The organism is uncultured Campylobacter sp. (genome assembly GCF_938039205.1).
In the GTDB taxonomy this organism is placed as follows: domain Bacteria; phylum Campylobacterota; class Campylobacteria; order Campylobacterales; family Campylobacteraceae; genus Campylobacter_A.
In genome coordinates this window covers 1-51,150 of record NZ_CALHVM010000040.1, presented here as the reverse complement: position 1 = coordinate 51,150, position 51,150 = coordinate 1, and the positions used below count along the sequence as shown (strand labels likewise).

The 51,150-nt window shown below is 44.5% G+C and carries 52 protein-coding genes and 1 other RNA gene; 31 read left to right on the top strand and 22 right to left on the bottom strand.

Annotated elements, in window-relative coordinates; genetic code table 11:
* The 5 genes from Q0394_RS05365 to Q0394_RS05345 all read right to left on the bottom strand — a co-directional run.
* The coding region (locus Q0394_RS05365; RefSeq protein WP_298945928.1) for a phage virion morphogenesis protein at positions 1 to 566 on the bottom strand (566 nt) is incomplete at its 3' end.
* Positions 567 to 668: 102 nt separating this feature from the next.
* Entirely contained in the window at positions 669 to 1,931 is a 1,263-nt protein-coding gene (locus Q0394_RS05360; protein WP_298945926.1) for a phage minor head protein, read from the bottom strand.
* Positions 1,928 to 3,331 carry a DUF935 family protein gene (locus tag Q0394_RS05355; protein ID WP_298945924.1) on the bottom strand — a complete coding sequence of 468 codons (1,404 nt, stop codon included), beginning with the start codon at positions 3,329 to 3,331 and terminating at the stop codon, positions 1,928 to 1,930. The genes Q0394_RS05360 and Q0394_RS05355 overlap by 4 nt, the downstream gene beginning before the upstream one ends.
* 119 nt (positions 3,332 to 3,450) lie before the next feature.
* Complete coding sequence (gene terL / locus Q0394_RS05350) at positions 3,451 to 4,959, bottom strand: phage terminase large subunit (RefSeq protein WP_298945922.1); 1,509 nt, start codon at positions 4,957 to 4,959, stop codon at positions 3,451 to 3,453.
* Positions 4,956 to 5,423, bottom strand: coding sequence for a DUF1804 family protein (locus tag Q0394_RS05345; RefSeq protein ID WP_298945920.1), 468 nt, complete (start codon positions 5,421 to 5,423; stop codon positions 4,956 to 4,958). The genes terL and Q0394_RS05345 overlap by 4 nt, the downstream gene beginning before the upstream one ends.
* A 266-nt stretch (positions 5,424 to 5,689) precedes the next feature.
* Here Q0394_RS05345 and Q0394_RS05340 point away from each other — a divergent pair, with 266 nt between their 5' ends.
* The 23 genes from Q0394_RS05340 (at position 5,690) to Q0394_RS05230 (ending at position 26,664) form a co-directional block, all read left to right on the top strand.
* A complete protein-coding gene (locus Q0394_RS05340) occupies positions 5,690 to 6,457 on the top strand; it encodes a phage protease (protein WP_298945917.1) in 768 nt (255 codons plus the stop codon).
* On the top strand, positions 6,457 to 7,320 hold the full coding sequence (locus Q0394_RS05335; protein WP_298945915.1) for a Mu-like prophage major head subunit gpT family protein: 864 nt from the start codon (positions 6,457 to 6,459) through the stop codon (positions 7,318 to 7,320). The genes Q0394_RS05340 and Q0394_RS05335 overlap by 1 nt, the downstream gene beginning before the upstream one ends.
* A 99-nt stretch (positions 7,321 to 7,419) precedes the next feature.
* The gene (locus Q0394_RS05330; protein WP_298945913.1) at positions 7,420 to 7,758 is read left to right on the top strand and encodes a hypothetical protein; all 339 of its coding nucleotides are present in this window, start codon (positions 7,420 to 7,422) and stop codon (positions 7,756 to 7,758) included.
* 1 nt (position 7,759) lies between these two features.
* The gene (locus Q0394_RS05325) at positions 7,760 to 8,119 is read left to right on the top strand and encodes a hypothetical protein (RefSeq protein ID WP_298945911.1); all 360 of its coding nucleotides are present in this window, start codon (positions 7,760 to 7,762) and stop codon (positions 8,117 to 8,119) included.
* 18 nt (positions 8,120 to 8,137) lie between these two features.
* Positions 8,138 to 8,806 carry a hypothetical protein gene (locus Q0394_RS05320; RefSeq protein ID WP_298945909.1) on the top strand — a complete coding sequence of 223 codons (669 nt, stop codon included), beginning with the start codon at positions 8,138 to 8,140 and terminating at the stop codon, positions 8,804 to 8,806.
* Between the two features lie 54 nt (positions 8,807 to 8,860).
* Positions 8,861 to 9,325 carry a hypothetical protein gene (locus Q0394_RS05315; protein WP_298945906.1) on the top strand — a complete coding sequence of 155 codons (465 nt, stop codon included), beginning with the start codon at positions 8,861 to 8,863 and terminating at the stop codon, positions 9,323 to 9,325.
* 29 nt (positions 9,326 to 9,354) lie between these two features.
* On the top strand, positions 9,355 to 9,567 hold the full coding sequence (locus tag Q0394_RS05310) for a hypothetical protein (RefSeq protein ID WP_298945904.1): 213 nt from the start codon (positions 9,355 to 9,357) through the stop codon (positions 9,565 to 9,567).
* A gap of 10 nt (positions 9,568 to 9,577) precedes the next feature.
* Positions 9,578 to 15,028, top strand: a complete 5,451-nt coding sequence (locus tag Q0394_RS05305) for a hypothetical protein (RefSeq protein WP_298945903.1) — start codon at positions 9,578 to 9,580, stop codon at positions 15,026 to 15,028.
* Positions 15,025 to 15,903: a hypothetical protein gene (locus Q0394_RS05300; protein ID WP_298945901.1), complete on the top strand. Its 879-nt coding sequence runs from the start codon at positions 15,025 to 15,027 to the stop codon at positions 15,901 to 15,903. Before Q0394_RS05305 ends, Q0394_RS05300 begins: the two co-directional genes overlap by 4 nt.
* Positions 15,904 to 15,919: 16 nt before the next feature.
* Positions 15,920 to 17,554, top strand: a complete 1,635-nt coding sequence (locus Q0394_RS05295) for a hypothetical protein (protein WP_298945899.1) — start codon at positions 15,920 to 15,922, stop codon at positions 17,552 to 17,554.
* A 3-nt stretch (positions 17,555 to 17,557) separates the two neighbouring features.
* A complete protein-coding gene (locus Q0394_RS05290) occupies positions 17,558 to 18,316 on the top strand; it encodes a hypothetical protein (protein ID WP_298945897.1) in 759 nt (252 codons plus the stop codon).
* A 3-nt stretch (positions 18,317 to 18,319) separates the two neighbouring features.
* A complete protein-coding gene (locus Q0394_RS05285; protein ID WP_298945894.1) occupies positions 18,320 to 18,940 on the top strand; it encodes a hypothetical protein in 621 nt (206 codons plus the stop codon).
* 84 nt (positions 18,941 to 19,024) lie between these two features.
* Positions 19,025 to 19,435, top strand: coding sequence for a hypothetical protein (locus Q0394_RS05280; protein WP_298945893.1), 411 nt, complete (start codon positions 19,025 to 19,027; stop codon positions 19,433 to 19,435).
* Complete coding sequence (locus tag Q0394_RS05275) at positions 19,432 to 19,689, top strand: hypothetical protein (protein ID WP_298945891.1); 258 nt, start codon at positions 19,432 to 19,434, stop codon at positions 19,687 to 19,689. Before Q0394_RS05280 ends, Q0394_RS05275 begins: the two co-directional genes overlap by 4 nt.
* A gap of 106 nt (positions 19,690 to 19,795) precedes the next feature.
* Positions 19,796 to 20,146, top strand: coding sequence for a hypothetical protein (locus Q0394_RS05270; RefSeq protein ID WP_298945889.1), 351 nt, complete (start codon positions 19,796 to 19,798; stop codon positions 20,144 to 20,146).
* Complete coding sequence (gene nrdD, locus Q0394_RS05265; protein ID WP_298945887.1) at positions 20,143 to 20,319, top strand: anaerobic ribonucleoside-triphosphate reductase; 177 nt, start codon at positions 20,143 to 20,145, stop codon at positions 20,317 to 20,319. Before Q0394_RS05270 ends, nrdD begins: the two co-directional genes overlap by 4 nt.
* A complete protein-coding gene (locus Q0394_RS05260) occupies positions 20,300 to 20,713 on the top strand; it encodes a DUF5675 family protein (protein WP_298945885.1) in 414 nt (137 codons plus the stop codon). The genes nrdD and Q0394_RS05260 overlap by 20 nt, the downstream gene beginning before the upstream one ends.
* Positions 20,714 to 20,760: 47 nt before the next feature.
* A complete protein-coding gene (locus Q0394_RS05255) occupies positions 20,761 to 20,991 on the top strand; it encodes a hypothetical protein (RefSeq protein ID WP_298945882.1) in 231 nt (76 codons plus the stop codon).
* Positions 20,992 to 22,215, top strand: coding sequence for a radical SAM protein (locus Q0394_RS05250; RefSeq protein ID WP_298945880.1), 1,224 nt, complete (start codon positions 20,992 to 20,994; stop codon positions 22,213 to 22,215).
* Complete coding sequence (locus Q0394_RS05245) at positions 22,212 to 22,721, top strand: flavodoxin family protein (protein ID WP_298945878.1); 510 nt, start codon at positions 22,212 to 22,214, stop codon at positions 22,719 to 22,721. Before Q0394_RS05250 ends, Q0394_RS05245 begins: the two co-directional genes overlap by 4 nt.
* 669 nt (positions 22,722 to 23,390) lie before the next feature.
* A complete protein-coding gene (gene galU / locus Q0394_RS05240; RefSeq protein WP_298945876.1) occupies positions 23,391 to 24,224 on the top strand; it encodes a UTP--glucose-1-phosphate uridylyltransferase GalU in 834 nt (277 codons plus the stop codon).
* Complete coding sequence (locus Q0394_RS05235) at positions 24,211 to 25,446, top strand: glucose-6-phosphate isomerase (protein WP_298945874.1); 1,236 nt, start codon at positions 24,211 to 24,213, stop codon at positions 25,444 to 25,446. Before galU ends, Q0394_RS05235 begins: the two co-directional genes overlap by 14 nt.
* Positions 25,447 to 26,226: 780 nt before the next feature.
* The gene (locus Q0394_RS05230; RefSeq protein ID WP_002949626.1) at positions 26,227 to 26,664 is read left to right on the top strand and encodes a DNA starvation/stationary phase protection protein; all 438 of its coding nucleotides are present in this window, start codon (positions 26,227 to 26,229) and stop codon (positions 26,662 to 26,664) included.
* Between the two features lie 884 nt (positions 26,665 to 27,548).
* Here Q0394_RS05230 and Q0394_RS05225 read toward each other — a convergent pair.
* The 12 genes from Q0394_RS05225 to napA all read right to left on the bottom strand — a co-directional run bounded on the left by Q0394_RS05225 (position 27,549) and on the right by napA (position 38,939).
* The gene (locus Q0394_RS05225; protein ID WP_298791670.1) at positions 27,549 to 28,739 is read right to left on the bottom strand and encodes a major outer membrane protein; all 1,191 of its coding nucleotides are present in this window, start codon (positions 28,737 to 28,739) and stop codon (positions 27,549 to 27,551) included.
* A gap of 178 nt (positions 28,740 to 28,917) precedes the next feature.
* Complete coding sequence (locus Q0394_RS05220) at positions 28,918 to 29,481, bottom strand: cytochrome c (RefSeq protein ID WP_298945872.1); 564 nt, start codon at positions 29,479 to 29,481, stop codon at positions 28,918 to 28,920.
* Positions 29,482 to 29,562: 81 nt separating this feature from the next.
* Positions 29,563 to 30,750 (bottom strand): porin, encoded by a 1,188-nt coding sequence (locus Q0394_RS05215; RefSeq protein WP_298791672.1) that lies wholly within the window; start codon positions 30,748 to 30,750, stop codon positions 29,563 to 29,565.
* Between the two features lie 304 nt (positions 30,751 to 31,054).
* Positions 31,055 to 31,522 carry a hypothetical protein gene (locus Q0394_RS05210; protein ID WP_298945870.1) on the bottom strand — a complete coding sequence of 156 codons (468 nt, stop codon included), beginning with the start codon at positions 31,520 to 31,522 and terminating at the stop codon, positions 31,055 to 31,057.
* On the bottom strand, positions 31,509 to 32,144 hold the full coding sequence (locus Q0394_RS05205; protein WP_298791674.1) for a hydrogenase-4 component G: 636 nt from the start codon (positions 32,142 to 32,144) through the stop codon (positions 31,509 to 31,511). Before Q0394_RS05205 ends, Q0394_RS05210 begins: the two co-directional genes overlap by 14 nt.
* Positions 32,145 to 32,213: 69 nt before the next feature.
* Positions 32,214 to 32,561: a chaperone NapD gene (locus Q0394_RS05200; protein WP_298945868.1), complete on the bottom strand. Its 348-nt coding sequence runs from the start codon at positions 32,559 to 32,561 to the stop codon at positions 32,214 to 32,216.
* Positions 32,558 to 33,529, bottom strand: a complete 972-nt coding sequence (locus Q0394_RS05195) for a nitrate reductase (protein ID WP_298945866.1) — start codon at positions 33,527 to 33,529, stop codon at positions 32,558 to 32,560. The genes Q0394_RS05200 and Q0394_RS05195 overlap by 4 nt, the downstream gene beginning before the upstream one ends.
* Positions 33,526 to 33,996: a 4Fe-4S ferredoxin gene (locus Q0394_RS05190; RefSeq protein WP_298945863.1), complete on the bottom strand. Its 471-nt coding sequence runs from the start codon at positions 33,994 to 33,996 to the stop codon at positions 33,526 to 33,528. Before Q0394_RS05190 ends, Q0394_RS05195 begins: the two co-directional genes overlap by 4 nt.
* Entirely contained in the window at positions 33,993 to 34,592 is a 600-nt protein-coding gene (locus Q0394_RS05185; protein WP_298945861.1) for a nitrate reductase cytochrome c-type subunit, read from the bottom strand. The genes Q0394_RS05190 and Q0394_RS05185 overlap by 4 nt, the downstream gene beginning before the upstream one ends.
* Positions 34,589 to 35,389 (bottom strand): quinol dehydrogenase ferredoxin subunit NapH, encoded by an 801-nt coding sequence (gene napH / locus Q0394_RS05180; RefSeq protein WP_298945860.1) that lies wholly within the window; start codon positions 35,387 to 35,389, stop codon positions 34,589 to 34,591. Before napH ends, Q0394_RS05185 begins: the two co-directional genes overlap by 4 nt.
* The gene (gene napG / locus Q0394_RS05175; protein ID WP_002949659.1) at positions 35,386 to 36,150 is read right to left on the bottom strand and encodes a ferredoxin-type protein NapG; all 765 of its coding nucleotides are present in this window, start codon (positions 36,148 to 36,150) and stop codon (positions 35,386 to 35,388) included. Before napG ends, napH begins: the two co-directional genes overlap by 4 nt.
* Before the next feature lie 2 nt (positions 36,151 to 36,152).
* Positions 36,153 to 38,939: a nitrate reductase catalytic subunit NapA gene (gene napA / locus Q0394_RS05170; RefSeq protein WP_298945858.1), complete on the bottom strand. Its 2,787-nt coding sequence runs from the start codon at positions 38,937 to 38,939 to the stop codon at positions 36,153 to 36,155.
* A 608-nt stretch (positions 38,940 to 39,547) separates the two neighbouring features.
* Here napA and Q0394_RS05165 point away from each other — a divergent pair.
* Positions 39,548 to 40,057, top strand: a complete 510-nt coding sequence (locus Q0394_RS05165) for a ClbS/DfsB family four-helix bundle protein (protein ID WP_298945856.1) — start codon at positions 39,548 to 39,550, stop codon at positions 40,055 to 40,057.
* A 125-nt stretch (positions 40,058 to 40,182) separates the two neighbouring features.
* Positions 40,183 to 40,938, top strand: a complete 756-nt coding sequence (locus tag Q0394_RS05160) for a hypothetical protein (RefSeq protein ID WP_298945854.1) — start codon at positions 40,183 to 40,185, stop codon at positions 40,936 to 40,938.
* A 322-nt stretch (positions 40,939 to 41,260) separates the two neighbouring features.
* Here the strand turns inward: Q0394_RS05160 and Q0394_RS05155 are convergent, their stop codons facing one another.
* The 5 genes from Q0394_RS05155 to panB all read right to left on the bottom strand — a co-directional run bounded on the left by Q0394_RS05155 (position 41,261) and on the right by panB (position 47,392).
* Positions 41,261 to 42,595 carry an OprD family outer membrane porin gene (locus Q0394_RS05155; RefSeq protein WP_298945852.1) on the bottom strand — a complete coding sequence of 445 codons (1,335 nt, stop codon included), beginning with the start codon at positions 42,593 to 42,595 and terminating at the stop codon, positions 41,261 to 41,263.
* A 151-nt stretch (positions 42,596 to 42,746) separates the two neighbouring features.
* Positions 42,747 to 43,790: an AI-2E family transporter gene (locus Q0394_RS05150; RefSeq protein WP_298945850.1), complete on the bottom strand. Its 1,044-nt coding sequence runs from the start codon at positions 43,788 to 43,790 to the stop codon at positions 42,747 to 42,749.
* Positions 43,791 to 44,053: 263 nt separating this feature from the next.
* Positions 44,054 to 45,073, bottom strand: a complete 1,020-nt coding sequence (gene ruvB, locus Q0394_RS05145; RefSeq protein ID WP_298945847.1) for a Holliday junction branch migration DNA helicase RuvB — start codon at positions 45,071 to 45,073, stop codon at positions 44,054 to 44,056.
* 310 nt (positions 45,074 to 45,383) lie between these two features.
* Positions 45,384 to 46,271 carry a tetratricopeptide repeat protein gene (locus Q0394_RS05140; RefSeq protein ID WP_298945844.1) on the bottom strand — a complete coding sequence of 296 codons (888 nt, stop codon included), beginning with the start codon at positions 46,269 to 46,271 and terminating at the stop codon, positions 45,384 to 45,386.
* Positions 46,272 to 46,588: 317 nt separating this feature from the next.
* On the bottom strand, positions 46,589 to 47,392 hold the full coding sequence (panB, locus tag Q0394_RS05135; RefSeq protein ID WP_298945842.1) for a 3-methyl-2-oxobutanoate hydroxymethyltransferase: 804 nt from the start codon (positions 47,390 to 47,392) through the stop codon (positions 46,589 to 46,591).
* 84 nt (positions 47,393 to 47,476) lie between these two features.
* On the opposite strand from panB, the gene Q0394_RS05130 reads away from it, so the two are divergent.
* The 6 genes from Q0394_RS05130 to Q0394_RS05105 all read left to right on the top strand — a co-directional run bounded on the left by Q0394_RS05130 (position 47,477) and on the right by Q0394_RS05105 (position 51,098).
* The gene (locus tag Q0394_RS05130; RefSeq protein ID WP_298945840.1) at positions 47,477 to 47,884 is read left to right on the top strand and encodes an Hpt domain-containing protein; all 408 of its coding nucleotides are present in this window, start codon (positions 47,477 to 47,479) and stop codon (positions 47,882 to 47,884) included.
* Between the two features lie 66 nt (positions 47,885 to 47,950).
* Positions 47,951 to 48,308, top strand: a transfer-messenger RNA (tmRNA) gene (gene ssrA / locus Q0394_RS05125).
* 301 nt (positions 48,309 to 48,609) lie between these two features.
* A complete protein-coding gene (locus Q0394_RS05120; RefSeq protein ID WP_298945838.1) occupies positions 48,610 to 49,824 on the top strand; it encodes a site-specific integrase in 1,215 nt (404 codons plus the stop codon).
* Positions 49,825 to 49,826: 2 nt separating this feature from the next.
* Positions 49,827 to 50,513: a hypothetical protein gene (locus Q0394_RS05115; RefSeq protein ID WP_298945836.1), complete on the top strand. Its 687-nt coding sequence runs from the start codon at positions 49,827 to 49,829 to the stop codon at positions 50,511 to 50,513.
* A gap of 131 nt (positions 50,514 to 50,644) precedes the next feature.
* The gene (locus tag Q0394_RS05110; protein ID WP_298945834.1) at positions 50,645 to 50,836 is read left to right on the top strand and encodes a helix-turn-helix domain-containing protein; all 192 of its coding nucleotides are present in this window, start codon (positions 50,645 to 50,647) and stop codon (positions 50,834 to 50,836) included.
* A 1-nt stretch (position 50,837) separates the two neighbouring features.
* A complete protein-coding gene (locus Q0394_RS05105) occupies positions 50,838 to 51,098 on the top strand; it encodes a hypothetical protein (protein ID WP_298945832.1) in 261 nt (86 codons plus the stop codon).
* Positions 51,099 to 51,150 lie beyond the last annotated feature (52 nt).

Below are 51,150 nucleotides of genomic sequence, written 5' to 3'. Positions count from 1 at the left end.
TCCTCTTTTAGATAATCATTGATGTCTTTTGCGAGCCTAGGCTCTAAATTTCCGCCGCCGTCCACGGGTAAAAAAGGACGAGCCGGGATATGGACGTTTCTATGTCTGCCGGCTCTGGAGGTGCCGAACTGGTGCGTAAGCCCGTAAGCAAATCCGCCGCTTGAGCTATTGTTTGAGACCGTAACGCTCTTTGCGCTAGCTCTTACGACCCAACGCCCGGCAAGCGCCCCCGAAAGCACTAAAATTTTCCTGCTGCCGCCCGCGCCGAATACGCTTAAAAAAGATTTCTTTTGCTTTTTTCCGTTTTTATAGTAGGCGTTTTGCCTGCCTCGTTTGACGTTTTTCACCCCGCCGCCGCCGAAATTTGCAAAGGCCGTAACCGACGATAACGGCTTCCATCTTTGCCCGAACGGGCTCGTTTCGTTTTCAAAGCTCTCCATTATCGAGTTTTTTACCATGCCGCCTATCGTGTTTAGCTTGCGCCGCATTCCCGCTTCATCCAGACTGGATTCTAGTGCTTGCAGCTTTCTTTGGATCTCTTCAAGGCCTTGTAAGTCTATGGGCATTTTTGTCCTTTTTTGTGGTATAATTACATTAATCGGGGCGCAGATTGCTAAGCCTTTGTGCAGGTAACGGCGTGGGGCAAATATGCCGCTTATGTTGCGGGTTCAAATCCCGCCCGCCCCGAACACCTTTTTGATCGATCCGTTTCTAATAAGCCCTACAATATCTCCTTTATTTGCCTTATCTAGCGTCAAAAGGTAGTTCTTTATCTTAAATTTTTTATGAGTCTTAGATATTTCTATGGGTATTAAATTTAACTTCGTATCGTCTTTTTCGTCTTTAAAAATGAACACTATATTGTTTTTGTCGTCTCTCGTATCGACGTAAGCATTGTTTTGATCATCTAAAATTTTAACTATTTGCCCTATTTCCTCAACTCTAAATGCATGCTCATAAGCGCTTTTTCTCTTTGGCGAGGCATGTATAAGGCGATCTTTTGTTAGGATTATCCCGCCGCTATTTACGTCTAGCCCTAAAATTTTACTCGCGGCATTTGCGATAGCTTCGCCTAAAAGCCCGACTTGCACCATATTTATGGGCGTTTTAGGGTCGTCTTTTACGATGATTTGTTCTACGGCTTCATCAAGCCCGCTTTGCCAGACGTATAGATTTCTTTTGCGCTCGAGCTTGCCCAAAAAGGCTTTGGCATTTTCGTAGAAGTCTTTTGAAACGGCTCTATCTTTTAGCTTTTCTACTTTATCGGCAAATACCGCATCAAGATTATCCGTTTTGCCTACGTTATACGCCCAGTCCGGATGCGGCTCTACGCTCGGGATATTTTCGGTAATGCTCCAGCCTCTGCTTTTTAGCTCTTGTTTGGTGTATGCTCTTGCTTTGCAGCGGCAATTCCAGGCGTTTGGCGGATAGTGCGTATCCCAAAACGGATGGTCTTTAGGCAAGATAACGCCGTGCAAGGCTCTATGCGAGGCTCTGGTTTTGCTATCGAGTACGGCAGTGTAGCGTAGGAACTGCGCGTCCGAGCTCATCGCCTCTTCGTATGCGCCCACGGCGTAAGCTACTCGCATATTGGTGTTATAGATATTTTTCAGCCTGCGGGATCCAACGTAAATTTGTTTGATTTCTCCGGTTTTAGGATCCTTGGCGTCTACGTTTCCGATCCAACCTTTTTTAGCGAGAGTAGGCAATAAGCTTTTCTTCCACTCCTCAAACCCCAGTCCGTTTTCGGCAGCATACGCTAGGCTTTCTTGAACGTCTGAAAGCAAATCAAGCTTCGTGATCTTGGCTACCGTAAACGCCCTATGATGAGCGCCGTGCATGATCTCGTCATAATCAAAATGCACCTCGGGGCGCTTTTGTCTGAGATATTCGACTACCTTTGCAGGCTCGGCATAAAAGTCAAATTTCACAAAACACCTTTTATATGTGCGTTTGCGATGATCTTCTCGAGCGTATCCTCGATAGCGTCAATATCCGCGCCCGGAAAGGCTTGCAGCATATTTTCATAAACTTCCTCGAAACTATCCGCGTTTTTAACGATATCCAAGATAGCTTTTTCTATCTGAGCCTCTTCGTCTTTGGTGTTTGCGCCGAAAGCCGCCTTATCTATTTCGTCTAAAAATTTTAACTTCTCAGGCGAGCCAAGCCCGCCTTGCGAGCGGGAGTTACACTCCCTGCACCCACCTAAAGGACTAAGATTGCTAGCGCAATCTAAATTATTGTTTCTCTCTAAATTAGAATTTGGGCTATTTCTAAAATTTGAATTCTTTACAGGCTCCGGCAGATCGAATTCTTTAGCCATATCTTTTGGGCTCATCTGATAACCCATAGGATGCAGGATGGATAGCACCTGCGCGCGCTGGAGTAGATCGCTATCCTTTTCTATCTGGATATTTAAATCGGCTTTTTTGCCAAACGTCTTATAAAAATTTTGTACTTCTCTGGCGGCAAATTTAACGTCGCCGGCGAGTATCTCTTTGCGGTTATAGTCGTGTACCTTGCTCATCGCAAAGCTGCCGGTGGAGCTAACGTTGGAACTTAGCACGGAGCCGTTTATGACTTTCGCTATCTCGCCGTCGCAGTAGCGAACGAACTCCATAAAATCGGCCTGAGATCCGCGCCCCTCTAAAACCTTGACCGTATCGTTTGGTCCAAATACTCCGTATGAGCCGCTACGCAAGTTTTTAAATGCTTCGGCCATAAGCGAGATAACCTTTTCGTCTCCGCTGGCGCTATTGCCGATAAGAGGCGGCACGCCTAAAAACTCGGTAAATTTAAGATACTGGCTTAGCACGTAGTGTTTTGCGTAGACTATCCATAAAACCTTTAGCAGCACGGGCTTTGCCGTGATAGATAGATAAAAAGGGGGCTTAGCTACGACGTCCTTGCCTTTGATATTTAGATGAGGCTTGTTTTCCTCAAATCGTATAAACTCCCGGTCCACTTTAGACACGCCAAGCGACGCGTCGTCTTTTAAATATAACTCAATCAAGCTAAAACCGAAAACTCTAGCCTCGACGCTCGCTTTTATGAGCTCTTCTATGTTTTCGTTCTCGTCTTCTCCCAGCGAGTGGGTAAAGAATTTGTTCGTGATAGACGATATTCTTTTTTCGCACTCGGCGCCCACGGAGCTATCTTTATCCTCGATCAGACTAAATACGGAAAACATCTCTTGCTGGTTTTTGGTTAGCAGTGCGGCTCTAATTTTGCCGCTTGAAAGTTCGCTATAGTTTTGAATATCGGTTTTTGAATAATCGCCTCTAGGTCGTAGCGACTCGAGCGCATATTTTATCGCGTCCGTTTTTTTCACTTTATATCCTTTTCGTAAATTTGCGTTTTAAGGCATTTTTATGCCTTTTTGGTAGTCTTGCTCTACCTTAAACGGCTTTTGGCATTCTAAACGCTCTCTAACCGCTTTAAAATTGATTTTTATTTATCTAACAAATCCCGCAAGAACTTCTCCTTGTCTTTTTGTTTTTGAAGTATCGCATTAACCTTTTCGTAATCGAAATTCGGAACCTTTGCTATACGCCACGCCATCTCTAAGCTATCAAGTCCGTCGTCGTGAGCGGACTTTGGGTATGTATCAAGCTCGTCTATAAAGATAAGCGAGTTTTTATCTACCAAAATTTGAGCGTTGTTTATCGGCGGAGTAAGGCTATCTATGCGAAGCTCTTTGGCTACCGAGTTTTTAAGCTCTACGATAGGCAGATAAATCCCTAGCTCGCGAGCTTTTTTATCGAGCATATCTTTGAAAAACTCTTGAAACTGGATCGTTTCTATGGCTATTTTTAGCGGACGATTGAGTCTTAATATATCAAGCGCCGCTTGAATTATTTTATCTATCATAAGCTCTGGTTTTAGTTTAAGCATTTTTACGCTTGCGTAAAATTTACCCGCCAAATACCCAAGCGTAGCAACCGAGAAATAATCCCCTTTCGTTTTGCCAAGTGCCGGGTCTATGCCCATATAATACGCGTCGCAAACGGGCATAATATCAAAGGTTTCATAACCGCTAAAGCTCGTTTCTTCGCGGCTTAAGGGAGTGTTTTGGTATTCGGACATAAAAGCGGCTTTGGAGCTTATAAATTCGTTCCAATATTTGGTTTTATTGAGCGAGCTGTCGTCAAGGATAAATTCATTAAGGTTCGGGGCGTCGGCGTCGATATTTGACGGAAACTCTCTAACCAAAGGATAGCTAAGCGTCTTAAAATCGCGCCTGGCTTCGATACGAAAAAGCAAGCTGTCGTAGTGTAAGGTGGTGCCTACTATGATGATATTATGGGTTTCGTCTCCCCTGGCGGGCAGTTTCATTATGGCCTTTTCAAACCAATTATAAAGCTTGTCGCGCTGCGCTTTGGTCTCTACGTTTTCGTCGTTCTCAAGGTCGTCGCCTATGATGAGATCGGGGCGAAATCCTCGCCAGTTTTCGCCTCTAATTTTCTTGCCCGATCCAAATACGCTAATCTTAAAAGGAGTATTTCCGCTATAAAATACAATCTCTTCTTCCGTCCATTTATCGCCCTTTGCGATGCCGAAGTCTTTTATAAAAAGCTCGTTTTCCTCAAATTCGTTTCTGATAAATTCAAGCGTCTTTTTGCTGAGCGTAATTGTGGCCGAGATGATGATGGCATTGCGTTTTTCTTGTTTAACCGCCGTTTTATAGATGGTATAAAGGCGCGATATTAAAGTAGTTTTTGCCGCGCCGCGGTAGGCCTTAAAGAGCAAATTTCTATTTTTGCGCGTGAGCTTGTCGGCGTTTTTATAGAACTCTTTTCTAAAAAAGCTGGTTTCTGGAAAGCGCACGTGATGGCTAAAATAAATTTCTACCATCTGCAAAAAGCCGCTTTTGGCTCTACGTACGCGTTCTTCTTGCAAGGGGTCGCTTATACGTTTAAGCCCCTTCAGCTTTGCTCTTAAAGTTTCAACGTCGTTCATACTTTAAGCGCCCTTTGGAGTATAGTATCGGCATTTGTGGCCAAAAAGTCCGTCACATGATCGTTTTTGCTTTTTTCGGCAAGGTCGGCTATTTCGCCGATCGCGTTTTGCACCGCCGATAAAACTTGAGCTTTTACGTCTGTTTTTAGGGGAGCTTTTAGGCGGTAGTACGCGCCGCTATACTCTTTGAGAATTTTTAGTCGTTTTTCGGGCTCCAACTCTTTGACCTCTTCAAAAGCGCGATCGAAGCTGTCTATAAGAGTGAGTATAAACTCTTCTTCGCTTTTTCTTATGGTCGCGACGTCTCTGTTTTTTGCTAGCGCTAAAGCGTCCCAGTCTACGCCCGCAGCCTTATCTTTGGCTTTTTTCTTATATATAGTTTGACGGGTCACGCCGTGGGTTTTAGCGATATCGGAAATCGAATAGCCCTTGATATACATATCTTTCATCTCAATATTTTTCATATATTTTTACTCCGCAGCGGAGCACAGCCCCGCTTTACGGGCGGAAGCGCAAGCGCTCCCTGCACCCACCTAAAGTTATATGTTTCGCTACTCGCGAAACGACAAGTAATGTTTTTCATATAAACCGGCTCGTCTTTCGATCTAAATTTCTGCCCCCAATTTTATTTCGTAAAAAAATAAATTTCACTCTATATACCGCATATATAGAGTGAAATTATTTTTAAAAACCCATAAAATTAGCGCAGATTTTTTAAAGGAGTATGCCCGTGGACGGCGTAAGAAGCAAAAACCTACTATCGCTAAATTATAAAGAAAACGAGCCCGTAAAGGTCTCGCCCGTCGGAGAGATAATGGGTCTTGACGGACGCGTATTTATGATCGACGGCGCCGCGCTACTAAAACGAATATCGTCAAACGGACTTCATATACCACTTGACGAAAACCACAGCTTCGGCGGCGCGCTTGGATGGTTTGATAAAGATAGTTTCGAGCTAAGAAACGACGGGATTTACGCAAAGCTAGAACTAAATAAAAACGGAGCGGCCCTGGTAAACGATAAAGTTTATAGATACCTAAGCCCGGTCTACGATACCGACGGCAGATACGTAACGGGCCTTGATAGCGTCGGTCTCGTTAATCGCCCAAACCTACTAAACAATACAATCAACTCAAAAGGAGAGAACATGAACGAACTTGAGGAGCTAAAAGCGAAATTTGAGGCTTTGCAAAAAGAGCTTGAAACAAGCAAAGCCGCAAACGAAACGCTAAAAGCGGAGCTTGCGGAAGCTAAAAAGCCCGCCGAGCAACCAAAACAAGAAGAAAGTAAAACAGGAAGCGAGGAAGCAAATAACGTCTCAAAGCAAATCGCCGAACTAGGCGCGAAAATAGCCAAGATGGAAGAAAATTTTAAAGGAATTTTTGGAAAATCCGAGCTGGAGAAAAACGCAAAAGCGAACGCTTTGACGGATGAGCAAAGCAAGATAGCGCGAATGCTTGGACTTAGCGACGAAGAATATAAAGGAGGAATGAACTAATGGCGCACTTTGAAGAAACGGCGATCGGCTTTAAAGCGACTTTTCAAAAAACGTTTAACAATACCAAAAGCGATGCGGACGTACTATCTATGCGTATAGAGAGCACTGATTTAAGCGAGAAATACGTATGGCTGGGTAACTTCCCTATGATGAAAGAGTGGATCGGAGATAGGGACGTTAAGAAATTTAAGGACTACGGATACGCCCTAGAAAACGTGCCTTACGAGGCTACAGTAGAAGTGCCGGTTAACCACCTCGAATACGATAAGGTGGGAGTATACAAGCCTGCGATCGAGCAAATGGCGTTTAACGCCAAAAAATTCGGCGCCGCTTTGACCGCAAAAATTTTGCTTGACGGTGAGGATACGACTAAGGGCAAATGCTACGACGGTAAGCCGTTTTTTAGTAACGCTCACGCCATGGGAACAAACACATATGCAAACGTAGGCACCGGCAAGCTAACTCCGGATAATCTGCTAGCGGCAGACGCACTGATGATGAGCATAAAAGGCGATAACGATCAAGCGCTGGGGGTAACTCCTACCCATCTAATCTGCGGCCCCAAAAATAAAAAACAAGCTATACAGGCAGTTAAAAAAGAGTATCTAACCGGAGGGGAGAGTAATCCGACGTACCAAAGCTATGAGCTTTTGGTGTTGCCTGAAATAACAGATACCAGCTGGTATCTGATGGATCTTGGAAAACCTGTCAAACCTTTCGTGTTACAAGTAGCTAAAGACGGAGTATTTGAGTCGAGCAACGACTATAAATTTATGAAAGATAAGGCGCTGTTTGGCTGCAAAAGCTTTATGAACGCCGGATATGCGTTGTGGCAGCTTGCATACAAGAGCAGCGGCGTTTGATAGATGCCGCTCTCAAGTCGAACAACGACTAAAAATAAGGAGGACTCATATTCATGGCGCACTATTGCATAGACGATTTTAGAGAGGTTAGCGATGGAGATGATAGAGAAGTTGCTACAAAGAGCGAGGCAGAGCCTATACAACCAGGAGGAGATAGACCGACAGCTTTGCCAAACGGCGATGAACGAAGCCAGACAGATAACAAGCAACAAGGAGATACCGGAGGCGATGCTGCTGGATCTAGCGATGTTTCGCCTGAAGCTACACCTGAAGACGGCGGAGATAGCGGATTGGGAGGTAGCTCTGGCGAAGGAGGCGATAAGGCTGGCGCAAAGTCTAAAAAGTGAGGACGGTAAGCTAGGCGTTTGTGCGCACGGGCAAAGAACGTCCGAGTTTGACGACCCGGGCGCTAAGATATGGCTTAAATTTGGAGACTAAGATGAGGCTAAGAGAAGCGATAGAAAAAATCAAAGAGATATTTCCTAAAGCTATTTGCATAAACGGCGTAGAAACCATTAAGCAAAACGGTCTTTACCTAGTATTTGACGGGTGCGATGCCGCCTCGTCCGCGATAGACTTAGCCAAATTTGCTCTCGTGCTAGCGGCAAATTCGCTTGATAGCGATAATTTTGCGGCGTTAAGAGAGCTTGAGCAAATCAGAGCCGAGCTTTTTCGCTTCGGCGCTAAATACGGCAAAAACTACTATAAACAAACAAAAGCCGCAAAATTTGAAGGTAGCACCTTGTATCTATATGCGGTAATTTTTGAGATAGAGATCGACGCCGTAGAAATAGATTAAATTAAAAAAGGAGAAAAAATGGCACAAGAAAAAGTAGCAAGACTGGCCGTAGCTACGGTGAGCTTCACGCCACAAGGCGCAAGCGAGAGTATCACACTAGGCTACCAGCAGAGCGTATCGCTCAATAGGACTATCGAGAAAAAAGAGCTACTCTCAAATGACGAGAGTCTGGGAGAGACGGTGATGGAACTTGAAACGAAAGCGGAGTATAACTTCAACACCGAAATCGGCGATATAAATATCGCAAATTTGGCGCTTTGCTTCAAAGGCGTAGTAGAGGACGTGACATACGCCGCAGCCGGCAAATTTTTCAACGAAAAAACCATCAAAGCCGACACCGAACAAATACGAATCGGCGATCCGGTGCTAAAAGATGGCAAGATCTACACCGCTACGGAAAACATGGCGGCGGGCAGCTTCACGATAGATAAGTGTGCGCCAAAGGTTTACCCGGCAAAGTTCAAAAGAATCGCGCCGCAAAAACTCGCAAATTCGCTCGGCAAAATCATAGTCGAGGGTAAAAACCTAGCTACAAACAAGGCTCAAATCCTCGTCATTCCGCTGGCAAACCTAAGTTTTGAGGGCGACGTGAGCGTAAGCGGGACCGATTTTGCCAAGCTAAGCCTAAAAGGTAAAGTGCTAAAGGCTCCGGGCGAAAATCTATTTAGCTTTATGGACGGCGAGTAGTCGCAAAGGCAGGCTTAGCTCGCCTGCAAAGTAAAAATAAAAAAAGGAAAAAAAATGAAAACACGCTTTCCGTTTGAAATAAACATCGACGAAAACAAATTCAAACTCGAGTACAGAGAGCTCAAAAAGAGCGAAGCAAGAGATCTGGTAGGAGAATTTGCAGAACTAAAAAAGCAAATAGACGCTAGCGACGCACTCAAAAGCGAGATAGCTTCGCTTGAAGAGAAAAAGGAGATCAAAAACGGCATAGCCTCTACCCAAAGCGGCGACAAAAAAGCCAAAACACTGCAAGAAGTGCTTGCACTGATTGAGCAGATAGACGCAAAGAGAGCGGAGCAAAAAGAGCTAGCTAGCGCTTCTATCGATCTTGACGTAGCGGCAAAGAAGAGGTTTGATCTTACTCTTGGCGGAGAGGACTTGGAGAAATTTAAGGCCGAGATCGAGGATAAAGGCCTAAGCTATCTATCGGTTATGGGCGCAATCGACTCGGCTATAGAAGCCGAACGCGTAAAAAAGTAGAGAGGCTGCTTGCCTGCGTTGAAGCAAAAATGAGCCCGGATGATTTCGGGCTTGATTATTACGAGGCTCTTATGCTTCGGGGGCTTCATACGGCAAGCGTGGTAAAGCGAGACTTTAACGGCGGATATTTTGAATGCGAAACTATCGTTTTAAAGGCTTTTTGTAAGCGTTTTAAAATCGATTTTTTATGGATGTTTGACATTTCAAAACGCTATCTTGCCGCAATGAATAAAAGAGAGTAGAGCAAAAAATATGGCTAATAGCGACGTAAGCATAACCATCACCATAGACGGGCAAACTCATAGCTTGCGTACCGCAAGAAGCGACGTAAACGAGCTGGGGCGCAGCATAACCGGAGCTAATAGCGCCGCAAATACTCTTTGCGACTCTCTTGGAAAAATGGTGCTTGCCGTAGGCGGCGTAGCTGCGCTTACGGCTGCTTTTAAAACCTTTGCAGCCTCGGGTATCGAAGCAAACCGCAGCTTTGAAAACCTTAAAATCCAGCTCACGGGCCTAATCGCGGCCAATTCTTCAAACGTAAGTATGATGGGCAAAACCCTCGACGCTCATACCAAATGGAATATGAGCATGAAAGAGAGCGAGGGAATACTAAAAAAGCTCAACGAAACCAACGCCAAGACCAAATTTACGCTTGAAGAGATCACCGGCGCCTTTAATATGTTTTATGCTACCTCTGCGGGCCAAGGCAGCAGAAACAAAGCCGTGCAGGCTATGGATAGCATAGCTCTAGCAGCCCAGGCTGTCGGCAAAAACCTAAGCGATCTAACTCCTATGATGGATAGCCTAGCTACGGGCACGGTGGTAGCAGCTTCCGAGATGGGCAGCTTTATGAAGATAGTGGGCCTCACAAATGAAGAGTTAAAAAAGGCGAGCTCTGAGGGCAAAGTCTACGACGTAATCATAGAAAAGCTAGCCAAATATAAAGAGCTTAGCGCCGAGGCGGCTAAGGGCTACGAAGTGGCTTTGGGGTCGCTAAAAAACGAGCTAACCGAGCTCACTAGAGAGCTAACTAAGCCGATGTTTGACGTACTTACTTCTGGCATCGCCTCTTTTTCAAATTTCGTAAAAGAGAACAAAGCTACGATCATAGAGTGGGCGGGGCATATCGTGACCGCCGGAAAACACCTAGGGCTGCTTGCCGGAGCATTCGTAGCGGCCAAGATAGGTACGGCGGCTTTTAACGCCGTGCTTGGTATATCAAGAGCTGCTATGGCGATCTTTTCGTCGTCCCTAACCGCTACTATTACGCTTACGTCCGCGCTTGGGACCGGTATTACGGCACTCAAAGCGGCATTTAAAGGCTTTTTGCCAACCGCGGTAATATTCGGCGCGGTTGAAGCGTTTATGGCGCTCAAGGACGGCATGGACGGAGCAAGGGCTAGCGGCGAAAAGCTAAATCAGATCCTAAATACTACAAGCGAAGAGCTCAGTAAGTTAACCAAAAATCAGCTTGAATTTCGTCTAGTCGAGATCCGCAGAGAGCTAGACGCCACCAAAAAAGAGGCCGGCAAGCTACAAGACAAGATCGCAAACGGCTTTATTTTTATGACCAAAGATAACCTTATAGAAAACAGAGCCAAACTAGACGAACTTCAAAACAACATCCTTGATCTAGGCGCGGCCTACGGCGAGGTCGAGGACGTGCTAAACGGCAGAGGCAAAGGCGGCGCGAGCTCGGGCGAATCAAAAACCGACTCCTTGCTGCAAAACAAAATCGACGCCGTAAGCGCTGCTTTGGATAAAGCCGGCGAAAAAGCCAAAAACGTGACTACGATAGGACGCCTAAAAACGGAGCTGGCCGAGATCGACGGCCTCATAAAAAATTTACAAAACCCTATAGCCGATCCCGAGAAAGAAAAGCAGAGGCTCGATACGCTCGAGGCCTTGCAAGTTATGCGCGAAAAAACGGCCAAACAAATAGCCGAATTTAACAAACAAGACGTAAAAAGTCTAGGCGACGTAAACTCCGCATATCGCGAGATAGCGCGCATAGGCATGAGCGAATACGAGAAAAAACTCGACGACATCAATCAAAAAGAAAGAGATTGGATCAAAAACGGCGTAAGCAGACAAGATGCGGCCGCGGCAAAGAAAAAGCTATTTGATATATTGCAAACGGAAGAAGCAAACAAGGCTATCAAGGAGTACAAAGATTTTCTAAACGAAAAAGAGGCTGCGCAAAAAGAGTACTATGAGGCTATCGGCGAATACGAAAAAGCGTGGAGCATAGAAAGCGCTAAAACCAAAGAAAAAATCAAAAAGCTTGAGCTAAGCGAAGAGGACGCCAAAAAATACCTCGAAATCCAAAAGAAAAAATACCTCGAGCCGTATGTCAAAAACTCAAAAGCCGCCTTTAAGGACATAAAAAATAGCTGGGCGGACACCGTCTCGTCCATGTCAAAGACCGTCGATGACGGTTTTTTTAACTTCTTCATCGGAAAAACAAAGAGCCTAAAAACAGCCCTCAAAGACATCGGCACGAATTTAATGCGCGATATGATTTCTCCATACGCGCGCGTCTTGTCGCAAGGCATTTCGGGCGGCTTTGGGGCATTGCTTGGCGGCGGGTCAAATTTGGCCTCTATCGCCTCAAATCTCGGCCTTGCCAAAAACGATAGCGGTGGCTGGATAGGGTCAGTCGGCGGTACTACGGTAGAGCTATCAAGCACGGGGCAAATTTTGCGCGGGGCTAGCGCGCTAGACAAAAGCACGACTAGCTTGCTTAGCTCGGTTTCAAATTTGCAAAGCGCATACTCTTTGCTTACTAGCGGATATACGGGCTTTATATCTAGCTTTACGAGTACGCCTGCGCTAAATGCTGCTAGCTGGCTATCTATGCACGGATACGCGGGGCTTGGTCAAGGCGTATACGGCTTTGGCACCGGCGTAAAAGGCGCTCTAACGGCTACGCAGTTTAGTAGTGCCGGCACGGCTCCGTATATGGCGGGCTCTGCGTTTGGCGGAGCGGCTCTTGGATACGGTATCGGCTATCTCGGGGACAAGCTTTTTAAGGCAAATACATACGCTAGCACGGGCGGAGCGCTCGGAGGAGCTGCGGGTGGTCTGATAGCGGGTATGAAAGCGGGATCGTCTGTGGGTCCTTGGGGCGCAGTCATAGGCGCGGTAGCGGGCGCGCTAATAGGCGGGGCTTTTGGAAAGAAAAAGGCGACCGGCAGCGGTATTTCGCTGTTGCAAGACATCACGGCGGGCGACGCGCTAAGCAACCAAAACATCCGTTCCTACGTCGATATGCAAAAGAAAGGCTGGTTCTCAAAGAAAAGCTGGACTGAAATGAGCGACCTAGACGACGCCTCTATGGGAGAGATCGGCGCACAGCTTCGCTCTATGGATAGGATGGCTAGCCGCGCCGGAGCTTTGGCGAGCCTAACCCTAAAATCAGGCAAGTATAGCGGCGAAAGCCTAGCCAATGAGGGCTTTGCAAAGGCAATACTCCGCTCAATGACCGGGCAAGCAGAGCAAATGTGGGCGGAGGTCGCCGAAAGCGGCGGCAAGAAGCGAAAAGGCTTGCTCGGCAAGATAGGTGGGGTATTTGAAAAGGCTATGAAATTTAGCCCGTCCTCGATCGTCAACCGCATCACGAAGCCTCTCGACGATGCCGTAAGCAAGGCAATGAACAAAGCAGGCCTGGGCATGATCGACAATATGGCGCGCGGTATGAGAGACGAGTTTGGCAGGGCTAGCGACGGAAACATATTCGGACTCAAAAGCTCCCGCAAGATAGACGACCTGCTAAATTTGAGCAAAGACGAGACAAATAAAAATCAAAGACTCGTCGATAACCCCGAGTTTTCCAGAATGTGGAAAGACTGGGAGGAGCAAGCCAAAAAGGCCAACAAAAAAGTAATCGAGCTTATGAGCGAGAGCCTAGGAGCGATCGCGGATAGCTACAAGAGCCTTGAGCTTTTGACCGTGAGAAACCCTATCAAGCAGGTAGAAATCTCTATGCGTCAAGCCTTTGAGAGCTTCACGGACGCGGCCGAAGCTTTGAAGCTTGACATCCCAAAAGAGATGGGCAGTATCGCCGATCTTTCAGTGGGGCAAATGGCGCAGGCATACCGCAAAGCTATCGCAAGCGACTTCACAAAAAGCAACGTAGACAGCCTAAACGGGCTAGTCAAGGCTTACGAAGCGGCGAAAAAGGCGCAAGACGAGTACACCAAAGCTCTAATCAGCTTCACGCAAAGTATAGCTCAGACTCAAGCCGGCTTTTTTGCGGCAGTCGGCAGAGACACAAACGTACTAACTTTGCAAAACATTTATACCAAATTTCGCGCTCTAGCAGGAAGCATAGAGGGCGATCTGGGCGCGGACGAAATGAGCCGCGTCTCAAAGCTGGGAAACACGAACGATCCTAGGGTTTGGGCGGAGTATTTCTACCGTATGAGCGCGGCGCAGATGCAAGAGTTTCTCTCTACCGGCAACGTCGAAATGAGAAAGCAACTGCTTGAGGCCGTAACCGAGTACAACAACCACAGAAACCAAAACGGCGGCCGCGACGTCTGGCTCAAATCCCTCACTGGGCTTGAAGAAATCGTCAAACAAATCAAAGCCCTGGATCTAGCAGAGCAAGCAAGAAAGACGCTCGAAGCGCAAAAGCAGCAACTTTCTATCCTAAATTTGCAGCGCGCGGCGGTAGAAAAGCTAGCCTCTATGGCGAGCAAAATCCGCGAAAACGTCATCGACAATCAAACCGCGGGTATAAACTACGCCCTAGCGCTACAAAAAGCAAAAGCGGCGTTTAGTGCGGGCAACTACGACGCCAAGGCCTACGACGAGCTAAATAGCGCCGTAGCCAAGCAGGAACAAAACCTGCGAGATAACGCGGCCACCTATCAAGACTACCGCTACGAAATGCTCAAACTAGCAAATGAGGTAGAAGGCATAGCCGGCGACGTAAATTTGGGAGATTTGCTCGAGCAAATCAAAAAGCTAGACAAGCTGCTAAACAGCGCAAACGACACATATTCGCAGCAACTTGACGCGCTAAAAAAACAAAAAGAGGCGCTAGAGCTTGATAGCCAAAACCAAATCCACGCCCTGCACGATCTGCTTGGCAAGGATAGCCCCGTAGTGGCACATCTGCAATCGGTTAGAGATGCGATTATAGCGGGCAAGGCTGCACCCGAATACAAAGGCGCGCCGCCCGCAAACATATCAAACGGAGCTACCACCGCAAACGGCGCGGTGCTAAGCTCGCAGCTAGATCGCGATATAAACTCTATCTACAAAGACGTACTAGGCCGCAGTGTAGAACAAGGCGGGCTGGATGCTTGGAAACGCAAAGCCCAGCTAGAAGGCCTTTCAAAACAGCAACTACGAGCGCAGATAGAAGCTACGGCAAGAGCCGTCACGGGCGGCAATTCAAAACAAGACTTCATCGAGTGGAGTAAGAAACGAGGCTACAAGCCCTTTGCCGACGGCGGTATAGTCACTCGTCCTACGCGCGCGCTCATAGGCGAAGCAGGCTACGACGAGGCGGTCATTCCGCTTGACGGCCGCGGTATCAAGGTGGACATGGGCGGAGCCTTTGAGGCGCTAGCAAAGAGGCTAGAAAGGGTGGAGCAAATAGCCGCAAACATAGGAAGGGACGTGAGAGAAATGACGATGAACGCAAGGCAAACTATAGACAATGGAGCCGTAAACGTAAGGAGCATAGCATGACGGTAGTAGAAAAAGTGGATCTAACCCTCAAAGAGACCAACGCGCCCGCAGATACGATAAGAGCCTTCTCAAAGGGTATGAACGTAGAGCTTGGCGAGGAGATCATATACGAGGGCGAAAAATACAAGGCCGCAAAGGCGATGACGAATATCCAGACCGAACCGGATAAGGATATAGCAAATTTCGCCCACATGGGAGCCATCAACGAAAAAGCGATGTTTGATAGGTACATCGGAACGCAAACGAAAAAGAAAGACGGGCAGCCGCTGAAATTTAAGGTCGACACTGGCAAAAAGCGCGTGAACTGCTTTTCTTTTTTTAACATCGACGGCAGCGAGATATTTATACGCAAGGACGGCAACACGATAGCCCATAAACGCCTGCTCAACGCCGGCAGCCGTAGCTGGTGGGAGTATTTTTTCGAGTTTGGGCAAGACTACAAAAAAGACGTGGTGCTATATACAGAAAAATACTTCGGGGAGTTTGAGATAGAGATCACGCCAAACCGTTTAGGGGCAAATTTAGGCCATTTTTCTGCCGGGCAACGGGTGTTTCTTGGCTTTACCGAACTAGAAGCCGAGTTTGGCGTCAACGACTATAGCAGAAAACAAAAGACTGCCTACGGAGACGTCTTCATAGCAAAAGGTCGCACAGCAAACTATATGAGCCTTGCGGTTGTGCTGCCTACCCCGCAGATAGACCGCACGAGAGATACGCTCAAAAACCTATGCGGAGAGCTTACGACTTTTATCGGAGACGAGAAAGACAAGGGCTTCAAGAGCCTGTTAGTCTTTGGGTTTCTCAATGATTTTAGGATCAAGATCACGGGCGAGCAGTATAGCTCGCTAAGTATAAACGTAGAGGGAATAATCTAAATTTAAAGGAGAGAAAATGAAACAAATAACTAAGTTGCCCCAGCCGCCTACCACGGCCGAGCCTCAAAATTTCGACGACCGAGCCGACGTGTTCGTAGCGGCTCTTAACCCATTTAGAGACGAAGCAAACGCTTTAGCTGAGGAAGCGGAAGCAAATGCTCAAAGAAGCGAGGACGCAAGCGCTACCGCCCAAAGCGCAAAAGATGCCGCACAAGCATCCGCGCAAACGGCAAGCGAAGCAAAAGAAGCGGCAGCAATAAGCGCTAGCGAAGCCGAGAGTAGCGCGCAAGCGGCAGCCCAAATCAAGACGCAAACGCAAGAAATCAAGCAAAGCGCGCAAGAAGCGCTCACGGCTATCGCGGACGCAGCCCAGAGCAGCGCACAGGCCGCAAAACAAAGCGAGCAAGCCGCCGAGCAAACAAAAACAGAGCTACAAACGGCAACAAATACGCTAGAGCAAATGAAAAACATCGTAAAAGACGGCTTCATCGACGACACCGGCCAAAGCGAGACGAAAACCTACTCGAGCAAGAAAATAGCAGAACTAAACGAAACATTGAGCGCGGACGTAACTCAAAAACTAGACCAAACCGGCAAAGAAATAAGAACTGCGGCTATGAGCGGAGCTATGCCGTCTGCTTACGAGAGCGACCTTGCGATGTGGGATTATATGGAGGCTTCCCCGGTCGTGGCAAACGAGCAGCAGGTTCCTACTGGCCAAAACAATTATGCCCTTTTGAGTACTCTTTTGTTTGAAGGCGACATTAATCTCTGGACGTATAACCATAGCGTAATACCGATCGCGTTTGAGGGATCGGACGAAATTTTGCCGTTTAGGAAAGGTGATGCTGTGGCTATATATAACATAGAAAAAACCATAACGCTAATAGACGGCGGCAAGGCATACGTATATTGTCAAAAAGACAGTAGCGTCTATATTTTTAGCGCAGCAAAAGGGATGAAAGGCTTTAACAAAAATAGTCAAACCCCAGACAGAGATCCGCTACAAAGCTTTGAAAGCAAATATCTGATTTATCTAGATACGTCAAAAAAAGAGGCCTACGTTTATACAGTGGACGCGGCGGCTGGGACCTTAAAATTCGCGTTTAAGAAAAAGATAGATGACGATAAATTTAGCGCTTACGGGAGCGCTTACGTGGCGTTTAACTACCTAAAAATAGGCGATTTTACGTTTAAAATCACAGATACCGACCTAACTCTTGCAAGCGAGGGCGAGATTTATCTGCCTAAGCGGCTAGACGGCGATATTAGGACGCCATTTCATCGTAGTTCGCCTAGCGGCTTTATTATCTCGGGTGAGTACGTTTACGACGTTAAAAGCGGTAAGGCTTTAAAACCCATCATAAATCTTAAATTTTCCGGTTTTTTAGGAAGAACCGACTATTTGGTAATAAAAAACTTTAGCGACGAATATTATTCCCCTAGCTATATCTACGACGTTAAATACGGAGTTAGATGCGTTCGTATGCCTGAGGAATACTACCCCGTAAACGTCTCTCTTAAAGACGGATACGCTTATGTCTTATTTGTACGTGCAGCTTCGAGAAACCCTAGATTTTATATCCCAGACATAATAATGGGCATAAAAATACCGATGAAATTTTTAACGGGCAAAAACTACAAAGGATAAACAATGAAAGAGTATTTTAAAAACGACGACAAACAGTTTGCGTTTAGACCAAAAAAGGCTTTGCCTTTGTCTTTAATGCAGCCTATAAAATTAAATTTAATCGGCGAGTTTGATTTTTTAGACGAGTATCAACGGCTTATCAGGATAAACGAGGATAATTTTTTATGCACAAGCGTCGACGGGCTTTTTCGTGGGACTGCCGGGGCGCAAAAATATGCGCTTGCGATTTTAAATATAAAAGACAACACCCTTAAGGGAATAGACCTAAAAAGAAGTACGCCGACCAATTTTAGACTAAGTTTTTGCTTATTTAAAGGCAAGCTAGAGATTTTTGTAAGTTTTATGGGCGAAAATAGAATATTCTTAGTAAAGGATTTAACCATAGTAAAAGTACTAGACGGCTATACGGTATATTCGGACAGCAATAGCTACTATGGGTATTGCGGATTTAATGGAGTGCTTAAAGGTACTTTTAGCGAGGGAGTATGCTATATTTTTGATGGAGAAAAACTATCCTATTCGCCAAACGCTCGCTATGGCGAGGGGCGCCCCATTGTCAGCCCCGGCAGTACTTTTGAAGGGGCTACAGTCCCGTATATTCTAGGCGACAGCGACTTTTCTAGGAAAAGAAGGGAAAATTTGTTAGCAAATCTTATTGGAGCCTCAACGCCGATATTTAGCGGCAAGGCGATATTTCTAAAAAAAGATGAGCTATATATAACGCCGATTTTTCAAGACAACGTTATTGAGATCAAGGAGTAGCCGATGAAACCCACCCTAAAACAATGGCTACAAGTAGCCAAAAATTTCATCATCGAGCTTCCGCTTGAGATACTTGCCTTTTTCATTGTGCCGATCGCTTTGCTTTTCGCAAAAAAGAGCGACGATCATCTGCCGCGATGTTTTCGCTGGTTTGAGGATGCGGGCGACTACTACGATGGGCAAAGCGCGGCCATAAACGGCGACGGCGGATGGAGACGGGATCACTTCCCGCCCCCTAAAAACCGAACTTATTTCGCTCGTCTTTGCTGGCTACTGCGAAACCGCATCGGGTATTTTTGCGTGAAATACCTCGGCGTAAAAACAAGCGAGATAGACCCCGCCTCTATCAAAACGTTCGGAGACCCGTCCGTCACGTCAAACGGCGGCAAAGCAAGCTCGTGGTGCAAGGTAGAGTGTAGGCTCAAAGACGGACGTGAGCGTTTCGGCTACTACCGCACGATTAGGTGGTGCAAAGGCTTTTATGTCCGCATTTACGTGGGCTGGAAGCTCATGGACATAGCCGGCGCAAATCCCGAAAATTGGCACGAATACACTGAGGGCGAGGACAAAAAGGTGCTAAAGACTGTGTGGGCATTTCACCCCATGAGAAAGGTCAAAGAATGAACGCATCAACAAAGAAATTCGTACTGATCGCGGCAGCCGTCCTCATCATAACCGCCGCGGTAAAACTACTGAAAGGAGCGTGAAATGGGCTTTTTGAATATCAAATTTATAATATCCGCGGGCGTCGCTTTGCTGATAGCCCTCGGCGGCGCAGGGATTGAGATATGGCGGCTAAACGGCGCGCTAAATAGCGCAAAAGCCGAAACGCAAGACGTCAAGGACAAGCTGGAAAAAGAGCAAACGAAGCTAGCGCTCAAAGAGGCGGAAAGCCAAATTTATGCGGCAAATCTCTCCGAGTGCAACTCCAAGATCTCCGCTCAAAATCAGGCCATCGAGAGTATAGCGCTGGATATGAAACAGATTCGACAAAGCCAAGCGGGCCTTAAAAAGGAGATACGAGCCAAATACGAGAGCATGGAGCCTCCGCCAAAAGACAGCGGATGCGAAAAGAAGCTGGGATACTATGAAAGGCTATTTAGGGGGCTAGGAAAATGAAGATAGAAAAAGCGATCGAATTTGTCCTTATTTGCGGCTTGATCATTATACTTTGCGGTTGCGCGGGCACGGAGCCCCAAATCATAGCCCGCACCCAGTACCAAGACGTGGACAAACCCGTGCGCTGCGACGTGGAGCTGCCGCCAAAGCCAAGCTTTGACAAAACAAACCCGTCGACTGCCGGAAAGGTAGCGGCATATCACGAAGAGGTCGAAAGGCTGCTTTTGCTGTGCGCGGGCAAGGAGCCGCAATGAGCGAGCTAGTGATTAGAAAGATTATGGGTTTTAGGCTTAGCAAAAAAAGGATACTCGAGATAGTTCTATCGGTCCTGCTCGCCTTGATTTTCGGGGCGGTGATGGGATGAGCTGGATCGACAAAGAGTACTGGTATCTACTTTGGGTATTGCTGGTAGGGCTCATCGGCGGGGCATTGGGACTGCTCGACGACGACGGAAAACCAAGAAAACATCGCACGAGATGGGCGTTTCTCGCTGCCACTCTTACGGCAGCGTTTCTTTGCGGTGCAACATTTTCAATCGTGAAATTTTTTATACACGATATTGAATTTTCGCTAGGCGTCGGGGGCATTGTAGCATTTATGGGCGGAGGTTGGGTACGTAGAAAGATCGACAAAGCCGCAAACAAGAAGATAGAGAGTCTAGGCACGGACGGCGGCTGCGCAAAGAGCGAATACGAAGAGGAGCTAAAATGAGGGACGACGAGATACTGGAGAGCATGCAAGCAAGGCGCACGCGCTGCATCGTTTATACGAGAGTGATGGGCTATCACCGCCCGGTAGAGAGCTTTAACGTCGGCAAAAAAGGCGAGCATAAAGAAAGAGTGAAATTTAAAGAAAGGACGAAAAATGAAACTGATCATACGTAGATACAAGAACATCGATGACGGCACTATCGGCAAATTTGAGCTAGTAGGCGTAAATACCGTGCTGATGACGGGCTATACGCTAGAGTCCGCAGGACCAGATACGACCGCAAGGGGCAAAGATAGGCGCATACCGGCAGGACTTTATAGTGTGGTTTGGCACAAGTCGCCAAGATTTAACCGCGTGCTACCGGTGCTGCATAATGAGCGAGTAGCGAAAGATCGCTATATCGAGATACATGCGGGCAACTATCCAAAGCATACCGAGGGCTGCATACTGGTAGGGAAATGGGCGAACGACGAGGGGGTGTTTGAGAGTGTGAAGACGCTAGAAGCTTTGCTTAGTTTTATCCAGGGCAAGGATTTAGAGGTGGAGATTTTAAACGAATTTGGATAGTTCTAAACACCGATTAACCATTAGAGAATAACTTAAGTCTCACTGAAATGAGAATTGGCGATTTTACGGTTTTTCTCATTTCAATGAAATTCTTTTTCTCATTTCAGTTGGCGGTTTATAAATTTGACGGAGAGATAAAGATAATAGCCGTTCGCGGGAAAAATAAAATTTTTAACGACGAAGCGGTGAAAATAACAAAGGAGTTAGAAATTAAAGCGTTAAAAAATATTTCGAATTGTATAATTACCAAACCTTACGAGTTTAAAACGGAGGAATAGATGTTTGAAACCAGGCAAAAAGGGCACGCTGGACCGACGCGTCCTAAAAAGATAAAGATGGTGACTAACGCCGAGGTCGAGAAATTTTTAACCGAGGAGCTACCGACGCAAAAGGACGGCGTGATATACATCCACGTGCCTTTTTGCGATAATATCTGCTCGTTTTGCTCGATGAACCGCACGAAGCTGGAAGACGAGCTAGACAGCTACACGCAGTATCTACTGGGCGAGATCGAAAAATACGGTAAATTCCCGTATCTACAAGCTAAAGATATCCGCAGCGTCTATTTTGGCGGCGGAACTCCGACGATACTAAAAGAAAAGCACCTAGAGCCGGTTATCACGGCTCTGCGATCAAATTTTAATATCTCGGACGACTGCGAGTTTAGTCTAGAAACCACGCTACACAATCTAAATTTAAGCAAAGTGCGCCTACTAGAAAGCCTAGGCGTAAACCGCTTTAGCATCGGCGTGCAGACATTTTCGGACAAAGGTCGCAAACTGCTAAACCGCGTCCACGACAAAAAAGGCGCGATAGAGCATCTAAAAATGATCAGGCAAAATTTTAGCGGCATGGTTTGCACGGATGTTATCTTTAACTACCCTGAGCAAACGATAGACGAAGTGCTAGAAGACGCTCGCCTAGTAGACGAGCTAGAGATCGACAGCACGAGCTTTTATTCGCTTCAGCTTTTTGAAAAATCAGAACTCGCAAAGACCGTATCGCAGGATTATTACGACGTGAACTACGAGCATAAGCTACACAACGCTTTCTTTGAAAAGCTGCTAGGTACTGGCAACTACGAGGTGCTAGAGCATACTAAATTTAACCGTATCGGCCGCGACCGCTATCAGTATATCCGCCTAAGCCACGAGGGCGCCGATATCCTGCCGTTAGGTAGGGGCTCTGGCGGAAAGCTAGGCTACTACGACATCTACAACGCAAAAGAAAAAATGCGCATGATAAACAAAGTGGACGACAAACAGCGTGCCGAAGCACGACTAAAAAACCTCTTTATGTACCCAAAAATCGACCTCGCGCAGGTAAAAAGCCTAGTTAGCGTTGAGACCTTTAGCGCGCTAATGGAATTTTTCAAAAAATGCGAAAGCAAAGGCTATATGCACATAGAAAACGGCTTTTTAAACTACACAACCGACGGCGTATTTTGGGGTATGTCGATCGGCACCGAAGTAGCAAATATCTCACAAAAGGACTTTGAATGAAAAAAATAGTTATCTACACGAGCGCGACCGGAAATACCGAGAAAGTCGGTCTTGCCATCGCAAACGAGCTTGGCTGCAAGGCGGTCAAATTTACCGAGGATCTGCACCTAAATTTGGACGGTTACGACTTTATCGCGCTTGGATTTTACGTCGATAAGGGCGATGCGGAGCCTAAATTTAAACGCTTTTTACGCGAGATAAAGGGCAAAAAAGTCGGCCTGTTTATGACGCTGGGCATGGATCCCGAGCACGAGCACGCGATGAACTGCCTAGAAAAGGCAAAGGTTGTACTACGCGAGGGCGAAAATGAAATTTTACGCGAGTTTTACTGCCAGGGCGCGATCGATCCAAAAGTCATCGAGCAACTACGCAAAATGGGCGAAGCAGCACCCAACGACCCGCGCTACGCCGTAACTCCTGAGCGCGAAGCCAGATGGGCTAGAGCTGCGACCCACCCAGACGCAAACGACCTAGAAAACGCGAAGGTGGCATTTAGAGGGATATAAATTTGCCGCCGATTGGCGGTCAAATTTGCTCTGGCGGCGTGAATTTATGCGTTAAATTTAGAGTGCTTTATCTTTTAAATTCGCAAATTTACGTTTGATTTTTAGTTTTTCTTTAAATCTATCGAGATTAAATTTTTGATAAATTTTACACACCGAAACTCGAGTCTTGAAAATGCAAAATTTAAATTAGTTAAATTTGGTGCTATCGTGCCGCGTATCTTAAAAATTAATTATAAATCTGCGACGCTTTGCGCGAGCAAAGCAGTGTCGCCACCTTAAACGTGCAGTGGGGTTAGAGAGGGCTTGGGAGAGGAAGGGGCGACGCTCTACTTCGCTTTGCTCGTAGCTGCAAGCAGACCGTAAGTAGAATCCCCTTCCTCTACCAATAAAAGAGGAAAGCTTTAATTTTATAGAAGCTACAAATACGTAACGTTAAATTTGGCAAAAATAAATAGCGCCATAAAGATGCAAATCTCGGCAAGTAAAATTTGCAATTTTAACTTCAAATTTGAACATCAAAAATTAAGGCAACGTATCGTGAGGCGACTTTTAGCGATTTCGCTTCGTTGCCCTTGCAAGGCAAACCGTAAATTTATCCGCCAAATCCTCCTTAATACTATAAATAAGCCAAAACTCGCTATAATCTCGTAAAAAATCAAAAGGAAAATTATGATACAGACTTGTTTATTTCCGGCTGCGGGCTACGGCACGAGATTTTTGCCCGCGACTAAATCACTACCAAAAGAGATGCTGCCGATCCTCACAAAACCGCTGATCCACTACGGCGTGGACGAGGCTCTAGAGGCCGACATGAAAAATATGGCCTTCATCACAGGTCGCGGCAAACGCGCGCTGGAGGATTATTTTGACATCAGTTACGAGCTAGAGCATCAAATCTCGGGCACGAACAAAGAGCACCTGCTAACCGAGATCAGAGAGCTGATGGCGCGCTGCACGTTTTCGTTCACGCGTCAAGAGAGCATGAGAGGCCTAGGCAACGCTATCCACACAGGCAAAGTCCTCGTGCGCGACGAGCCCTTTGGCGTGGTGTTAGCTGATGACCTCTGCATCAACGAAGATGGCGAAGGCGTACTATCTCAAATGGTAAAAATCTACGAAAAGTACCGCTGCAGCGTCGTTGCCGTGATGGAAGTACCGATCGAGCAGAGCAAAAACTACGGCATCGTCACGGGTCGCGCGATAGAGGATGATCTGCTGATGGTTAGCGACATGGTCGAAAAACCCGATCCCAAAGAAGCTCCAAGCAACCTAGCCGTCATCGGCCGCTATATCCTGACGCCTGATATTTTCACGATCCTAGAGCGCACCAAGCCCGGCAAAAACGGCGAAGTGCAAATCACCGACGCGCTAAAAGAGCAGGCCAAAGACGGCATGGTGCTAGCGTATAAATTTAAGGGCAAGCGCTTTGACTGCGGTAGCGTCGAGGGCTTCGTGCAAGCGACTAATTTCTTCTACGAGCTAGGCAAAAATGCTAAAAAATGAGCTATTTTTCGAAAAAACGCCGCTAAGTGCGATCGGCTCCTACGCCAAACGCATGAACGACGAACTAAAAGGCGGCGAGATCGGCTACTATCACCTACCGGAAATCGGGGCAAATTTACTAAGTGAAATCGCTGAGTTTGAAACGACTCTAGCGCACGTAAAAAGCGTCGTGCTAGTAGGCATCGGTGGTAGCAGTCTTGGCGTAAAGGCGCTAAAAACGATGCTATCAGGCGCTAAAAGGAGCCGCGAGCGAGAGCTTTATTTTCTCGATAACGTCGACGCCTTTAGCTTTGAGAGCGTTTGCGAGAGCATCAAATTTGACAAGACGCTTTTTATCATCTCGTCAAAATCAGGCACCACGATCGAGACGATCACACTATTTAAGTGTATTTTGGAGCGCTTTAAGCCGTCAAATTTGAGCCAAAATTTCATCGTCATCACCGATCCAGCCTCGCCGCTAGAAGCCTACGCCAAGCAAAACGGCATTAAATTTTTTAATATCCCAAAAAACGTCGGCGGTAGATTTAGCGTACTTAGCGCGATCGGACTCGTGCCGCTGATGCTGTGCGGATACGACGCGGCGGCGCTACTGGAAGGCGCGCGGGCGTGTAAGAGGCGATTTTTAGAAGACGGCGACGATACGCTACTACAAAAAGCCTACCACTACGCGACTCACAAAAACGCTAAAATCAACGTGATATTTAGCTACGGCGATAGGTTTTTGGAGTTTAACGACTGGTACGTGCAGCTGTGGGCGGAAAGTCTAGGCAAGAAAAAAGGCTACAAACGCTACGGACTCACGCCCGTCGGACTCATCGGCTCGCGCGATCAGCACAGCTTTTTGCAGCTCATCATGGATGGGGTAAAGGACAAGACGGTAACATTCATCAAAGTAGCGGACGCTGGTGCGGACGTCGCGGTCCCGAGCATTAGCCTAAACGGCCTTGAGGGCTGCGACTTCGTAAACGGGCTAAATTTGGGCGAGCTAATCAACGCCCAGTGTAGCGCCACGATGCATGCGCTCGTGCAAGAAGGCATCAGCGTGGACGTCATCGAGCTTGAACGGCTAGACGAGTCGAGCGCGGGATTTTTGATTTATTATTTCGAGCTTCTCACGTCGGCTACGGGCATAATGCTAGGCATAAACACCTACGATCAGCCGGGCGTTGAAGTAGGCAAACGCATACTAAAAACGATGCTAACGGCAGGCAAGCAAGACTAAAGTGCGGCTCTATAGAGTGTAAATTTGACGCGAATTTTGCTTTGTGAAGATGTAGAGCGTTAGCTCACGTAAATTTTTAGCCTACAAGCTTGTGTTTGCAGTATCGCTAGCAATTTCGGATTTAAATTTGAGCAGTTTTGTTTTAGTAAATTTGAGGCGGAAATTTAATGCGTATCCGTCACCGTTGGCGAACAAAGTAATGAGCCACCTTGCGATACGACTTTTTTATTTGTGTTGCGACGACTCTAACTATAAATTTGCATAACATTATGCAACTTTATAGCACTTTCTAAGGTTAGCAAACTGGCGTGTTTTGCAATAAATTTTTACCTCGCCTGCCTACCTACGCCAGTAAGCATATCGGAGAGACGGTTTTAACACAAACCCGTAGTTAGTCGAATTTGTCTGTAAAATTCTAAAATTTTACTTATCAAAATGGCTAATCTACAAAATGGCATTCAACAAACGCACTTGTAAGCAAATTTAGGCTTTCGTCATGTATCATCTTATTATTTTTCAAACCCACGCTATCTAGTTACAAAATTTACATTCTTACATACTCTAAATTTAATGTATGAATTCTCAGAAGAATTAATTTTGCCTAATCAAAAGTTAAACTTGTTTTTTATACCGGATAGCAATGCTTGTCTATATCCAGCAAAACAGTATAAGCAAATTCCAAAATTTACTCACAAATAATAATTTTTGTTATTTGCAAATTATTTTTCTTTAAGTTTTATATGCTATAATTTCATCATAAATCAAATCAAAGGAGACAAAATGTCAAAAGTTGTTACTCAATTAAATCAAATTCAGGCCGACGCTCATGCGTTATTCGTTAAATTTCACGACTATCACTGGTATGTAAAAGGCATTCAGTTCTTTAGCGTTCACGAATACACCGAAAAAGCTTATGAAGATATGGCGGAGATATTCGACGACGTCGCTGAGCGTGCTATACAACTAGGCGGTAGAGCTATCACCAAAATAGAAGAGCTAAACAAGCTAGCTCATCCAAAAACAGATAACAAAGATAGCTACACTCCGACCGAGGTTTTAAAAGGCGTTTTGGCTGAGTACGAGCACTTGCTGGGCGAATTTAAAAAGCTAGAAGAAGTCGCTGAAGAAGCAAAAGACAGCACGACCGTAACTATGGCGCAAGATCAAATCGCAAAATATGAAAAAGCTATCTGGATGCTAAAGGCTACTTTGGCTTAATTTTTGGGGCGCAAGCCCCTTTTTCTATTCTTTTTTCTTTCAAATTTTAATTTCTACAAAATATCAACTTAGTTATCTTTAACATTTTCAAAACAAGCAAAAACTTAATATAAACATAAATAGCATTGAGTTGCAATGAGAACTATATTTTTAAAAAGTAACGAGCGTAGCGAAGTTAAAATAAGTAATTTTAGCCACAAGATAGAGATTGACTATAGCTATTTAAAAGCAAGAAAGGTAGGGGTAAATAAAACACATGTATTCGGAAAGCCAAAGCATGACGGCAAGATCTATACCCAAATAATTAAAAACTACTCTACAAATGAACTAATACCAATACTATAATTTATTGAGACCATTGGAAAAGCCTATGATGGTTAGGTTGATTAGCGAGCAAAGACTCGTTGTAGAGTAAAATATTCAAAGAATGAACTAGCCTGCTATTTTGCAAGAAGCCAACAGTAAAACCACATAAAAGGTCGAGAAAATTTTTGGGATTATGTTAGGATTGTCTAAAATTAAAAGAATCTTCTCTAAAGCGTAGCAACACCATAGTGATACAGGAAGGCTAAGAGAAAGAGAGTTGTTGCTTCATTAAAAGAGCGTGAATTTGGGCTCAATAACAGTAAAAATACAAAAACTTTCTATCATATTTTACCAAAGATGACAAGAGAGAATCCTCCTTATCTTGAGCCTAAAATTAGTTTATCATATAATGCAGTGATTTGGATGTTTTATTTGGGTGTTTGGGCTTGCAAATTTTATCAAATACTTTCTAGATAACTTTAAAAGTCAAGTAAGGATTTGTGCCTTATTTTTTGAAAAGTATAACATAAAGACCTATAGAAAGGAGATATCTCGGGATAAACCCGAGATATTTAAAATTAGAATGTGTATTTAGCTTGGAATCTTAGCTGTTTAGTTTTATCTTTTGAGTCATCTTGGTGCTTGTTAATCTCATACGCATAGAAGCTTGAGAACTGAAGTTTAGCACTATAGTCATAAGTTAGTCTTGCTACATACTCTTGATATTTCTCTTTATCGCCTGAAGCAAGTTTAACTTTACCATTAGAATAATCGCCACCGACTCTAAATTTCTCAGCAAAAGTGTATCCTGCTTTCAAGAACCAGAAGTTAGCTTTACCTTCAAGAGCAGTATAATCAAGAGCAGATTTTATCTCACCTACATCTATAAATGAACCTTGATCCTCTAGGCTTACAAAACCTTTTTCTTTGTCATGAACTTTATATCCGATATAACCAGCAGCTACATCAGCGCCAAATACTTTTGTACCAAGTTCACCTGCATAGAAATCCGTATCTTTAAAGTTTACGCCAACATTATTGTCTATATCAGCATGTGCATACTGAACTTGAGCACCGATATTTACATCATCAGTAATATTAAGACTAAAGTTTACGTCACCTATGATGAGGTTAACAGAATCAACCAAAGATGCATACCATAGTTGGAAGCTTACCGGATCATAAGAGCCGATAGCGGCTACCGCATATAGGTTGTTATTAAAGATACCAGGGGCATTAGTGTAAATAGCACCATCGCTCTCGCCGTTATTTTCTAATGCATCAAAAGCAAATGCAGTTAGAGTCAAGCCTGTAATATCTCTATTTTCAACTCTGACGCCAGTGCCTACAGCATCATCAGTAAAGAATGAACCTATGGTTTGCTTACCTGCAGTTATTGTAGTGTTACCTACGTTATATCCAAGGTAAAATTCTTTTACGTTAAATGGACTTGTTGTATCTGTTCTATCGCTGCGTCCATCTGCATTAAAAGCAGAGCTGTCGTTGGAATTATATCTAAGTGTTAAAACACCAAAGAAATTATCATCTAAAGCAGCTTTAAAAGAAAATTCTGATTTAAATTGGTGATGTGCAGTCGTATTATCTTTTACACCGTTAGCTTTCTTAACTGTAACGTTATTATATCTATATCTTGCATATCCAGAAAGATCTACATTTTTGATCGCCTCTTCAAGCGGCGTAGCACTCGCTACAGTTGAAAAAGCACCTAGTGCAACCAAAGCAGCTAATGAAATTTTAGCAATTTTCATTATTTTCTCCTCAAATAAGATTTAATATTGTAGAATCTTAACATAATCTAGCCTTTAATAAGCTTAAAAATTTTATATTTCTTTGGAATATTACCGAGCGTTTACTAAAATATACTATAGGGATTTAAAATTTGAAATATTTTTAACATGCCGAGCCAAATCGACCCGGCAAATTGGATTATTTTAAATAGCTTCCTTGAGTAGGAGTAGTAGAGACATCAGAGTTTTCCTGTTCGCTTCCCTTGTATTGCAAAGCATCTTTGCCCTTTAAAAAAGCAATAATTGCCCCAAGGTCGCTATATTTTGTTTTGGCGGCAACGGTTTTCATTAGATTTCTCATATTTCCGCCATAGTCAGAATCGTTTAGATAACCAGAAAAAGCAGCCTCTATATCCTCTGCACTTACTTTAGTTAACTTTTTGGATGTGCCATAAGCTCTTTTATTCCCATCTTCGCCGTGACAAGAAGCGCAATTTTTAGCATACAGTTCGCGACCTTTTTCCACACTATACCTTCTTTTGGTATCTACGCCGATATTTAAAAACTTGCCGCCACCATCAGTCTCAGGAGCTTTTTCATAAACGTTTATACTTATATTTTCGTCTTTAGAATATTTTTCTACCAAACTTTTTAGCTCTTTTGCAAATTCACCCTTTGCCTCAAATATATAACTCGGCTCGTCTGCAGCATTTAAAGAAAAAGTCAAAAGACATGCTAAAAGCGAATAATGCATAAATTTCATGAAAAACCTTTTTGATAAATTTAAAAATCCCAAGCAAGGGAAATTTTGCTTGGGATTATAGCATAAAACTAGCTTTTTTGATTAGAAGCTATATTTGGCTTCGAATCTTATGCGGTCGTGTTTATTTTTATGATCTCCGTCTTTTTCTTTAGCTGCTGCATAGAATGTAGAGAAATTAAGTTTTTTGCTGTAAGCATAGCTACCGCCGACGTTCCACTCGTCTCTATCAACTCTCTTATTGTATCTATAGCTATAGCCCTTACCGTCTATATAGTTAGCATACAAGCCAAACTCGTTAAATTTATATGACGCTCCGACAAACCAATAGTCGTTTTTGTCTTTGATATTGTTGTAGTATTGAGCGCTACCGTTCATGACCGAGTTAAGTAGTTTGCCTGGGTTGATTAGTTTGCCGTTGTCTTCAACAGTTACAAAAGATTTTTTATCGTCTTTAGCCTTATAGTAGATATAACCTGCATTTAAACCGACTCCGGCAAATCCTACATCACCTTTAGCTGCGAAGAAATTTGCATCACCAAAGTTATTGTCGTCTGACTCATTGTGAACATATTGTGCTTGTAAGCCTAGTTTTACTGCATCTAGATCAAATTTCAAAGCCGCATCAGCTGCAAATAAATTTGCGGTATCCTCAAGATATGCCCACCAAGCTTTAAAGTTTACAGGATCATAGCTTCCCATTGCACCCACGCCATAGTAGTTAAGGCTTTTTGATCCTGCTAGGCCTGATAGTAGTCGACCGTCATAGTCAATGCTATCTGTTTCAAGTGCGTCAAAAGCAACACCAACCAAAGTAAGACCTGATATATCAGTGTTTTGTACTCTTAAACCAGTTCCTACCAAATCATCGTCAAAATATGTTTTAACAAATTGTTTGCCAGCTGTTATTGTAGTATTGTTTATGTTGTAGCCAAGATAAAATTCTCTTACACCAAATGAGCTTGTAGTATTGGTGGTATCGCCATTAAATCCAGAACCGTCATTTGCTGCGTATCTTAGACCCAAAACACCAAAGAAGTTATCGTCAAGAGCAGCCTTAAAAGTACCTACGAATCGGAAGTTATGATTTGCATTATTTTTGTTGAATGCGCCTGGCATACCATTCCAGCGGACTTTATTGTGAGTATATCTATATCTTGCAAATCCAGAAAAATCTACATCTTTAATAGCTTCTTCAAGCGGAGTAGCATTTAAAGTAGAGAAAGCGCCTAGCGCAACCAAAGCAGCTAAAGAAATTTTAGCGAGTTTCATAAGTTCTCCTTTATAAAAGTTTTATAGTCATAATTTTAGCACAAAATCGGTCGTGGTAAGCTTAATGCAAAAATTTAACATAAATAATCATAAAACACTAATATATCAAGCTGTTACAAGGCTATTTTTGATACTTAATATTATTAAAATAAGAATACTAGCAACAAAGCTTAAATATGAAAGCTTAATTTCGAGGATTTTTGCGAAATAAAAAGATAAAAAAGGGGACGCACATCCCCTTCTTAAAAGGAGTTCTAACTTTGATTGCTTGTAAGAATTATAAAATATTTCGGTAAATCAACGGCTAATCAAAGCTGATATTTTCACTTTTCGGAACTTCGATTAGGATTTTCTTGTTGTTTTCTTCTTGCTGTGAGCTTTTTGTGGAGCTTGGGCTTTTAAATTTCGGCGCTTTTTTTGCTTTATGCATAACATGATGGGTTCCGCTTTTTATGAGCAGCATTTCAGTGACGAGTCCGCCCGAAACGCTTGCATAGACGGTATCTCCGCTAGAAAAGTAAAATTTATCCGCACAGTACTTACCGCTAGGCAGTTTGCCGTTTGAAGTGTCGATTGATTTTATATCGTAGCAGTATTTGCCACCGTCGTAGGTTACGCTTGATATCACGCCACGCAATGAGCCTCTAACGGGCGCAGGTTTTTGAACAACTGGTTTTTGGACGACTTTTGGTGGCGGTTTTTGCTCAAAAAAAGCACAACCACTAAAAACCAGCAAAACGGCGGCTAAATTTAAAAACTTAAGCCTGAACACTGAGCACGTTCCCACCAAGTTCGGCTATTCTTTTATCTACGGCTTGCGTTGCTTTTTCTATCGTTTTTTGCGAAATTTCAGGTAGCTCGCCACCCCAAATTTTCTCAGCCTCTTTAAAGCCCCTTAGCATACCTTCTTTTCCGGCTTCTAGCTTTTGCAAGTCGTCTCCGGCGGCGCTAATGATAAAATTTGAAATCCTATCCGCAGTATTTGCGATACCGAAAAATCCATTCTCACTCACCAGATCGCTGGCTTCGCTTTGGCTTAGTTGCGTTATAGGCTTGCCCTCGTAGCCGATAGATTTAAAATCAACGCCAGACAAGATATCGTTTAGAGAATTTATACTTTTGCTTTGAGCGCCGAAAATATCGTTAAATTTTGCAGAACCATTAAAGGCCGAAACCTGAGACAAGAAATTTGAGCTCGCATTTGAGTCAGCCCTAGCCTGGAAATGCGACAAATAGCTATTCGTTAGCTGCTTTACGTCGATATTTGCATAGGCTTCTTGCATTCTTTTGATATTTTCATTTTGATCTACGCTTGCCGAGTTTTGGACGTTCTGCACGTCGTAGCGAGGTTGCGGGATGTATGGATTTTGGCTTAAACCGTTCATGCTTTGCATTTTTTATCCTTTAGATTTTATTCTGTATTATATATCGTCAAATTTAGGATAAAGTTAACGGGTAAAAATTTACTTTACCCTATCGCCGACGTGACCGTTATATACGATGTCCTTGGCATCGATGTTTTCGTCAAGTAAAATTTCGCTTATCTTGCCGCTTTTTTTAATGCTTTCGATATCTTGTTGCAAATCCTCTTGATAGCTGTATATCATCGCGGCTCCGGAGACGCCCTCTACGCCCTCTAGCGCCTTAAAGAGCTCTATCTCGCCGTCTAAATTTTCCGCGCTCATCACGACTACGATCTTGCCCTCTTGCGCGGCGATAACCTCGCAGCCTTTTACTTGCTCGATTCTTTTAGCTACCTCGGCGGCTTCGTTTCCGTCTTTGGTATATACTATCACACTTGATATGTTCATTTTACGCTCCAAAATTTAACCTCTTTTTCGTACGCAACGCTGATTAGCCTGCCGCTATCGGAGAGGTAAATTTCATTTAAAATTTGCTGTCCGGTTTTTACGGTCGCGAGTTTTGTTTTGCTTGCGATGTCGTAGACCAGGATATCGCTCTCTTCTCCGTTCATATACGCTAGCGTTTTGGCGTCGTCGCTAAGCCCCGTCGCATACACGATAAAATCAGCCTTAAAATAGCTCATCGAGCCGTTAAAAACGCCTGCTTGTTTGTCGATGCAGCCCACGGCTACGACGTCATTTTTGTAGTCGATGTCATACATATTGTCTTTAAAGAAATTTAGAGTTTGTTCGGTTTGGCGAGTTTTTAGATTATAGATATAAATCACGCCGCTTTCGGCCCCGATAGCGATTTTGTCACGGGTTTTATTGATCTCAAAATCAACGTAAAGCGCGATGGAAAATTTATGTTTAAAGACCGCTTTTTTGCTCTCTAGATCAATGTAGTAAATTTCATTACCAAAGTCCGACACAACCGCCGTTTTTTCATCTATGAAAAAGGCCTTTTTGGCGGATTTGTTGGCTAGATGCATATTGCTAACCTCGCTCCAGCCGTCATTTTCTTTTTTAAAAACGTACAAATAACGCTCGTTGTAGTCCATCTCGGTTAAAACCAATAGCATATCGCCCAGGCGGTCGATGCTAAAAATTTTTGCAGGCTCTTCGTCGCTAAAGTGCGTTTTGACCGTGCGAAATTTGATCGATTCTAAAAATTTATCCGCCTTTATGTCGTAGATATCAAGCTCGCTGCCGTCCGTACCTAGATATAAAATTTCATCTATCAAATTTGAGCTTATCACGTTTGCGCCCGCTTTTATGATCTTATCAGGTTGCGAGATCTCAAGCGGTACCGCCGCTAAATTTGCGGTCAAATTTAAGCAAAAAATCGCCGTAAAAAATAAAATAAATTTTCTCATAACGCCTCCATTTTGATACTATTCGCGAAGCAAACTTCCATACATTGCGCGCAGCCCGTGCATTTTTGATTTACGCTCGGGCGAAAAACGCCTAAAAAATCGATCGCTCTAAATTTACAAACATCCTGACAGCTACAGCAAATCGTACCGTTCCATGCAAGACAACTATGCACGTCGATAAAAATTTTAGCTTCGATTTTAGCTGCAAATTTTAAATTTAAAACCTCTCGTCCCGCCTCCTCGCAAGCAAGCGCGCACTCTTTACAAAAGTTGCATCCCAAGGACTTAAATTTAAAATTTATTCTTTCGTTTTCAAAGCTTAAAAGCTCCCTATCGCAAGCGCTAACGCAAGGCGCGTCGCAATCAGCGCAGTTAAATTTGCCGCAAAAATAAGGCGGCGGGATAAATTTTTGAGCGGTTTTGCCGCCCAAAAATTTAGTAAATAGCTCGCGTCTAGATACGCTCACCTAACGCCTTCGTTTAGTACGTCTAATAGATTGGAATGCTGAGACGAGTTAGCGTCGCGGTACTCCGGCTTAAAGTTATTTTTAAACTTAGCTTCTACGTTCGCCTGCGGTACGTGGCACGTAGTGCAGTTAAAGCGGTCATCGCTAAGCTTACCGTCGAGGTCTTTTTTGTTCCTTATGCTATAAAGGTGCGATTTAGGGATCGGAGTCGCGCCCACGTCTTTTGCGACTTCGGGCATATGGCAGCTAACGCACATATTATTATCCGCAGTTATCGGTATCAAACCCTCTAAATCATGAGGTATCATCGGCGGTGCGTTTTCAAAAGAACGCTCGTATCTTTGCGCTTCGCCCGCGGCAGGTTTCGTCCAGTTTATATCGACCAACTTTACCTCTTCTTCATCCATAACGTCGTTAGCCGAACGCAAAATGTTTAGATCCTTAGCTTCTTTGCTATCGGCTAATTTTGATTTATTTTTTTGCTCTACTTTTTGAGTTTGTACGGAGCTAGAGATTTTTTGTTCTTCTTTAGCTTCGGCATATCCCAAAAATACTAGGACGGCGCACGCCAATCCCGCCAAAATTCTCGCCTTCATTGATTTTTCTCCTTTAGTAAATTTCTAATGTTAAATTTGAGCGCGTCGTCATCGCAGACGTCGATACAGCGTCCGCAGCTGATGCACTCGCTCGATGTTATAAACCCGCTTTGCTTGCCGATAATGCCGAGCACTTGGTTTTCCGGGCAGATTAGCTTACACTTCATGCAGTTAGTACAGCTAGCCGCGTCGTGCTTTACTCTGATAAGGGCGAATTTGCCTGCTATCGCATAAAAAGCGCCCAGCGGGCAAAGCTTTGAGCAGACTAATCTATCGCCGATAAACGCGTCTACCGCAAACACGCCAAATGCCACGAATAGCCACAGTGTGCCGCCGTAGATGACGCCGCGCTGAATAATGCCGATAAAGCTAACGCCCTCAAACGCCGGAGCTGAAGTGACTAGCGAGATAAAAAGCGTAAATCCTAAAACGTAATATCTCGCGCTTCGCGTGAAATTTACGAATTTTTTATCTTTATCGTAACCAAGCTTTACTCTGACCCAGCGAGCGGTTTCGGTGATGATATTTACCGGGCAAACCCAGCTGCAAAAAGCGCGCGGAGCGACGATCGCATAAAAAGCAAACACGATAGCGGCTCCCACAAGCGCGCCCGAAGCGATACTAAAACTAGCTAGATATAGCTGCAAAACGGCAAACGGATCGCTAAGAGGAACGACTCCGAAAAGCAAAGACGAACTGAGATTGCCCTGTAAAATTTTAACTCCGTAGTAGTTGCTCGCAAAAAACAGCCCTAGGATTAAAATTTGACTTATCCTTCTTAAAATCAAATATTTCATAGCAAATCTCCGCTATTTAGATAGTCGTTTAGCTTTTTCTCGTCGGTTTTAAACTCTTTTGGCTCAGCGTCTTTTAGTTTTTTATCAGCGCCCTCGACCCAGCCTTTTACGTACTGTTCGTTGCTAGAGCCAAGTCCTATCTCGCGCGGAAGCACGAAGATAGAAGCTTTTGGCGTCACGCAAACTTGCTCGCACATGCCGCAGCCCGTGCAGTAGTCCGCGTCCACGACCGGTTTAAAAAACGCGTGCTTTTGCGTGCGTTCGTTGCGGACATATTCAAGCCTTAACGCTTTATCTATCAAAGGACAGGCGCGGTAGCAAGCGTCACAGCGAAGCCCTTCGTAAGCGATGCAGAAATTTGGATCCAGCACCGCGATACCCATCTGCGCTTTGTTTATATTTAGCTTGCCGTTATCCTCGCTCACCAGCTTCGTATCTAGGGCTCCGGTCGGACAGGCGACCGTGCACGGGATATCCGGGCACATATAACAAGGGATATTTCGCGGGGTAAAAAACGGAGTGCCGTAAGGCAATCCGTCGTCTAAATCCGCAAGCTTAAGCGTATCCCAAGGACAGGCTTCTACGCAAAGCCCGCAGCGTATGCACTCGCTAAGGAAATTTTTCTCCTTCAAAGCACCCGGCGGCCTGATGAGTAGAGTTTGGGCTTTAGCCGTCGTTTGTGTACTCCAGATAAAGCCGCCTGCGAGAACCAAACTAATCGCTTTTAACCCAAATTTTAAAGCCTCTCTTCTATTTTGCATTATTAAGCCTTGTAAATTTTAACCGCGCATTTTTTATAGTCGGTCTCTTTTGATAGCGGACAAGTCGCGTCAAGAGTGACTTTATTTATAAATACGTTTTCATCAAACCACGGTACATAAATAAGACCCATAGGCGGTTTGTTTCGTCCGCGCAGATCGATTCTTGCTTTTACCTTACCGCGGCGAGACTCGATCCAAACGACGTCGTTATGCTGTAAATTTAGCTTTTGCGCATCGCCCTCGTGCATGTAGCAAAGCGCTTCAGGTACGGCGCGGTAAAGCTCAGGAACGCGCATCGTCATAGTGCCTGAGTGCCAGTGTTCTAACACGCGGCCCGTGCATAGCCATAGCGGATAGGTATCGTCGGGCATCTCGCAAGGATCCATATAAGGACGGAAGAAAATTTTGGCTTTATTAGCGATAGAAAATTTCTCGTCTCCGCTAGTTACTTTGGTCAAATCACCTTTTTGCAACTTGGCTTTTTTATTGCCGTAGAATGCAAACTGCTTGCCGTCTTCGGCAAATTTCTTCGCGTACGGATCGTATTTGGCGTTAAATCTCCACTGAGTTTCTTTACCGTCTACGACGGGCCACCTTAGTCCGCGCACTTTGTGATAGGTATCAAAGTCCGCCAGATCGTGTCCATGACCTGAGCCAAATTTGCGGTAGTCTTCCCAAAGATATTTTTGGATGAAAAATCCGTAACCCTCAAATACCTTGCCGTCTGAGCCGACTACTTTTCTGCTGTCGCCAAAAACTTCAGAGTTATCAAAATCTTCCATTATCGCGTCTTTTGCAGGATAGCTCTTAGCCTCTTCGTTTGCAAAAAGCACGTCAAATAGCGTATCTTCTTCGCTATAACCCATGGCTTTTGCCTCGTCTAGCACGCTTGGGAGCGTTAGCTTATCGTCCACTTTTTGTTCGCCCCAGACCTCTTTTAGCTTAAAGCGCTTGGCAAATTCCAGCATTTGCCACGTGTCGCTCATCGCTTCGCCTACCGGAAGGACTTGCTGACGCCAGTGCTGCGTTCGGCGCTCGGCATTACCGTACGCACCCCATTTTTCGTAAATCATCGCAGTAGGCAAGATTAGATCGGCAACCTTAGCCGAGATGCCCGGATACGGGTCTGAGACGATGATAAAGTTATCCATCTCGCGAGCGGCTTTTATCCAGTGGTTTGCGTTTGCGGTATTTTGCCACGGGTTATTTACCTGCACCCACGCCCATTTCATCTTTCCGTCTTCCATATCGCGCATCATTTTTACGTAGTGGGAGGCGACTTTCGGATTTAGCGTGTTTTTAGGAAGTTTCCAAATTTTCTCGCTTATTTCGCGGTGTTCGGCGTTATCTACGACCATATCCGCAGGCAAGCGGTGAACGAAAGTACCGACCTCGCGTGCCGTTCCGCATGCGCTTGGTTGTCCAGTTAGAGAGAAAGCACCCTCGCCCGGTTTTGCTTGTTTACCAAGTAGCATATGCACCATATAAGCTTGCTCGTTTACCCAAGTGCCGCGTTGGTGCTGGTTAAAGCCCATCGTCCAAAAGCTAACTACTTTTCTACCTTTTTCGATGTACCAGTCGGCTAGTTGCTTTAGTTTTTTCTTAAATTCTTCCAAATCCTCGTTCGGATCGCCTTTTATTAGCGGAGCGGAGAAGTCAAGCGTATAAGGTTTAAGAGCTTCTTTAAATTCCTCAAACGTGATTTGCCAGTGTTTGCCCGCGGTAGCCGTATTTTTATTTTCCATCACGTCGCCCTCTTTATAGCCTAGATAGCCCAGAGTCACGCCTTCGTTTTTGCTTAAAGTCTTTTTAAGTTCGGTCTCGATGACGTCTTTTTCGGTATTGTAGTTAGGATGATTTGGATTATTTCTAAGCCCATAGCCGATATCGGCAGGTCCCGTCGCAAATACGCAGTGGCTATTTACGTAGTCCCAATCAATGGCTTCAGGATGATTATAAACGATCTCGTGAGCGATGTAGTTCCAGATAGCTACGTCGCTTGACGGAGCAAAGATAATCTCCGTATCGGCGATATTTGACGTTCTAGTCGAATACGTACTTAAATTTACGACCTTTACGCGCTCGGGATTGCTTAGCTTTTTATCGCTTACGCGTGCCCAAAGTATCGGGTGCATCTCGGCCATATTAGCGCCCCAAGCCACGATAGTATCGGTTAGCTCTATGTCGTCGTAGCAGCCCGCAGGCTCGTCGATACCGAAAGTCTGCATAAATCCGACGACCGCGGACGCCATACAGTGGCGAGCATTCGGGTCAATAGAGTTGCTTCTAATACCCGCTTTCCATAGTTTGACGGCTACATAACCCTCTAAAATAGTGTATTGACCCGAGCCGAAAACGCAGGCTGAATGCACGCCGTTTTTCTTCATGGTCTCTTTATATTTTTCCGCCATGATGTCAAAGGCTTTTTCCCAGCTAATAGGCTTAAATTTGCCTTTTTTATCAAATTCGCCCTTTTCGTTCACGCGCAAAAGCGGCTGAGTGATGCGGTCTGCGCCGTACATGATCTTGGCGTTAAAGTAGCCTTTGATGCAGTTTAGGCCACGGTTTACTGGTGCTTCAGGGTCGCCCTTCACTGCTACGATTTTGCCCTCTTTGGTTGCGATCATTACGCCGCAGCCAGTTCCACAGAACCTACATGCAGCCTTATCCCAGCGCCAGCCCTTTTCAGCTGCGTTTTGCGCAGCTGCCATAGAGCTAGGCAGCGCTATACCGGCACTCGCGCAAGCAGCCGAAGCGGCGGCGCTTTTTATAAAATCTCGTCGATCCATTTTATCTCCTCGTTTATTTTTTAAGATAGTTCTTAAAAATCAGGCGGATATTAACCGTTACAACCTAAATTTAAGTTGACTAAAAACAATTAATTCTTTAGCAATATTTGGCATTCAAATTAAGATCAAAATTATCTTTATTTTGCCTGTTTTAAGGGTAAAGCTTAAAATTACGAATAAATATATTTTTTTATATTTAGTAAATTTGATATTCTTTTTGATAACAAAACCCATAATATTTCAGAAACTATTTATAAAATATAAATTTAACGTGTAAAATAGTAACATTTTTTCATTGTAAATATAAAGCTATATATCAAGTATAAAAACAGTGGTCTATTTTTAAATTTAACCTTTTAAAAGCGCTAATTTTAGGCTAAATTATCATAGGTATAAAATTGATTAAAACTCAAGACCGTAAAACTCACAAATTTGAAATTTGATCAAATTTGAGCTATATATTTAAGTTTTATTTTTAATTTTTAAAATACAAATATAAATTAAATTTTACCTTTTATATTTTGTAGCTTTTGGTAATACCCGTATCTTTAAAGTGCAATTTTAAAAACGAGCTGTAAAATTTGATCAAATTTAGCCAAGGATAAAAAATGCCGCGACCTACAAATAAAATAGACTTACTAAGCGCTTCAGAGACAAATTTTAAAAAACTTTTGTCGCTAGTTAAAAGCATGAATGAGGCAGAGCAAGAGGCCAAATTTGACTTCGAGGATAGGAACAAATGCGTCCGAGACGTGCTCGCGCACCTTTACGAGTGGCATTTGCTTTTGATAAATTTTATCCAAAAGAACCTAAGCGGTGAGCGGACTGCGTTTTTACCCGAGCCGTATAACTGGAAAACCTACCCACAGATGAACGTGCAAATTTGGCGCAACCACCAAGATACGCCGCTTTGCGAGGCTAAAACCCTGTTAGCACAAACTCACGAAAAAGCAATGCAGCTTACGGCAAATTTTAGCGACGAGGAGCTTTTTGCGCGCGGATATTTTAACTTCACGGGCAATCTAAACCTCGCCGCCTACATTACCAGCAGCACCTCATCACACTACGACTGGGCGATAAAAAAGATAAGAAAGCACAAAAGAGGCCTAAAAAACTAGCTTGTGATCTGCCGCCTTACTAGTCAAATTTAGGCAGGCAAATTCGGTCGCTCATCGCCTTAAATGCGTCTTAACATTAAGCTAAATTTAGCTAGATTTAGGCTTTTAAATTTTTAGGAGAACGAATGAAAGTAAAATTTTCTCTCATAGCCGCCGTTTTGGCGTTAACCGGATGCGGCGATAACAACATCGATATCGTCAAAAACTACACGCTACCGTTTAAAAAATCAATGACGATAGGCGCCGCTGTCGACGGCTACAAAGGCTGCCAAAACGTAAAATGGGAAGACGTCAGCGGAAACGATCTAAAGCTGGTAAAAGTAACTTGCGAGGTTAGTAGCGACGTACTCAAGGCGGAATTTGACAGACAAAACGCTCGCTATGAAGAGGCCGTACAAAAAGCCAAAGACGACGCGCAAAAAAGCCTAGAAAAGACGCTAGAGCGGATAATAAACAACTACAACGAACTAAAGACCGAGGGTAGCAGCGACGCAAACAAAGAGGAGATGTTGGCGCTAGCGAATAAATTCTGCAAATACGACGAAGAAAAAGCAAAGAAAAGTAGCTTCAGCGCGCCCGTAAACTGCGATAACGATGCGATCGCGGACGAGCTCGTAAACAAATACAAACTAAACGGCAAGGCCTTCTTATTTAGCACCTTCGTAAGCCAGTTTCAATGGGCTGCACTCGACTCGCAACGCCCGCCAAAGCCGATATTTTTCGGAGATATGCCAAAACAGATAAACTCGCGCTCGTATGAGCTCAAATTTATCATCAACACCGATAAAACCGTCGATATCGACCGCAAAGCCGTGATGATAGAGGACGGCGAACGCAAGGAGATCGGCAGTGGCGTACTCGGTAAATTTTACGACAGATAAGGTTTCGTTTATAGCTTGCTAGGGCAAATGATTTGCTCTTGCAAGCTTAAATTTGCTTTTATTTTCGGCCGATCCCATACAAAGCGCGAAAGCAAATTTAGACGCTACGGGCAAATTTCAGCCTTTAAAATCACGCTATTTTTTCAAATATCGTTTTATCAAATTTAACGGTTCTTGATTTTATCTTTTAAATTTAAGCGCAAATTTGGCTCAAAATAATCAAATTTATGCAGGTTTGCGAGGCTAAATTTACGCCCCAGACGCAAAAATCATATAAAAAGAAGTAGCGGACGCGTCAAATTTGCGTCCGCGTGGCTAAAAGCTAGTTTAGAAGGTTAAATTTATATCCGACTTGTAACCAAAGCTCGTTGTTATCGGTCTTTCTAACGGCTCCTCTGGCATCAAAATTCTTTCTCTCAAGAGCCGTGTAGGTGACGCTTGCGCTTAGCCCCTTGACCCACGGCATATCGTAGCTAGCCTGCGCCGCCCAGCCTTGGACGTTCATGTGCGTGTTAGCCGCGGTCGGACCGGCGTTACGGTGAGGGGCGTCTTGCCTGCCTTTTACTAGATGTAGTTTTGCTTTTAGGCCCTCGGCGCCCGCGTCTTTAAAGTCGTACTCAAACAAAAGCTTATGCGTATTCATACCCGCATAGCCCGTAAACACGAAAGGCCCGCGGATAGGAAGCAGCGTGTATGAGCCGGGGCCGTTGCCTAGGCCAAACGCCAAAGCGTCGTTGTCGCCGACGGTCGTATAGGCGTAAGAGGCGCTAAAGCCCACAAAATCATAAATCCCCGCCCTTAGGCCGATCATATTTCCGTCGTAGTTTAGATCTTCCAGGCCTCTTGTAGTGCGAGAGCCTTTGTACATCGCGTCAAAACCGAGCTTAAAGTCACCGACGGGTACTTTATAGTTAGCCTCGGCTAGGTAGAAGTTGATGTCGCCTTGCAGCGCGCCGCGCCTAAGGTCGGTCACTCTAGCGTATGCGCCGGTTAGTTTTAGATTCGGGATGCTTTGATTTATGACTGCGCCGGTAAAGATATTATCAAACTCGTACGCCACAGGCCCCATGCCGCCGACGATTACCCTATCTTTAAAGTGCGGAGCGCGTCCCTCTTTGCCGCCCGTTACGACGGCACTTCTGCCTTGAAATTTATAATACCAGCCGCCGATCAAGGTAGTGTTTGGTATGTCTTTATTTACGATCGTTAGACCCTCAAACGCCTCTTTAAACGCGCGAGTCGGGTTGCCTGCTACTAGTGGAGTATTTACGTACTGACGGCCAAATTTTATATCAGTCCGCCCTATACCGTAGCCCAGATACGCTTCAGACATTACCGCGCCTTGCGTTCTCCACTCTTTATCGTATAAGGTGCCGCTTTTTCTCATACTGTTAAACGGCAAGAAGTTGCCCTGTCCCGTAACGCCGAGCCTAAAGCCGTAAAACGGATCGGTCACGTAGCCAAGCTCAAGCTGTATAGACGTCAGCTGCTCGTCGTGTATCGGCGCGCGCTCGTCTTTTTGATCGACGTAGGTAGCTTGGATCTTGCCCGCTAGTTTTCCTTTGGTAAACGCCTCCCCAAAGGTATCGGCTGCGTTTGCTGCGCCTAAAAAGCCAAGTGCCAAAACGGCGGCTAAACTTAGTTTTGCTAGTTTCATAAAAACTCCTTGGTTAAATTTAGCAAATTTACGTTCCACAAATTTAATGCGGAACATTAATTTTTTTACTTAAGGATTATAGCACAGAAAATAATAAAATCCATGTTAGATCTGTGATATTTGCTAAAAATATCGCCAAATTTAGGCAAATCTAGACGACCGAGCGCTCTTTAAGCAATGTATAAAGCTTGATCGTCGATATAAAAAACGTCACGATGGCAGGCCCCAAAATAAGCCCCCAAAAGCCAAAGGTCGTTATGCCCGCAATCATCGAGAAAAATAGTAGCAGTTCGTTTATTTTAGTAGGGATTTTTACGAGCCTATCGTTGATAAATTTAATCACGATAGGCTTTAAAAACGTATCTGCGACGATGGAGATCACGACGATGGTATAGACGGCGATGACGATAGCGGCCGCGGTGTTGCCGTTAGCAAACTCGTAAAGGCTAATCGGCCCCCACGCCAGCAAGCCGCCCACGACCGGCACTAGTGAGGTAAAGGCAAAGAGTATGCCCATCAAAAAGCCGTTGTAGCCGTAGGAGATCGTGATGATAGCAAAGAGGCAACCCTGCAAAATCGCGTTTATCACGATAGAGTAAAGCACGACGCTCATGACGTTGGCCACTTCGCTGAGGATAAACTCGCTCTCGCTCTCCTTCATCGGAAGCGCGTTTTTTAGGTAGCCAACAAGCTCGCTGCCGTAAAGTAGGGCGAAAAAGAAAAATACGAGGATAAAAATCACGTCTACTAGAAAATTTACGCTTGATTTTCCGATACCGGCTAAATTTGCGATGAGATTTGCCGAGATGGCCTTGACGTCGATATCGGCGACTATCTCTTTGATTTTTGGTTCTAGAAATTTGATCGGTTCTGGTAGCTGAAATTTGCCGCTTTGAAAATAATCTAGCGTGTTTGTTACGTAGCCGGTGTTAAAGCTTGCCGCGTGTTTAGCCAGCTCGATCACGGCGTATAAAAGCGGCGCGATAAATAGCGAAAACAGCGCAAGCGTGGTAAGCGCGGCCGAGAGCGTCTTTTTGCCCTTGGTTAGCTGCAAAAATTTGACGTTGACGTTTGAGGTGGCGACCGCGAGCAAGGCGGCGATAAAGATGTTTAGCAAAAACGGTTTAAAAAGATAGCCCACCAGTCCTAACGCGCACAGCATCAAAAGCCCGAAAAATATGCGGTTGTTTTTCATTTTTATCCTTTGGGGGCTTATTATATCAGATTTTGCGGGGTTTTGCGGACGGGCGGCGCTTGGGCACGGTAGTCTTATGGCGGCTGATAAATTTGACGAGAAATTTGAGCGTGTTAAATTCCTGTGTACTTTTAAATCGAGCATATAACGAATGCGGTCAAATTTGACGGCTGACTAACCAGATGGCAGCAAATTTAAAAGCTCAAATTTTGCTTGGATAAAATTTAGCAAAAGGCGACCGACTTAAAAAAGCCGAATCCACCTCACTCCTCAAACAGCCCCTTTTGCGTATCCCCGTCAAATTTGAGCTTGAACACCTCGTAGGCTTTGGCGCTTGCGAGCCTGCCTTTTGCCGTACGCTCGATGTAGCCGTTAGCGAGCAGATAGGGCTCGATCACGTCCTCGACCGTGCCCTCGTCCTCGCTTAGAGCCGCTGCGATCGTGCTTAGGCCCATCGGGCGGCGTTTGGCGGCGAGCAGGATTTCTAGATACTTGATATCCATCTCGTCAAAGCCAATGTCGTTTACGCCAAGCGCGTCTAGAGCCTCTTTGGCGCGAGGTTGCGAGATGACGGCTTCGTCGTTTACCTCGGCAAAGTCGCGTATGCGTTTTAGTAGCCGTAGCGCGATCCTAGGCGTGGCGCGCGAGCGAGCGGCGACCTCGAGAGCGGCGGCTTTTTCGCACTCTTTGCCGAGCTTTATCGAGGCGATCTGCACGATACGAGCCAGCTCCTCTCTGGTATAAAACTGCAACCTAAAATCCATGCCGAATCTATCTCGCAGGGGTGCTGAAATCATGCCCGCGCGCGTCGTAGCGCCGATGAGCGTAAATTTAGGCAGGTCGATTTTGATCGTCTGCGCCGCAGGTCCCGAGCCAATGATGATATCTAGGCGAAAGTCCTCCATCGCAGGATACAGCACCTCCTCGATCGCGGGGCTTAGGCGATGTATCTCGTCGATAAATAGCACGTCGCCCTCTTGCAAATTTGTCAGTACCGCCGCCAGATCGCCGCTTTTTTCTATCATGGGCGCAGCCGTCATCTTGATGCTAACGCCCATTTCGTTTGCGATGATGTGCGCCAGCGTCGTCTTGCCAAGGCCCGGAGGCCCGTAGAAAAGCACGTGGTCTAGGCACTCGCCGCGCTTTTTAGCAGCCTTTATAAAGACGCCTAAATTTTGCTTGATCTTTTCTTGCCCGATGTAGTCTTCAAAGCGCGTGGGACGCAGCGACACCTCAAAATCGTTTTCGAAGCTTATTTTTTCTATTTCGACTATTCTATCCATCTTTCGGCTCTATTTTTCGTAAATTTGCCGCATTTTACAAAATTTTGGGTAAGTTTTGGCTTTGGGCTTTGTTCAAATTTGACTTGGCATTCGGCGGTAAATTTGAAAGAAAAGGTGATTAAATTTGAGTAAAAACGGCGAGTTTAAGATTACGGCGCCAAATTTAACGCCGCAAAGGCTAGGGTTTAAAAATCATAAAAAGCAAATTTTACCTTGCATGCAAGCCTGAAATTTATTAAATTTATCCGCCTGGCAGAAGCGGATAAATTTCAAAAATCAGCTTAAATTTGACGAAAAAATCAGCCCGAGCTTAAAACTCCGCTATCCTCGTTTTTAAAAGCTTGCAATCGATATCGTTACCAAATTTGCACCCCTCCGCGATAGATTCGAATTTTTCGTAAATTTCGATATTTTTCTCGTAGTTTTCAAAGCCCAGAGCCCTGCAGCCGTCGTCGTTGCCGAGCTTGCAAGCGCGCGAATAGCCGTCGTACGCGTCATAAACCGCAAACTCCACGCCCTGCGCGTGCTCGTAAACGTAGCCCAGAGCATAGCAGCCAAGCGCGTTTTTCATGTAGCACGAAGTATCAAAGGCCTTGTGCGCGCTTGCTAGATCGCGCTCCGCGCCCAGCCCCTCATGCATCATCCTGCCGTAGTTGTAGCAGCCCGCGCCGTCAAATTTCCTGCACGCTTTGGCGTATAAATTTACGGACTTTTTGAGATCGTTTTGCGATTCGTAGATGAGGCCTAGGTTATTACAAGCCGCTTCAGAGCCTAGCTCGCAGCCTTTTTTATAGAGGCGAAATATTTTATTTTCGTCTTTAGCGCCGAAAATTTCCTTGACGTTTAAAAGCGCGAGGTCAAAGCAGCCCGTGCCGTTTCCCAGCTCGCACGATTTTTCAAAGAAAAACTCGGCTTTTTCGTTGCTTTTCTGGGCTCCAAGCCCGCTAAAGTGCATACTACCCAGCGCCGCGCAGCTCATCGCGTCGCCCTCCTCGCAAAGCGGCGATAAAATCTTAAAAGCAGCGTCATAGTCGGCATTTTCGATAGCCTGTCTCGCGGCCTCCTCGCGCTTAGAAAATCGCTTCTCGTTCTGCGTTTGCCCATTTTGTTCGCCCAGGCTATCGATACCTAGTCCAAAATTCGGATTTGAGGCTATTAGCGAGCCAAGAAATGCCGCTAAAATAAATAAGATTTTCAAAATTTACTCCTCGTTTGATGTCTAGACTTTGATAACTAAATTTAAGCGCACTGCTCGTAACGCGATTTGCAAAATCAGTCCTTGGCATTGAGGTTTAAATTTGTGCCACAAATTTAGCTAGTCAAATTTGATCTAGATTGCAGCAAAAATTTACCTGCCTGAATTTTGCGCTTTCGAGCTGCATCGTAAATTTACACGCCAAATTTAACAAACGACGACAAAAGACAAGCTCTCAAATTTAACACCAAAAGTCTAAATTTGACGCCGTTTACCAAGCAACCAAATTTAGCCTGCTAGCTAGACCTACTCAAAACAAGCTAAATTTTATACTCGAACTCCTTGCTCGGGAAGGTCTTTTCTCTAACCTCACGAGCATAGGCTTCAACCGTCGTTCGTACCAAATTTGCGCCGTCAAGATAGCGCTTGACGAATTTAGGCTTAAACTCGTCGAAAAATCCGAGCATATCGCTCCACACGAGCACCTGTCCGTCTACGTCGGCACCCGCGCCGATACCGATGATAGGCATCTGCACGCTTTTTGCGACCTTTGCCGCAACCGGGCTTAGCGTGCCCTCGACCACGGCCGAGAACGCTCCAGCACGCTCGAGAGCTTTTGCCTCCTCGATCAAGCGTGCTTCGTCAGCCTCGCTGCGTCCTTTTATCTTATAGCCGCCCTCTTTTCGCACAAACTGAGGCATGAGTCCGATGTGGGCCATCACGTTTATACCCTCGCCCACTAACCTTTTTACGATAGGAGCGGCTTTTAGACCGCCTTCAAATTTGACTGCGTCTGCGCCGGCTTTGATAAATTTGGCCGCATTTTTTAGCGCGTCTTTTTCGCTAAAATAGCTGCCAAAAGGCATATCAGCAACGACAAAAGCATGCTTTGCGCCCTGCAAAACAGCCTTAACGTGATAAAGCGCGTCATTCATTTTTAAGCTAAGGGTGTCTTTTTTGCCGTTAAAGCTCATATTTAGACTGTCGCCCACTAAGATAATGTCGACGTAATCGTCAAAAAGCCGCGCAAAAAGAGCGTCGTAAGCCGTGATCATAACGATGGGCTCAACACCCTTTTTGTTAATTATATCATAAATTGTAACTTTTTTATCATTTTTTAACATAAATTCCTCCTTAAATTTAGCTATTTTATTTTTAATTTTATCAAAAAAATGTTACAATCACGATAATAGTTTTAAGGAAAATAAATGGGAATACTAAGAAGCCTCGAGATAGACTACTCTTACGACATCGTGGAGGAGTTTTTGTCGCATTACTCCTTGATGTGCGATTTGATGGAACCGCTCATCATAGGGCTCACCAGGCCGGATAGGTATAGTGGCTATATCGGCGAGCTTTTTAGAATTTTTCATAATATTAAGTCTGCTGCAGGCTTTATGAAGCTTGATCCTATATTAAAATTAACTACTTTAGCCGAGGAAATTTGCGGCGAAGCAAGGGATCTACAAGGACCCGCAAACGATGACTTCGTAGACTGGCTGCTTTTATTGAGCGACCAGTTTAACAGATACAAAAACGATATAGAAAACGATGCCGAGTTTTTCAGTCCATTAGACGCCAATATCGTAAAAATCCCCCAAAAACTAGACGTTTGACAAAAAATACAAAAAATAATATAATCCACAACCTTTAAAACAAGGCTAAATTTAGCCTATTCTTACGGGAGCGACTTGGCTTCGACAGGAGCAGAGCGGTCACGGTGGCACGTCGCTTTGAGCAAAGCGTAAAAAGCTCAAATAAATTTAAACGCAAACAACGTTAACTACGCTCCTGCTTACGCTAAAGCTGCGTAAGTTCAGTTGAGCCTCGCCTAGTCCGATACTAGCTAAGATAACGGCGAGTAACCCCAGCTAGCGTAGGTTGGCAGCCTGACGAGCTGCTAGCCGAAATCTTGTCTTAGTCTAAAATAAGGTTTTGGAAAGTGAGCCATTTTAGATGAAATTTTCACTTTTGCTAAGCGTGTAGAGGCCGTAATCGGTTTGTTTTTGGACAGGGGTTCGATCCCCCTCGCTTCCACCAAGTGTCATTTTCACGAGATTTCAAAAGCTTTCAAAAGCCCCTAAAATACGAGCTTTAAACCGCTTTTAGCATTTCATAAGATTTCATACAATATCATACATTTTCAAGAAAATAAGTGTGTTTTTGAGTGTGGGCGACTAAAAACCGAGATTTTTACACACTCAAAAATAGGATAACCGACAAGAACGGGCTTTGCACAAAATCATAAGCGCAAAAACTAGATTTTGAGTGTGTCCAAAAATAAGCAAATTAAAATAACATACCCAAAAGCACACTTACGCACATACATAAAGGCGAGAAAATGGCGACGTTTACGAAAGATAGCCAACTAAAAAACTATACGCTCAAAGACGGCAAGGCTAGAGAGTGGATAAAAGATATTTCTACTCCATACCTCTACGTTTATGCTACGCAGACCAAAAACGGCATAAGCAAAACCTTTATTTTTAGATACGCCGACGAGGAGCGCAAAACCAATCAAATCATCATAGGCAAATATCCTAGTATCACGCTAGCCGAAGCAAGAGCCAAAGCGACCGAGCTAAAAAGGCTAAAAGAGCGAGGCGAGGACATCAAAAAAGCCGTGATAGCTCAAAAGGCGGTTAAATTTGAGGACGCGGCGCGCGAATGGATAGAAAAAGAGCAGGCTAAAAATACCTCATCGCTCAGCAGAGAGGCGGGGCGGATAAACAACTACCTTATGCCCTATCTCAAAAACGGCGATATTCGCACGCTAGCGCGCAGGGATTACGCGCAGACGATAGAGCGCATACAAGAAGCCGAGACCAAAAAAGGCATAAGCCACGACACGAGCAAGCGCACGTTTAGGCTACTTCGTAAGATTTTAGACCTAGCCGTCAATAAAGGCTACATCGAACATAACCCGACGAGGGATATTATTTTTGCCGATACCTTTAAAACCTCAAAATGCGAGAACTTTAGAGCAATAACCGACCCCAAAAGACTAGGCGAACTTTTAAGGGCGTTTGACGGCTTTAAAGGCTCAAACAGCACTAAGCAGGCGTTAGTATTCGGCGCGCATACCTTTTTACGCAGCGCGAACGTCAGAGGGCTAAAATGGCAATACGTGAGCTTTAATAAAAACCTCATCGTATTCCCCGCTAGCGATATGAAAATGGGCGCAGACTTCGCCGTGCCGATCAGCAGGCAGGTAAAAGAGCTTTTAAAGGCTCAATACGAGATAAGGCGGGGCGAGTTTGTATTTCCTAGCGACGTAACGAGCCTAAAACCGCTAAGCGAGAACACGCTTAACTACGCGCTTAAAAGGCTAGGCTTCGGCGATGAAACGGTATTTCACGGACTAAGGGCGACCGCCTCGACGCTACTAAACGAAAATATCAAACGACACGGCAAAGACGCGGAAATAATAGAGCTTTGCCTAGACCACAGAGAGCGCAATAAAATAAAATCAATCTACGACAGAAGCCAAAGACTAGAGGAGCGCGCCGAGCTTATGCAATGGTGGAGCGATTATTTGGACGAAGTGAAAGGGTAAAGTTGGATTTTAACATTAAATTGTTTCATCTTTTAGAATCCGAGAAAATAGAAGACCATAAAATTGGAGAGCGAGTAACATTAGATACATCAAGGCTAGGCATTGATAGTTTTCCAAGACTTACAAAAGTAGGCTACATATCAGAGATAACAGATATTTTTATTAATAATAGTAAATATTGCGAATTAACAACTTTTTTAAACAAAATACCACAAGAAAAGCATTATGAAGCACTTTACGAAATAAGGAGAATAATTGAAAGTTTCCTTGATGGCTATTTTGATGCAAAAACAAATTTTAGAAATATGTTAAAAGATGAAATAAAAGAATTATCCAATAGACAAAAACAAATTCTTGATTTGATAGAATATTTAAAAGACGAGAGAATATCCTTATTTTTCCAAATAGACAATACACAAAAATTTACAGAAAAGTATAATAAACTTAACATAGATTGTTTGACACACGAACTTGAACTTGTCAGTTCTTTAATACAAATTCAGCTTGATAGAAGCATTGCCTCATCAAAAGTTATGATAGAGCACCAAGACATAAATATGATCACAAAATATTATCAATTAAACTTATTTAATTTTTGCGAAAAATACTGCTTAGCAAAAACATCTATTAAAAAATATTTTTTACCAGCCCTCAAAAATTCAGTAGATAGTTTTTTAAACCAAAAATAAAATTTGCAGTTTTTAAAATAGTTGGCTTTAAAAACTGCAATAACAAATTCAAATTCCTGCGACATAATTCCACTCATATTTATTCAAGTGCGCACGCGGATAAATAATATCACTCGTAAGGAGTTTTTATTATGAACCTATTAACCACAAAGAACGCCACGCTAAGCCCAAAAGAGACGGCGCAGTATTTAGGCATTTCGACCGCTACGTTATGGCGGTTTATGAAGCGCGACGATTTCCCAAAGCCTAAACGCCTAACCGAGCGCACTATCCGCTTTTTAAAAAGCGAGCTAGACGCGTATTTGCAAGATAGGAGCGCGTAATATGAAAGCCTTTGAAAATGAAACCGAAAAAGGGCTTTATTCAGACTTCGCGCGAATGCTGGGCGAAGTTTATCCGGACGTCTTAAAATCTGCGACAAGCGGCGAGCCTAGCGACTACAAAGAGGGATTAAATCAAGGGCTCGTAGTAGCCTTTAATTTATTTCAAGTCCTGGACGAACAGCGTAACCAACTCCAAGCACTCCACACCGAAAATCAACGGTTAAGAGAGCGATTTTTTCAAAGGAGCGCGAACAATGAGTAAGCTAGTATTTACGCCTAGCAAACTTTGCTTTAGCGCAGGCGATGAGGTTATG

What these genes read in the sequence shown, in the direction of transcription:
- terL (WP_298945922.1), bottom strand. Translation starts at nt 4,959, where the DNA reads ATGAACGACGTTGAAACTTTAAGAGCAAAGCTGAAGGGGCTTAAACGT.
- Q0394_RS05345 (WP_298945920.1), bottom strand. Translation starts at nt 5,423, where the DNA reads ATGAAAAATATTGAGATGAAAGATATGTATATCAAGGGCTATTCGATT.
- Q0394_RS05335 (WP_298945915.1), top strand. Translation starts at nt 6,457, where the DNA reads ATGGCGCACTTTGAAGAAACGGCGATCGGCTTTAAAGCGACTTTTCAA.
- Q0394_RS05330 (WP_298945913.1), top strand. Translation starts at nt 7,420, where the DNA reads ATGATAGAGAAGTTGCTACAAAGAGCGAGGCAGAGCCTATACAACCAG.
- Q0394_RS05325 (WP_298945911.1), top strand. Translation starts at nt 7,760, where the DNA reads ATGAGGCTAAGAGAAGCGATAGAAAAAATCAAAGAGATATTTCCTAAA.
- Q0394_RS05320 (WP_298945909.1), top strand. Translation starts at nt 8,138, where the DNA reads ATGGCACAAGAAAAAGTAGCAAGACTGGCCGTAGCTACGGTGAGCTTC.
- Q0394_RS05315 (WP_298945906.1), top strand. Translation starts at nt 8,861, where the DNA reads ATGAAAACACGCTTTCCGTTTGAAATAAACATCGACGAAAACAAATTC.
- Q0394_RS05310 (WP_298945904.1), top strand. Translation starts at nt 9,355, where the DNA reads ATGAGCCCGGATGATTTCGGGCTTGATTATTACGAGGCTCTTATGCTT.
- Q0394_RS05305 (WP_298945903.1), top strand. Translation starts at nt 9,578, where the DNA reads ATGGCTAATAGCGACGTAAGCATAACCATCACCATAGACGGGCAAACT.
- Q0394_RS05300 (WP_298945901.1), top strand. Translation starts at nt 15,025, where the DNA reads ATGACGGTAGTAGAAAAAGTGGATCTAACCCTCAAAGAGACCAACGCG.
- Q0394_RS05295 (WP_298945899.1), top strand. Translation starts at nt 15,920, where the DNA reads ATGAAACAAATAACTAAGTTGCCCCAGCCGCCTACCACGGCCGAGCCT.
- Q0394_RS05290 (WP_298945897.1), top strand. Translation starts at nt 17,558, where the DNA reads ATGAAAGAGTATTTTAAAAACGACGACAAACAGTTTGCGTTTAGACCA.
- Q0394_RS05285 (WP_298945894.1), top strand. Translation starts at nt 18,320, where the DNA reads ATGAAACCCACCCTAAAACAATGGCTACAAGTAGCCAAAAATTTCATC.
- Q0394_RS05280 (WP_298945893.1), top strand. Translation starts at nt 19,025, where the DNA reads ATGGGCTTTTTGAATATCAAATTTATAATATCCGCGGGCGTCGCTTTG.
- Q0394_RS05275 (WP_298945891.1), top strand. Translation starts at nt 19,432, where the DNA reads ATGAAGATAGAAAAAGCGATCGAATTTGTCCTTATTTGCGGCTTGATC.
- Q0394_RS05270 (WP_298945889.1), top strand. Translation starts at nt 19,796, where the DNA reads ATGAGCTGGATCGACAAAGAGTACTGGTATCTACTTTGGGTATTGCTG.
- nrdD (WP_298945887.1), top strand. Translation starts at nt 20,143, where the DNA reads ATGAGGGACGACGAGATACTGGAGAGCATGCAAGCAAGGCGCACGCGC.
- Q0394_RS05260 (WP_298945885.1), top strand. Translation starts at nt 20,300, where the DNA reads ATGAAACTGATCATACGTAGATACAAGAACATCGATGACGGCACTATC.
- Q0394_RS05255 (WP_298945882.1), top strand. Translation starts at nt 20,761, where the DNA reads ATGAGAATTGGCGATTTTACGGTTTTTCTCATTTCAATGAAATTCTTT.
- Q0394_RS05250 (WP_298945880.1), top strand. Translation starts at nt 20,992, where the DNA reads ATGTTTGAAACCAGGCAAAAAGGGCACGCTGGACCGACGCGTCCTAAA.
- Q0394_RS05245 (WP_298945878.1), top strand. Translation starts at nt 22,212, where the DNA reads ATGAAAAAAATAGTTATCTACACGAGCGCGACCGGAAATACCGAGAAA.
- galU (WP_298945876.1), top strand. Translation starts at nt 23,391, where the DNA reads ATGATACAGACTTGTTTATTTCCGGCTGCGGGCTACGGCACGAGATTT.
- Q0394_RS05235 (WP_298945874.1), top strand. Translation starts at nt 24,211, where the DNA reads ATGCTAAAAAATGAGCTATTTTTCGAAAAAACGCCGCTAAGTGCGATC.
- Q0394_RS05230 (WP_002949626.1), top strand. Translation starts at nt 26,227, where the DNA reads ATGTCAAAAGTTGTTACTCAATTAAATCAAATTCAGGCCGACGCTCAT.
- Q0394_RS05225 (WP_298791670.1), bottom strand. Translation starts at nt 28,739, where the DNA reads ATGAAAATTGCTAAAATTTCATTAGCTGCTTTGGTTGCACTAGGTGCT.
- Q0394_RS05220 (WP_298945872.1), bottom strand. Translation starts at nt 29,481, where the DNA reads ATGAAATTTATGCATTATTCGCTTTTAGCATGTCTTTTGACTTTTTCT.
- Q0394_RS05215 (WP_298791672.1), bottom strand. Translation starts at nt 30,750, where the DNA reads ATGAAACTCGCTAAAATTTCTTTAGCTGCTTTGGTTGCGCTAGGCGCT.
- Q0394_RS05205 (WP_298791674.1), bottom strand. Translation starts at nt 32,144, where the DNA reads ATGCAAAGCATGAACGGTTTAAGCCAAAATCCATACATCCCGCAACCT.
- Q0394_RS05200 (WP_298945868.1), bottom strand. Translation starts at nt 32,561, where the DNA reads ATGAACATATCAAGTGTGATAGTATATACCAAAGACGGAAACGAAGCC.
- Q0394_RS05195 (WP_298945866.1), bottom strand. Translation starts at nt 33,529, where the DNA reads ATGAGAAAATTTATTTTATTTTTTACGGCGATTTTTTGCTTAAATTTG.
- Q0394_RS05185 (WP_298945861.1), bottom strand. Translation starts at nt 34,592, where the DNA reads ATGAAGGCGAGAATTTTGGCGGGATTGGCGTGCGCCGTCCTAGTATTT.
- napH (WP_298945860.1), bottom strand. Translation starts at nt 35,389, where the DNA reads ATGAAATATTTGATTTTAAGAAGGATAAGTCAAATTTTAATCCTAGGG.
- napG (WP_002949659.1), bottom strand. Translation starts at nt 36,150, where the DNA reads ATGCAAAATAGAAGAGAGGCTTTAAAATTTGGGTTAAAAGCGATTAGT.
- napA (WP_298945858.1), bottom strand. Translation starts at nt 38,939, where the DNA reads ATGGATCGACGAGATTTTATAAAAAGCGCCGCCGCTTCGGCTGCTTGC.
- Q0394_RS05165 (WP_298945856.1), top strand. Translation starts at nt 39,548, where the DNA reads ATGCCGCGACCTACAAATAAAATAGACTTACTAAGCGCTTCAGAGACA.
- Q0394_RS05160 (WP_298945854.1), top strand. Translation starts at nt 40,183, where the DNA reads ATGAAAGTAAAATTTTCTCTCATAGCCGCCGTTTTGGCGTTAACCGGA.
- Q0394_RS05155 (WP_298945852.1), bottom strand. Translation starts at nt 42,595, where the DNA reads ATGAAACTAGCAAAACTAAGTTTAGCCGCCGTTTTGGCACTTGGCTTT.
- Q0394_RS05150 (WP_298945850.1), bottom strand. Translation starts at nt 43,790, where the DNA reads ATGAAAAACAACCGCATATTTTTCGGGCTTTTGATGCTGTGCGCGTTA.
- ruvB (WP_298945847.1), bottom strand. Translation starts at nt 45,073, where the DNA reads ATGGATAGAATAGTCGAAATAGAAAAAATAAGCTTCGAAAACGATTTT.
- panB (WP_298945842.1), bottom strand. Translation starts at nt 47,392, where the DNA reads ATGTTAAAAAATGATAAAAAAGTTACAATTTATGATATAATTAACAAA.
- Q0394_RS05130 (WP_298945840.1), top strand. Translation starts at nt 47,477, where the DNA reads ATGGGAATACTAAGAAGCCTCGAGATAGACTACTCTTACGACATCGTG.
- Q0394_RS05120 (WP_298945838.1), top strand. Translation starts at nt 48,610, where the DNA reads ATGGCGACGTTTACGAAAGATAGCCAACTAAAAAACTATACGCTCAAA.
- Q0394_RS05110 (WP_298945834.1), top strand. Translation starts at nt 50,645, where the DNA reads ATGAACCTATTAACCACAAAGAACGCCACGCTAAGCCCAAAAGAGACG.
- Q0394_RS05105 (WP_298945832.1), top strand. Translation starts at nt 50,838, where the DNA reads ATGAAAGCCTTTGAAAATGAAACCGAAAAAGGGCTTTATTCAGACTTC.